Here is a 57671-nt window from a genome sequence, read left to right as displayed (position 1 = left end):
TCAATACTGGCGTTCCTTTTTTAATACTTGCGCCTGATGAATGTTTCCCTTGACTGTCGATTAAAAACACTTACAATAAAAACAGTAGTGACTTGACATTTCATGCATTCCATTCATACCACGCCGCTCTGGAAAGGAATGAAACCATGCTGCGTATTCAAAACCTGAAAATCCCGGCGAAGCAGTCTCAGGATCTGAAAAAGACCATTCTGAAACTGCTCCGCCTTTCTGAAAAAGACCTGATCAGCTGGCGTATCCACAAGCGCTCTGTGGATGCCCGGCGAAAAGACCGTATTCAGCTGGTGTATCAGGTGGACATTGAAGTGACCGATGAAAAGAAGGTGTTAAAGCGGTCGCCCCAATCCACTGTCATCCCCTGCCCGCCGTCACCTGAGCTGGCGGTGGTGGAGGGAAATCACCGGTTGGATCACCCCCCGGTGATTATTGGGGCCGGCCCTGCCGGACTTTTCGCTGCTCTTATGCTGGCACAACAGGGCTATCAGCCCCTGGTGCTGGAAAAGGGCCGGCCCGTACCGGAGCGGGTACAGGATGTATACCGTTTCTGGAAAGAGGGGGTTCTCAACCCCCATTCCAATGTTCAGTTTGGTGAGGGAGGTGCCGGTACCTTTTCCGACGGCAAACTCACCACCCGCATCAACGATCCCCGGTGCCGCTGGGTGCTGCAGGCCCTGGCAGCAAACGGGGCACCTGAAGAGATTCTCTATGACAGCAAGCCCCATATTGGCACCGATCAGCTGAGGCAGGTGGTGGTGAACATTCGTAAAAACATCGAAAGCCTGGGAGGCAGGGTACTTTTTGACCATGAAGTGGATGGCCTGCTAATGAAATCCGGCAGGGTCACAGGCGTCACGCTGAAAAACAGGGAGCCGGTGGAAGCCACTGTCGTCATCGCTGCCATGGGCCACAGTGCCCGTAACCTGTTCCAAAGTCTTTTCCAACAGGGTGTTCCCATGGAGGCCAAGCCTTTTTCCATTGGCGTGCGCATTGAACATCCCCAGGCCTTCATCAATGCCATTCAGTACGGGCCTGAGGCTGCAGATCTACCTGTTTTGGGGGCTGCCGATTACCGTTTGTCCTGGCACCACCCCCAGGGCCGCGGAGCGTACAGCTTTTGCATGTGTCCCGGCGGCCAGGTGGTGGCCTCTGCCTCTGAAATCGGCGGCGTGGTCACCAATGGCATGAGCGCCCATGGGCGAAAAGGCAAGAATGCCAACAGCGCCCTGCTGGTGTCGGTGACCCCCGCCGATTTTCATGAAACCCATCCGTTGGCTGGCATTGCCTTTCAGCGGCACTGGGAAGCCAAAGCCTTTGAAATGGGAGGCGGCACTTATCGAGCACCGGCCCAGCGGGTGGAGGATTTTATGGCGGGCCGTGTCTCCCGGGAACCGGGGAGTGTGCGCCCCACCTACCGACCCGGTGTGGTGATGGCTGATCTGAGCCAGTGCCTGCCAGACTATGTAACCACAGTACTTCAGGAAGCTCTGAAGGCGTGGGATCGCTCTATGAAAGGCTTTGCCCTGGCAGATGCCCTGCTCACCGGTGTTGAAACCCGAAGTTCTTCCCCTGTCCGTGTATTACGGGGCGAAGACCATGAAAGTGCAGTGGGGGGCCTCTACCCGGCAGGAGAGGGCTGTGGCTACGCCGGGGGTATTATGTCGGCGGCGGTGGATGGTCTGAAAACCGCAGAAGCTGTAATGAAGCGATATCATACGTCAATTGAATGAGCATTTTTCCATTGAGAGGGTATGAATCAATTATAGTAAATCGCGGAGGTGAAAACCCATGAATCTGGTCATTTCTGACAAACTGGCAGCCTATATAAAAAAGAAGCATATCAATGCCCTGACGGTACAGCAGGTGGAAGTGAAAAACTGCTGACTGGCGCCCAATCTTCCCTCGGTGAGTGAAGGCGAACCCCAGGATTCATCCAAATTTAACATATTCAACGTCGACGGAATCACTGTCTATTTTAATCGCAACATTGTCTTCAACAAAGAAATTGTCACATTGGATATACGCCGCTATCTGTTCACCCATGAAATTTTTGTGGAAGGTGTGGACATTGCCTATTGAGATGACGGGATTTTCGATGGTGGTGATCTCTGAAATGCTGATTCCACTGATGATATGGATATGACTGATGAAATAATAAAATGCCGTTCACACATAGGTGCACGGCATTTTGTCTTTTTTGAAGGATGGTAAAGAAGATGATGGTAAACTGTGAATTAAGTACTGTCAGGGTGGTCATGGCATAGCTGAAAAGGAAGAGTCAGTATGAAGCAGCTGCCCGTGTGTTCTTCACTTTCCACATCAATGGTGCCGTTCATCATGTGCACCAGCTTTTTTGTGATGGTCAGCCCCAGCCCCAGACCGCCATGCTTTCGTGTGTTTGAGTTATCCACCTGCTGAAAAGCCTCGTAAATGGTAGTGAGGTGATCTGCTGAAATACCAATACCGGTATCTCTGATTCGAAATTCCAGGAAAACAGTATCATGAGCTACATGCTCATCAGTCATTTCGCATGACAGAGTAATAACACCTTTTTCCGTGAACTTGACAGCATTGCCAACCAGATTGTGCAGCACTTGCTTGAGCTTGTAACTGTCTCCCACCACCTGATGCGGAACATCGCTGCCCATGGTCGTATGAATCACCAGTTTTTTGGCGCTGGCGGTGATCATATGCAGATTTTTCACTTCATCCAGCAGTTGGTTAAACCGAAACGATTTCAACTCATGGCTTTCAAAGCCCTGATCCAAACTGGAGTAATTCAGGATTTCATTCACCACATTCACCAGAGCACTGCAGGAGTGTTGAAAGATCCGCATGTATTCCTGCTGTTCATGGTTAAGGGGCGTTAACTGCATCAGCTGGCTCATTCCCATCATTCCGTTAAGAGGGGTGCGAAGCTCATGACTCATATTGGCCAGAAACAGGGACTTGGACCTGCTGGCAGCCTCGGCTTTTTCCTTTTCTTCCTGAAGTTTCAGCTCTGCCATTTTTCGTTCATGTATCAATTGTGTGTAGATAATAATACCGCCAATGGAGTTGTCTTCATAATACCAGGGGCGGCATTCCCACTGAGAATACTTCAAACTTCCATCGGCACGCTGAAACAAATCATCTTCTGCGCCAACAATATCACCCTGCAGGGCCTGCTGATGTACAGCACGCCATTTTTCCGGAATATCCGGAAAAACATCGTAGTGACACTTGCCGATGATCTCCTGGCTGCTCACGTCATAATCCTGCTTAAACTGATTGCTGGCATAGAGGTGGTCCATATTTTTGTCGAGCACCACAATGGAGCTGGGTGAATGATTGACGGTATATGTCATCAGGTGATGAGAATCCCTGGCCTGGCGAAGTGATTTCTTGATCTTTTGGTTTTGTCGAATAAGGATGACGGAAAGCAGGAAAAAAAGCACTGCTGCTGCCACTGCCATAAAAATGATGATGTTTTTTTGCTGGTGGTAAGCTGACAAAGAGAGATCGAAAAAATCAACGTCTTCGGGATGGGCACTGATTTGAAGCTGAATGCCCCATAAGAACAACAAAGAAAGCAACAAAGTAAGGGTTATCAAGAATTTCAGCTTCACTGAAGCGTGTCGTGTCGGGTCATGCTTCCGTAAATTCCACATGGATAAGCTCCTTTATCTGGGTTAACACTAATGTTAACCACCCATGGACACAGGCATGCATTGCTGAACAACCCTGATGGTGATACCTGTTTAGTTTCTTAAAATGTACCATACAGTAATTCCCGATGCAAGCAAAGCAGACCTCTCGGTGATCCGGCGGCTCACACAGATGCGGCTCCATGGTCACTTGTTTGAGATATTCCCAAAAACACAAAAACGCAGAAACAGGGTGGAATGCTTCTGCGCTGAATGGTTCAGTTGTGATTCGGTGTTAGAATTGGATCAAACAAGTGTTTTTAAATAGGTTTCCAATATTTCATGAACATGGGGATCTCTTAAGTCTCTGTTCAACGTCAGCTGCACCACATAAGCTCCCTGATGAATGATGATGGTGCCTCCGGTGGATCCGTCAGAGGCATGATAAACTGGGATAAAATAAGCGGCGTGACAGGCCTCGGGAAAATCCACCTCTGCAGATACCAGGCGAGGGTTAAAGATGCGATCATCGTTCAGGGTCAGGCGGTAAAGTTGTGCTGCAATACTGGGACTGCGGGCTTCCGACACAGTCAGGTGCATGTTCAGTTGCACACTCGTCTCGTAATACTGTTGATGATGGGGCACCAGCAGACTTGCTTGCTGGTGATACTCAGCATGGGTGACGGTGCCGGCAACTCCAAAATCTTTCAGCGTGAGCAGCGGCAAATCCTCGGGAGGAAGTGATGATGTGGCAGCAGGAAAAGTGCGGTGAAGGGTCAGGTGGGAAGTGACTGTCACCACCAGAAAAACAGTAACAACAACCAGCACCGTTTTGAGTGCCTGATCCATGTTTTTGCCGGTAAAATACCGGCGCATCCCCAAAGCAGCACCCATGGCAAGGAACAGGGGAAGCAGTCCCAAAAGAATTTGGCGACCATCCTTCTGAAGTATCTGTGCCAGAAGCGTCAGCACCACCGAAAAAACCACCAGAGTGGCCGTCCCATAGGCGGTGTTCCGCAGGAACGCCTGCAGTGGTGGTCGCCGCCGGGGGTAGGAGGTTACGGTGAGTCTTTGACGAAGGCTGCGGAGAGACAACAGATTGGCTGTTATCTGGGTTGTAAAAAACAACAGGAACAACGGAAACCATACCATGATCAGCAGCCCCACATTGGTGCGTAACACCCAGGAAGACAGTGGCAGCATACGGGAGGCATTGAACAGTGTCAGCAGAAACAACACGCTCAGACTGAAGGTTTCCAGCTTCAGCTGAGACGCAACGTGACCCATTTGGAATGAGCGCTGGAGTGAATCGGCGGTGTGGGCGCGGGTGTCACTGGCTGTTGGGGCGGTTACGGCGCCGTCTTCAGTCTGTCGGTAAAAGACCTGCAGGTTATGTCTTGAGAGGGCCAACTGCCAACCCTCTGCTTCCGCCTGGTGAATGTAAGCCTGGGTTTTACTCTTGTCAAAACCCTCAAATACCCGTGATTCCGGGTATATGGCAATGCCAAAGGTGAGCAGGCAGGGAGACATTTTTCGATAAATGGCCATGCCGCCGATAATCCGATGAATCATCCATCCCTGACCAGCCATCCGGGCGAAAAAATCTTCCATTTGTGCCCAGTCGGTTATCCCGAGGGGAAAAAGTTGAAATTTGGTGTCCATGAAATGCTCCTTCCATGATGTCTTTAGAGTGGCCACAGATATTCTCCGGCAACTCGTTCGTTATTTGTTGGCACTTGAGGGATGCTCTCAGAAAAAGCCTAACACGTTTACCATTATCCTGCAATCAAATGAAAGTCTTAAAAAAGTAACAGAGGTATCCCAATTACAAATATTTCCCTGGTCAGGAAGGACTTTAACAGTTTATGTCGAAATGATTAGAGATGAGAGTTTGTATCAAAGACCTCAGACGGTACCGGATAACAGCTATTACAATAACAGCTGTCAACCAGATTTGAAGGAAAATCAAATGGGTTCATAAGGAAACGGGTGAATGGAAAACCCGTGAAGGAGGAAAAACAATGGCAGAAATCAAATATGAGATTACGGAACATCTGGGACTGATCGGAGAGGGCAGTAAAGGCTGGGCAAAAGAACTGAATTTGGTGAGCTGGAATGACCGATCCCCCAAGTATGACCTGCGGGACTGGGCCCCTGAGCATGCCAAAATGGGCAAAGGCATCACCCTGACACAAGAGGAAGTCAAATCACTGCGGGAGTTGCTGAACCAACTGGATCTGGATTAACAGGCCTGCCGCTTGCGAAATGGAGGCAGCGATTTCATGCGCCTAAAACCAATCATGCTAGCAGTTGTTTTATGGCTGGTGTGCCTGCTGAACATGACGATGGTCAATGCAGCTGCCTTCAGTCATGCCCTGCCTGGTAACGATACTGCGGGAACACCGCCCCAGGCGACCCCTCTCAGGCCGGTGACCCTGCAGCTGCGCTGGGAACCCCAGTTTCAGTTTGCGGGATATTACGCTGCTTTGTGGCAGGGATATTACGCCGATGCCGGGCTGGATGTCACCATACGCTCTGCCTTTGATGAAAAAGGAGAAGTACGGCAGGCCACAGAAGAAGTGCAGGCCGGCAGGGCTGATTTTGGCGTGGGAGCAGTGGACATATTGATGGCCAATGAACAGGGCGAATCTCTTTCGGTGGTGGCAGCCATTTTTCAGCGAAGTGCCGTGGCTTATTACCGTTTGGAAGATACTCCCATGACCACGCTGGTGGATTTACTGGATCTTGCCGTCGCCCGCCGACACCACGACCTGCTGGATGTGGAGCTGCAGGCCATGCTCATTGCAGAAGGGATCGATCCCGGCCAACTCCCCTACACAGAAAAAAGCGGCAGTTTTACCCTTGAAGACCTCACTACTGGTCGCTATGAGGTGGTACCCGTATACCTGGGCAGTCTTCTGATGGAAGCCCGCAGAGCCGGTGTCCCTGTGGCAGTGCTGCGCCCGCTGGATTACGGCATCGATTTTTATGGTGATTCGCTTTTTACCACCACCCGGCTCACCCGGGACGATCCGGAGCTGGTGGAGGCTTTTCGCCAGGCCACGCTGAAAGGATGGCGCCATGCCCTGGATAATCCTGAAGAAATGGCAAAAGCCATGACGGATGTTTTCCAGAACTCCCTGGCGGGCAATGATGATGCGGCCGGCGATCATCGGTTTTTTCATGCTAGTGAACTGTTGGCTTATAACCGTTTTCAGGCCCAACAGGTGCTGGAACTCACCTATTATCCGGTGGTGGAAGTGGGCAACCTTCATCCCTTTCGATGGGAACAGACCCATCAGGCCCTCACCAGGCTGGGGCTCCTCTCAGAACCCCTTGACCTGTCTCAGTTTATTTTCGACTACAGCCGTTTGCAACAGGAAAAGCAGGAACACCAGCAACAATTGCTCCGGGTACTCACACTGGTGGGGTTTCTGGTACTCACCGGATTTTTGCTGGTGACCATCACTTCCCGCAGTGCCGCCCGCCGTCTTGAAAAGCTGTTCCAACAGGAACGGGAGGAGAACCGGCGTAAAGAAGCTTTTATGCTCTACCAGGCCCGCATGGCTGCCATGGGGGAAATGGTGACGCACATTGCCCACCAGTGGCGGCAGCCGCTGAATAACCTGGGACTGGTGCTGGGCAATCTGGAAGATGCTTTCTGGCACGGCGAACTGGATGAAAGTCACATGATTCAATCCATGGATAAAAGCCGTAAACTCATTGGCCGCATGTCCGGCACCATTGACGATTTTATGCAATTTGCCAATCCCACCACACAGCGGGAGGCATTTCGGGTGATGGAAGCGGTGGAGGAAGTGCTTGATCTGATGGAAGACCGTTTCCTGCTTCACAAAATTCAGGTGACCACAGAGGCCGATGAAAATCTACGTGCCTGTGGATACCGAAATCAGTTTTCTCAGGCGGCGTTCAACCTCATTGCCAATGCGGTGGATGCTTTGGTGGAAAAACAGATCTCTCAGCGAAAAATCCACATCACCATTGACAACGATACCCCCTGGGTGGCCGTGAGTATTGCCGACACTGGCGGCGGCATTCCAGCAACCATCGCCGACCGTATTTTTGAGCCCTACTTCAGTACCAAACCTCAAAAGCAGGGAACCGGTCTGGGTCTCTACATGACCAAAACCATTGTGGAGAACAGCCTCAAAGGCACCCTCCGCTGGGAAAACAGCACCCAGGGAGCCGTCATGACCATCCGAATTCCTGAAGAGAAGGGAGCAGTTAACGCATGACAACTGAGAAATCAGCCTCACCGGCAGCCTTAAACCGGCTCCATGTGCTCTATGTGGAAGATGACAGTGATACCCGCCAGGAACTGGCCCTCTACCTGAAACGGCGAGTGGGCCGTCTTCGACTGGCTGCCAATGGTTTGGAAGCCTTAAAGGCGGTGGAAGAGCAGCCGCCACAACTGATCATCACCGACCTAAAAATGCCTGAAATGGATGGGCTGGCCATGGTGCGGCGGCTCCGCCGGATGGGGCTGGAGATCCCGGTGATCATCACCTCGGCCCTTTCAGACAGCGACACCATCATTGAAGCCGTCGGTGTGGGCATTGTCCGGTACGTGGTGAAACCCATTCAGCTGGAAGAACTGCTGGAGCAGATGCATCAGGTGGCTCGGGAGATCATCAAAAAAGAAAACTGCCTGGTGGTGCTGGGGGAAAGGTGTCTGGCCAACGGTGACGAGCTGGCAGAAATGGAGATGAAAATCAAAGGGGAAATGGCCCGGTTCATGAAACAAAACACCGGCAAAGGCCCCCGGGATCTTCACGTTTCTCTGACCGCCGGCAGTATTGAGATTCGTGCCAGGGGATGTCTCACCCGTCTGGAAGAGGGAATCTTGGTGAATCGACGGCATCACAGCCTGGTGGACTATCACCGGCGCCTTTTTTACACCGAAAACCAGCAAACGCTGGTGAAAAGCCTGTCGCAGGTGGCCGGCTGTTCACTGCGTCTTGACGAAGTGGTCTGCGACAGCCGAAAAGACCAGGAAAAACTGGTTTTTGCCATCCTGTAGCCAGCGAATTTCGTAAAAGTAGATGTGTAGATTTTTTTAGAGCAGGAGACACTGTTGTTAATATTGCATCATGGTTTGGGTTATGATAAAATGTATTTGGAAACTTAAGAAAATTCACCCCGGCAGGACACCAAGCCTGTTGCGGGCAATGAATCTCCCAGGTAATTACAACTGAACATGCGGACGGCAGTGACCGGAGATCAGAAAACATGACGCTCCAGGTGGCCGGCACGAGGAGGGGAAACCCTCGTTTTGTGCTGGCCTTTTTATTTGCCTGGATTCCAGCGCTTGAGGCGGCACAAGCCAGCAGTCATGGAAGAAGGAAAGAAGCGACGCGTGAAAAAACATGCATGAAAAAAAGGAGGAGCAACAAATGGAAAAAGCCGTCAACAACGCAGCGCCCCGCAGCACCTCTGTTTTTGATCTGAACGGTGTCCCTGCTTTGGGAAAAGCCGTTCCCCTGGGTCTTCAGCACGTACTGGCCATGATTGTGGGTAACGTGACCCCGGCCATCATCATTGCCGGTGTGGTGGGTCTGAATTCTGCCGACCGCACGCTGCTGGTGCAGTGTGCCATGTTCATTGCGGGTATTGCCACCCTGCTGCAGCTGTACCCCATTGGCAAAGTGGGTTCAGGTCTTCCGGTGATTATGGGCGTCAGCTTTGCTTACGTGCCCACCATCATCGCCATTGGTTCCCAGTACGGCATTGCCGGTATTTTTGGTGCCCAGCTGGTGGGCGGATGTGTCGCCGTTCTGGTGGGGATCTTCATCAAGCATGTGCGCAAATATTTTCCTCCCCTGGTGGCTGGAACTGTGGTGTTCACCATTGGCCTGTCCCTCTACCCCATCGCCATCAACTACATCGCCGGAGGCGTTGGATCCCCCACTTATGGCTCTTACACCAACTGGGCAGTGGCCATCATCACCCTGTCAGTGGTACTGTTTTGCAATCAGTTTGCAAAGGGATATTTCAAATTGGCTTCCATTTTGGTGGGCATCGCTGTAGGCTATGTCATCGCCATTTTACTGAACCTGGTGAGCTTTGCCCCTGTGGCCGAAGCAGCCTGGTTTGCCCTTCCCCGCCCCCTTCACTTTGGCATTGAGTTTTATCCGCCGGCCATTCTCAGCATGGTCATCATGTACATTGTCAACTCGGTTCAGGCCGTGGGCGATCTTTCAGCCACCACTGTGGGTGGCATGGGTCGGGAAGTCACCGACAGAGAACTTTCCGGCGGGATTGTGGGTAACGGGGTTTCCAGCATAGTGGCTTCTTTCTTCGGGGGGCTGCCCACAGCCACCTACAGCCAGAACGTGGGTATTGTAGCCATGACGAAAGTGGTCAGTCGTTTCGTTCTGGGCATTGCCGCTGCCTTCATCCTGCTGGCAGGATTTGTGCCCAAATTTGGAGCCGTGATGACCACCATTCCCCAGAGCGTGCTGGGAGGTGCCACCATCACCGTTTTTGCCATGATCACCATGACAGGTATCAAACTGATTATTCAGGATGAACTATCTGGCCGGAACATGGCCATTGTGGGCCTGGCAGTGGCCCTGGGCATTGGCATCACCCAAGTGCCCCAGTCACTGGAACTCTTTCCTGACTGGGTGATGATGGTCTTTGGGCGTTCAGCCGTCGTCATCGCCACCATCGTGGCCTTTACTCTGAACCTGATTTTGCCCCAAAAAACCCTGGCAGACGAACAACAGGAAAGAAAAGAGATGGAACAGGAGGGATAGTGTATGATCACCGTTAAAAACGTGATAACCCCCTCAACAACGGCTGAAGCCTTTGAAGCCCTGCAGCAGAACCGTTTCGCCACGCTGTTGGGGGGCGGTGCCTTTCTGCGGATGGGCAGCAAGAACATCACCACCCTCATTGACCTCTCCCGGTGTGGGTTGCACTGCATCACAGAACATGATGACCACTGGGAAATCGGTGCCGCGGTGACTTTGGGTGAACTGGAACAGCACCGGGAGCTGAACCGGCAGTACGCCGGCCTCCCGGCCGCCGCCGTCAGAGAAATTGTGGGAGTGCAGCTGCGCAATGTGGTGACGGTGGGTGCCAGTGTCTACGCCCGGTACGGATTTTCCGATCTGATCACTGGCCTCTTGGCGCTGCCGGTGAAGGTGCGGCTGCATCAGGCAGGGGAAATGCCACTGGAGACTTTTTTAGAGCAGGGAGCCGGCGGGAAAGATTTGCTGGAAGCCGTTATTATTGAAAAAGGAGTTTGTAAGGGCGGTTATGTGTCTCTTCGCAAAACGGCTGGAGATTACGCCCTTCTCAATGCGGCGGCAGCGGTGGTCAATGGAAAGCTGCGCATCAGTGTGGGAGCCCGGCCTCGCCGGGCAGCGCTGGCCCACAGTGCCATGTCCCTTTTGCAAGAGGCAGCGGTGACCCTCAACGAATCTTCACAGATGATCTGGACTGAAGAAGTCATTCAGCAGGCCGCAGAAACCGCCGCCGGGGAGCTGGTTTTCGGTACCAACAGCCGGAGCAGCAGTGCATACCGGCAGCATCTTTGCCGGGTACTGGTGGCCCGGGTGCTTAGGGCTTGCAATGAAGGAGGTGGTCGGTCATGAAATTGAATACCACCATCAACGGTGTTGCCAAAATCCTTGAAATCTCCCCCGATGCCTATCTGGTGGATGTGCTAAGGGAAAACGGCTGCCTGGGAGTGCGCCAGGCCTGTGACACCGGCAACTGCGGTGTCTGTACCGTGCATCTGGATGGCCGGGCGGTGCTCTCCTGTGTGTTGCTGGCAGTGAAAGCGGAAGGGCGGGAAATCACCACCATAGAAGGCGTGCCTGAGGCAGCCGTCGCCATTGCCCGCTGTTTTGTGGCAGAAGGGGCAGATCAGTGCGGTTATTGCACCAGTGGCACCGTGATGAATATCCTCTATCTGGAAGCTCTGGTGGCACAGCCCACAGAAGCAGAGATCATGCACCATCTAAAAGGAAACTTGTGCCGCTGTACCGGCTACGCCAGTCAGCTGCGGGCCATCAAGGCCTACTTCGCAGCCAAAGCCGGCAGAGAAGACCTGCTGCCAGATGAAGCCGCTGCCAAACATCTTGAAAACACCGGCGCTACGACTGCCGACAATGTGCCAGGGGCAGCACGCCCGATTTCTGGAGAAGGGAAGGTGGCCCCATGACGCTGAAAATTGTGAAACAAAGCCTTCCAAAAATGGACGGCATGAGCCTGGTCACCGGCAAAGGCGTGTATACCGACGACCTGACTCCCCGGGATGCACTGGTGGTGCGGGTGTTGCGCAGTCCCCATGCCCATGCCCGCATATCCCGCATCGATAAATCCCGGGCAGAAAAAGTGCCAGGAGTGGTCTGTGTCCTCACCCATGAAGACGTGATTCGAAAGCCCTTCACCCGGGCAGGGCAAAGCTACCCGGAACTGTCGCCCCACGACAAGTTTCTGTTGGATGCCACTGTGCGTCACGTGGGGGACGATGTGGCCATCGTGGCAGCAGAGACTCTCCAGGCGGCGGAAAAAGCCATGAAGCTCATCAAAGTGACCTACGAGCCCCTGCCCCTGGTGCTGGACATGGAAAGCGCCGACAGCCAGCCACCTATCCATCCCGAACCGGAAATACTGGCAAAAGCCAGCTTCGGGTTTGACCCCCAGCAAAACATCGCCGGCACCGTTGCCTTTGAACTGGGACAGGTGGATGAAGTGCTGCCGGACTGTGACCTGGTGACGACCCATACCTACCGCACCCAGGGCCAGGCCCAGGCCATGATGGAAACCCAGCGCACCTTCACTTATCTGGATGTTTACGGGCGTCTGGTGGTGGTCAGCTCCACACAAATTCCCTTCCATGTGCGGCGCATACTGGCCAATGCCCTGGACCTACCCGCCTCCCGCATACGGGTGATCAAACCCCGAATTGGCGGCGGCTTTGGCTCCAAACAAACGGTCCACTCAGAGTTTTATCCTGCCCTGATCACCCTGAAAACCGGCCGGCCGGCAAAAATTGTCTACACCCGCCGGGAAGTATTTCGGGGTACCACCTCACGTCACGCCATGACGTTTACCATCACCCTGGGAGCCTCCCGGGATGGCACTCTCAAGGCCATCGACATGAACGGCATCTGGGATACAGGTGCTTACGGGGAGCATGCGGCCACCACCCTGGGCAGTGCCGGGAAGAAAGTCCTTACCCTTTACAACCGGGTGGAAGCCTGTCGGTTTCGGGGCAAGGCAGTCTACACCAACCATGTGCCCGGCGGTGCTCTGCGGGGTTACGGTGTGACCCAGGGCATCTTTGCACTGGAATCGGCCATCAACGAGCTGGCCCATGAACTGGGGCTTGATCCGGCGGTGGTCCGGGAAAAAAATATGATTCGCCAGGGGGAAACCACTCCCCTTTACAACATGGTCACCAAAGGCGCCGGCGAGGCACCCATGCTCATGGACAGCTGCCTGTTGGAAGCCTGTGTGACCCGGGGCAAAGCCCTCATCGGATGGGAAAGCAAATATCCCCGGCAGCAGGTGAGCAGTAACCGGGTGCGGGGGGTAGGCATGGCCATCTCCCAGCAGGGTTCAGGGCTGCCCAACATTGATATGGCGGCTGCCAGCTTGAAACTCAATGACGACGGTTTTTTCAGCCTGACCCTGGGATCCACCGACATCGGTACCGGTGCCGACACCATTCTCGCCCAGATAGCCGCGGAAGCACTGGGAGTTCCCATGGATCGCATCGTTCTCTACACCGCCGATACCGACCTGACCCCCTTTGACAGTGGGGCCTACGCTTCCAGCACCACCTATACCACCGGCAATGCCATTCTGGACGCCGCCGGCAAAATGTTGGCAGCCATTCAGAAAACCGGTGCCGCCTATTTCGATACAGTGGAAGAAAACATTGATTTCGACGGTGAACAGGTGATTCGTCGCCAGCCCTATGAAACCATCAGCCTGGCTGCGTTTTCCCAAAAAATCACCTACAGCGTCATTCATGAACAACTGTCTGTCACTGGCTCCTATGTGCCTAAAAAGGCGGCGCCGCCCTTCATGGCCGGCTTCGCTCAGGTGGAAGTGGATCTGGAGACCGGCCAGGTCACCCTGGAAGATTTTGTGGGCGTGGTGGACTGCGGCACTCCCATTAACCCCATGCTGGCCAAAGTGCAGGCCGAAGGCGGCATTGCCCAGGGCATCGGACTGGCCCTTTACGAGGAAGCCGCTTATACCACCACCGGCAAGCTGATTCAGGATACCTTCATGCAATACAAGCTGCCGGGACGCACCGATGTGGGCACCATTCGGGTGGAGCTCCTGGACGGCTTCGACGACACCGGCCCCTATGGCGCCAAATCCATTGGTGAAGTGGTGGTGAACACCGTAGCCCCTGCTATCACCGACGCCATTTACAATGCCTGCGGTGTACGAATCCGGGAACTGCCCGCCACACCGGAAAAAGTGTTTTGCCAACTGCAGCAGACTTCCGCTCTTCGTCATTTTCAGGTATAATGCTGGTAACATCACTTTGCTGTTACCGGCAGTCTATCATGGGCCAATATTCCGAACAACGGCTGGGCGACCATGAGACCGGTCAATGCCAACAGACAGCACGAAAGGCATGGTCATCATGGCTTATGAATACGGCATCTACATCGCTGCCCTGATTCTCTCCCTCCTGGTGACCACCTGCGTGGGAAGCTATCTACTGTTTAAAAGCCGAAAGGCAAAAGGAGCGCCTTACTTTCTCATGATGCTGTTCCTGGTTATTTTATGGACCGGCGGCACCCTCTTTGAGACGGTAGGCGCTTCTTTGTCTGTCAAGATATTCTGGGTGCAGGTCCAGTACATCACCTTCTGTTACCTCCCTGTGGTGCTCTTGGCCCTGAGTGTCAGTGTGACCGGTCATGCCAATTGGATCAGCCGGCGACGGCTGGCGGTCTTCAGCCTGATGCCATCGATTCTGATGGGACTGGTCTGGACCAATCAGCATCATGGACTGATCAGAAACAACGAATACCTGGTGATGGCACATGCTTTTCCAGTCATTCATAAAACCTATGGGCCAGGGTTTTATCTGCTGGTTTTTTATGCCTACACCCTCATGTTAACCGCTCTGTTGATTTTTATTCATGCAGGTGTCACCGGCAAGGGGATTACCCGCAAGCAACTGGGATTTGTGCTGGCAGGTGTTGGCATTCTGGTGTTGTCAAATATTCTTTACACTTTTGGAATGAGCCCCATAGAAGCCTATGACATCACCCCGGCCCTCATTGGACCCTGCGGCCTGATTATCAGCATTGGAATCTTCTACCACCGCCTTTTTGATCTGATGCCCATTGCCAGAAACAGAGTGGTTGAAACCATGGGGGCAGCGATGGTGGTGATGGATATGGATCATCGAATCGTGGACATGAACCCGGCGGCTCAAAGCATGTTTAAGCTGTCATCCATTGCCAAAAATCAGCCGGCCGAAGCAGTCTTCTCTGATCAGCTGCCACTTTTGACCGCCTCGCTGGACAACCAGATTGGCAGCCGGGAGTTTTCCATCAACACAGGGACTGAAGACCGCTATTACGAGGCTTTCTTCTCGATGCTGTATGAAAAAGCGCCGGTTCCCATTGGCAAACTCATGGTGATTCACGATGTGACCGACAAAAGAAAAATTGCCGCAGTCCATTTGGAACAACAGCGCAGGCTGGCGGTGGCGGAAGAAAAAGAACGCATGGCCCGTGATCTCCACGATAATCTGGGTCAGGTACTGGGGTTTATTAATATGCAGGCCCAGGGAATTCAGCGGGAACTAACCCAAATGGGTGTTGAAAACGTCCATGGACGCTTACAGCAGCTGGCAGACACCACCCGTCTGGCTCACGGTGAAATCAGGGCATACATACGCAGTGTGAGAGGAACAGCAGATCATCGCCAACACTTTTTGAAAGCCATTGAAAATGAAACGGCGCGCCTTCAACAGGCGACAGCCATTGCCTGCCATTTGGAAACACCCGCTGCCCACTTCTTTCAACAGATGGCCGCGTCTATGCAACTACAGCTGCTTAACATGATAAGGGAAGCTCTCAACAACATTCGCAAGCATGCTGCCGCTGCCAACGTAAACCTCAGGCTGGAGGCATCCGTTGAAGAACAGCAGCTGACAATCATCATTGAAGATGACGGAATAGGATTTGATCCGACAGAAGCAAAACGCAGAGTAGCTGCGAAAGAGAGTTTTGGCCTGACCATTCTCGAAGAAAGAGCCCGGGAGATTGGAGCCAATCTGGTTATTCGGTCTGCCACCGGTCAAGGAACAACCGTGCGAATTAACGTACCTGCCCAAAAGGAGTGGTTCAATGCAACGTCGAGTCTTACTGGTTGATGATCATACCCTCTTTATGGAGGGATTGAAGTACTTGCTGGAAACCTACGACATACAGGTGGCGGGGGAGGCTCGCAATGGCATTGAAGCCATGGAAAAAATGGTGCAGTTGCAACCGGACCTGGTGCTCATGGATATCAAAATGCCGGTGAGGGGTGGACTGGAAACCCTGCGGGAAATGAAAACCCTTTTTCCACAGGTGCCGGTGGTGATGCTGACCACATCAGAAGACGCACCGGATATTTCCAGAGCGATGGCCTATGGGGCTTCCGGATACCTGTTGAAAGACACGGCAGGGACAGATCTCATTGATTTTTTGAATGAACTGGAAGGCTGCAAGGGAAATGCTCCGGGTGACATGGTGGTTCGCAGTGGTGACATATCGGACAAGATGGCAAGCCTGGAAATGGAAAGTGAAGCGACCGGCAAGAAAGCGGCTCTGGCGGTGCATCGCAGACTGTCACGACAGCAGCGGGAAATTCTCACATTGGTGGCTGAAGGAAACACCTACCAGCAAACAGGCAGGCTGCTGGGCGTCAGCGGCAGAACGGTGAAGTATCACATGGAACGAATTATGATCAAGCTGAATCTGAAGAACCGCACACAGGTCATCGCCTATGCTGTTGAAAACCAGTTAATTAAGAAACGGGGCGGAATAACGGCAAAAGCCAATGAGCGATGGGTGAACCAGAGTGTTAACCGACCCAAGAGAACTGCCAAAAAAATCATGAAGGAGTGGTGATATGTCAGTGATGAAAGGGCGCAACCAACGCCATCTGACAGCTTTTATACTGCTGGTGCTGGCCCAGGAGTCGATGCACGGCGGGGCAATTCATACAACTTTGCGGGAAAAACTACCGAATTTCAACACAGATACAGGAGCAATTTATCGCTGTTTGCAGGAACTTGAGAAAGACCAGGCCGTTAAATCAAGCTGGCATACGGAGGAGTCAGGACCGGCAAGAAAAGTGTATGAAATATCAGAAACCGGATTAACAGAATTGGATGAATGGAAAAAAGACATTGAAACCAGGTTGGAAAACTTACAGTTTTTTCTGCGTGAATATGAAGCGTTCACGGAAAAACGCCATTCACTGCAGCGTCAAAAAGAGCGTTAATCAGGGCACTTCTGAATAAAACGGATACCGAACAAGAGAAATGAAATGAGAACAGAAAGAGGCAGAAAAATGATAAAAAGATGATTGACAAGCGATGCGACTAACACTATACTGTTTTTGACAGTACAGTCACAAAGACAGCGCTCGTCATTTTTTTTAAGCGCCAAATGATAAAGATAATCAAAATCATAAACCAGCACCTGAAGGAGGCAGAGCAGATCATGACAACCAAAGATTATGAAAGACTGCTTACAAAACCAACCAGAGAAGCGGACGATCAGGAAGCCTTTTGGGACAAACGAGCCAAAATCTTTCATCGCAACACAAAAGCGAAGAAAAGCGAGCATGTCGTAAAAATGATGGAAGCGCTCATGTATCGAAAGGTATTGAAACAGAAAGGAGAAGTACTGGACATTGGCTGTGGCACAGGAAGATACGCCATGGCCTTCGCCGAGCAGGGACAGCAGGTGTATGCATCAGATATATCGTCGGAAATGCTCCGATACACGGCAGAAAGCTGTCAGGCAGCGGGTCTTGTCAACGTACAGTGCGTTAAGCAGGACTGGTCAGCGACAGCAATCAGTGAACTGGGTTGGAAGAATAAGTTTCAATTGGTCTTTGCATCAATGTCCCCGGCCATTCAATCTTTGAAAGAAATTGAAAAAATGTCTGAAGCCAGCAGTGGGTATTGCCTTGTTGGAAGAATGATTGAATCAAAGAACGATGTCGAAACGGAAGTGATGCAGCAGTTAAAATTGTCACGCCCGTATGACCCGCACAACGACCGGCAAATCCCCTACGCCATGCTGAATATACTTTGGTTGCTGGGTTATGATCCTGAAATTTTTTACACAGAAGAATCGCAGCAGGTGAAACGTTCTGTTGTTGATACGATTGAAGGATATGCCCATCGGTTGAAAGATGCCGACAAAGCCACATTGGAAGCGATTGAATCATTCGTGTCACAACGCCAAGTCGACGGTGAAATTCAAAGTCGTTCCTGTTCCAAAATGTGTTGGATTCTTTGGAACACACAGCAATCGAATCGAGCATGAAAGGAGTCGGCAAAATGACAACAAGAGAAGAATTTCGTGGAGGCACACACATGCATGTGAAAAAATGGTTTGTGGCAGGGGTGTTGATGTGCGCACTGGTGCTTGCGGGCTGCCAGCAGTCTAATGTGTCGGATGCGGCAGCAGGGCAGGCTCAGGAAACACAAACCGAGCAAGAAACACCAACCGATCAGAAGACACAGGAGGAACAGCCGAAAAACACAGTTCTTCGCCTGGCCGGTGGAGATACCGGACTGCCAAATCCCTTCAGGCATCATCCCAGAGGACCTGGAATGGCGAAAATGCAACTGCTGTACGATTCATTGCTTGAAAAAAATGAAGAAGGGTTAATTCCCTGGCTGGCAGCAGACTGGAAAATGAGTGAAGATGGAAAAGTGATCACTTTTTCCCTGGTTGAGGGAGCTGTGTGGCATGACGGAGAACCCCTGACAGCTGAAGATGTGGTGTTTACCTATGAGTATTATCAAAAGCATCCGCCGGTGAGCAACAGTTTGATGGCAGACGGAGGCTATATCATCGAAAGTGTCAAAGCGCCTGATAGCAAAACGGTTCAAATGACAGTCCGGCAGCCAAGTGCCACCCACTTGGCAAACATCGGTTTCATGAGAATTTTACCAAAGCACATTTGGGAAACAGTGGAAGACCCTGCCGCCTACGAAGGAGAGGATGCTGTCGTGGGCAGCGGCCCATTTGTGATGGACTCCTACAATCCGCAACAGGGAACCTATCGATTTCTGGCTTTTCAGGATTATTGGGGGGCAAACCCGCGGGTGGCTGCCATCGAATGGGTACCGGTGAGCGATGCTGTACTGGCCTTTGAAAACAACGAGATCAGCCTCATTAATGCGTCGACAGATGTGCTGGCCCGTTATGAAAATCAGCCAGACTTCACAATTGACTCAAAACACTCTTTCCACAACTACCGACTCATGATGAACATGGAGCGGCGCAGTGAGTTTCAGGCCATTGAACTGCGTCAGGCATTGGCTTATGCCATTGATCGGGAAGGACTGATTGAAAAGGTGGAAAGAGGGTCAGGGGCCATTGGCAGCATGGGTTACATACCAGAAGCAAACAAGTGGTACAACCCCAATGTGAAACAATATGATTATGACATTGAAAAAGCCAAAGCACTCATTGGAGAGGCATCCCATACATTCAGTCTTATCATCGGCAATGATCCTAAAGAAGTGAGAATTGCCGAGTTGATGAAAATTGATCTTGATCAGGTGGGAATCACACTCAACATCGAAAGCGTCGACAGCAAATCGCGAGACGAAGCCGTTCAAAAAGAGAATTATGAACTGGCCCTCATTAATACGGGAGGACTGGGGGGCGACCCTGATTACCTGCGGGTAACCTATGCAGACGAGCAGGCAACTGGTTTGGCCAGTACCATTCCCGGGTACGCCAACGAAGCAATTAACCGGTTGGCAACAGTACAGCGGACAGAAATGGATGAAGCAAAACGAAAAGAGTTAATCGATCAGTTACAGGAAATGATTGCAGAAGAAGTGCCCATGATTCTGCTTTATGGAGCAGTTGATAATCATCTTTACCGACCGGCAGAATACGATGGTTGGATGTACCGGTATGACCATAACAAAACAGATCATAACAAGCTGTCATACCTGGAGCGGAATGATCAATGATCAGACGGTACGTCATCACATTTGTTTTTATTGTCACAGTTAACTTTTTGATCCCCAGGCTCATGCCTGGGGATCCCTTCCTCTATCTCTCTGTGGAAGACGGGCAGGTAAACACCAGTTTTTCAGAGGAACAGACAGCGTACTACCGTTCCTATTATGGACTTGACCAGAGCCTTTTGAACCAATATATCCGCTACATCAACAATCTGATGCAGGGTGATCTGGGCACCAGCATTTATCACAACGTCAGTGTTGTCAGCCTGCTGGCCGCCCGATTTCCCTGGACATTGGCGTTGGTACTGGTGTCGATGACGCTTAGCTGTCTGCTGGGCGTTCTGTTGGGGAGCCTGTCAGTCTGGTTTAGAAATCGGCGAAGCGATGAAATTCTATATACGACGATGATCATTTTGTCAGAAATCCCACCTTACCTGGCAGGTGCTTTTTTGCTGTATTTTATGGCGGCAAAATGGCAGTGGTTTCCCCTGTCAGGAGGGATCAGTCCCTTCAATGAGTTTTCGTTATCAAACGCGGGTGCATATCTGAAAGAACTTCTCTGGTATGGGGCATTGCCGGTGACGACCTTGGTGCTCACCAGACTGGGCGGCTTTTACCTGATCACTCGAAACAGTCTGGTGATGGTTTTTGACAAGGAGTATATGAAAACAGCAAAAGGAAAAGGACTGACAACAGCAAGACGACTTTTTAGGCACGCATTGCGCAACGCATTGCCACCTATTTTAACCCGATACTTCATGAGTCTTGGAATGGTATTTGGAAGTGCTGTGCTTGTGGAAAATGTATTTCGATACCCGGGAATAGGGCGGCTCATGCAAGAAGCGGTAATGACCCGGGATTACGTATTGCTGCAAGGTGTTTTTCTGTTAATGGCAGTCTCTGTGTTGTTAATGAACCTATTGGCCGACCTGTTGTCAAAAAAACTTGACCCGAGGGTGAGTTGAATGGCTGCAAAAATAAAAACGATATGGCACCGGTTTACCCTTGGGGGTAAAGTGAGTCTGGCAATCATCATAGGCATTGCAGCCATGTGGATGCTTTCACCGATGGTTGCCCGACACTCCCATCGCATTCCTTCGGGCCCGGTGCTGGAAGCACCCAGTGCAGTGCATTGGCTGGGGACAGACGACTTGGGCATTGATTTGTGGGCACAGCTTTGCCATGGGGCTGGAGCCAGCCTGCAAATAGGCATAGGAACTGCATTGTTGGCAGGTGTCGGCGGCAGTCTGTTGGGAGTGCTGGCAGGCTATCACGGCGGCAAACTGGATCAACTGATCATGGGTATCTGTGACATGATGATGGTGGTTCCTCAGCTTCCGTCAATGATTGTGCTGGGAGCCTTCTTCGGTGCCGGTAGAAGCAACATGATAATGATCATTGCCATTTTTGCATGGGCAGCTCCGGCCCGAATTGTCCGCTCCAAAATACGCTCTATGAAACATGATAAGTACATTGTAGCTGCCAGCAGTTATGGTGCCGGTTTTTTCCACTTGCTTAAAACTCATTTTCTCCCTGGAATCCTGCCACTGGTCGTGGTGAACCTGATGCGTATCTTCAGCCATGCCATCGTGGCTGAAGCGGGGCTTGCTTTTATTGGACTGGGAGATCCTATTGCGAAGAGTTGGGGTATGATTCTGAACCGATCGTTGAATTTCCCGGGGATCTACTTCACTGCATACTGGAAATGGTGGGTTGTTGCTCCGGTGGCTTTTTTAATCTCTCTGATGCTGGCGCTGGCGATGGTGGGAAGAGATTTGGAAAGGGTCGTTAACAGGAAACGATAGCAATCACTTTAAAGGAAAGAGACCCACTCAAAGAGAAAGGGAGAGCACTGATGTCAGAGAGTCTTTTAGAAGTGAGACAATTGTCAGTTTGTTATGAATCTGAATACCGGCAGACTGTTCAGGCAGTCAAAAATGTGAATCTGCACCTGAAGCCAGGGGAAAGCATGGGCATCATCGGTGAATCTGGCAGCGGCAAAAGCACACTGGCCATGGCTCTCATGGGATTGCTGCACCATGATCATGCCCGGGTGACAGGCGACATTGAGTTTCAGGGCAAGCGGCTCATTCATGGAGAAGAAAACAGCTGGCATCACTACCGATGGCGCAAAGGCGCCGTTGTCTTTCAAAACAGCCTTGAAGTGCTTAACCCGGTTTTGTCAGTGGGTGAGCAGATACAGGAAACCGTCGGACGGCATCTTGCACTCAGCCGGAAAGAATCTCGCATGAGGGCCGTTAAGTATATGGAAATGGTCAAACTTGACCCCAAATGGTTAAGCCGTTATCCCCATGAACTGTCGGGGGGAATGAGGCAAAGAGTGCTGGTGGCCATGGCGCTGTCTTGCGAACCCAGGCTGCTTATCGTGGATGAACCGACAACTGCGCTGGATACCCCGGCGAAAAAAGAGATGGTTCAATTGTTTCAAAGACTTCAACAGCAGCAGCAATTTGCCATGCTGGTCATTTCCCACGAAATGCCGGTGATGCTGGAACTGACAGAAAAAATCATGGTTATGTACCAGGGTATGATCTTTGAACAGGGTAACACCAAAGAGGTGATCAGACATCCCGGGCACCCCTACACCAGAGGCCTCATCGGATCATCACCGGCAATCAATCCTTACCGGGATCTCTGGGGCATTCCGGGAATCCAGGAACACATCGATCCAAAACAGTGTCCCTTTTACCAACGGTGCAACCAGCGGGTAGAAGCCTGTGAACAACAATGCCCGGTATTGACTGATGTGGCTCCCCGGCGACAGGTGGCCTGTCTGAGAGGCGGAATTGTCACTCTTTTGGAAGGTAGGGGAATTAATAAAACCTTCGGTGATGGCAAAGAAACCATTACCGCCTGTCGGGATTGCCATCTGAAAGTGAGAGCAGGCGAAACAGTGGCATTAATGGGAATGTCTGGTTCTGGCAAATCAACACTGGCAGAAGTTTTGGCGGGAATCATTGAACCTGATGAAGGAGAAGTATTCTTTGAAGGGAGAAAGGTGCGGCGCAATCGGGAAACTGCTAAAATTGGCGGCATGCAGATTGTTTTTCAAGACCCGCTCTCTGCCACCAATGAACAAATGTCCATTGAAGATGTGGTGGCAGAACCACTCACCATCATGAAAGTTGGGACTAAAGACGAACGGCGGCAGGCGGTGAAGCAAGCGTTGAAAGACGTGCAGATGCCACAGTCGGAAGATTTTCTTAACAGTCCTGCTTTCGCCTTGAGTGGCGGGCAACGCCAGCGAATCGCCATTGCCCGAAGTCTAACCATGAAGCCGAAACTCTTAATTGCAGACGAGATCACTTCAATGCTGGATCCATCCACCCAGGCAAATCTCATCAGGCTTCTAAAAGGCTTGCAGAATCAAAATGGGTTTGCCATGCTTTATATTTCCCATGACATCGATCTGACACGAAAAGTGGCAGATTGGGTCTACATCATGGAGCACGCGACCATCATTCAGGAAGGCCCGGCCAGCGAACTGTTGCATCCGCACATTCACCACCGTCATCAATGTGATGATGGGAACCATCATGAAAGACATCGTCAAAGAAAACATCATATGATCGTTTCGGTTAGCTGATGTGAACATTAAATTGGTTATCCACAGACATCCGGCGATGTTTTGCGTCATTTAAGGTGATAACTTGGAATCGGAAAATCAGAAAAACCCCAAATGGCGCGAAGGTAGTGTGAAGATGGATGAGAAAGGTGGCAGATGAAGCATGAAAATTGGAATCATTGTGTACTCTCAAACCGGCCATACCCTGTCGGTGGCGGAAAAAATCAGGGAGAAACTGGGAGAAGCCGGCCACGAAGCCGTCCTGGAGCAGGTGACCATTACCGGTGAACCGGCAGAAGGGAAGTTTCAGCTGGCGGCAACGCCGACAGTGGACGGTTATGAAGGGCTGATCTTCGGGTCACCGGTGCAGGGTTTTTCCCTCAGTGCGGTGATGAAAACCTATTTGGAGCAGCTGCCCTCACTGGCAGGTAAAAAGACGGCTGTTATGGTCACCAAGCAGCTGCCTTTTGCCTGGACAGGCGGCAACCGGGCCCTGAATACCATGAAGCAAATCTGCAAAGACAAGAACGCTCAGGTGGCCGGCAGTGCCGTGGCTTTCTGGGCAGCATCAAAACAGGAAAAAAGTGTGGCCGCATGTGTGGATTCAATGGTGCGATGTTTTTAAAGGATGAAAATCAATAAGGCTGTCCTCAGACGATCTTCCGTCGGGGACAGCCTTATTATTTTCCCGAAGCAGCAAAAAAGAGATCACTGAAAGAACTTCTTGTGTCAGGGGGATAATTCAGGAACGGGGCGGTTCAGCGGGCAGCTCCAGTTGTTGTTGCTGGTTGAAAAAACTTCGTGAGCCATAAAAAACCATGAGAAACACTGTCAGCGTGACACTGCCGGTGATCCCCAGCATTATGGCAATCTGGTATTCAATGGCGGTTACGGGAGAAACGCCTGAAAGAATCTGACCAGTCATCATTCCGGGTAGAAAGACGATTCCCATCCCCAGCATGGAGTTGATGGTGGGTAGAATGGCAGCGTCAAAGGCGCTGTTGGCAAGAGGGCGGACAGCTGCGGCGGGGGTGGCTCCCAGCATCAAGGCACCTTCCACCAACTGGCGCTGTTGGTGAACACCGTCGATAAGCTTTCCGGCTCCCAGTGCAATTCCAGTCATGGAATTGCCAATGATCATCCCCCCCAGAGGAATGAAATACTGGGGGTGGTACCAGGGAACCAGGCGAATTACCACCAGAATAAAGAAGAAGAGGCTGGCACCTGTTCCCAGAATCATGGCAAGGGCAATGATCCTTTTAAGGGCGGGTGTCAAGGGCGATTTAATCCGCTGGTAAATGTTGAAAACGGCAAAAGCCTGCATCACCATCAATGTGAACAGCGTGATGGCGGGGTGAGGGTTATCGAAAATCAGCACCAGCACGTATCCGGTTACAATGAGCTGCAGCGTCATACGGACACTGGCCAGAAAGATTTCTTTTTCCCTGGGAATACCCCTGGCTTTCACCAGCAGTATGAGCAGAACCACAAAAAGATAGGCGGCAGCCAGCTGCCATAATTGAAGCTGAATAATCTCATTCATGGGAGATACCTCCTGTGACATCTCGGGGTGTTCCATGGGCAAAAACAAGATGTTTTTCGCCCATGGAGGCCGCCAGGGTTTTTGAATGGGTGACCAGCAGCAATGTTTTCTGCTGCTGATGCACACGCTCCACCACACGCTGCAAAACGAAGCTTTCGGTTTCATCGTCAAGGGAAGCAGAAGGTTCATCCAGCAGCAAAACATCGGGGTTCATCAGCAGCACCCGGCCAAGGGCCAGGCGCTGTTTTTCACCGCCGGAAAGTTTGAAGGGATCTTTATCCAGTGGTTGTTGCAGCTTGACAAACCGAAGCATCTCAGCCAGTTCCGTTCCCGAGGCATCCGGTTTTTCTGAAAAGCGCAGGCCCATCTGCAGATTATCGGCAATGCTGCCGGGGAAAAGCAATGGCTCCTGAGACATCATCACCACCTGGCGACGCAGGGTAACCGGATCAATCTCTTCAAGGGGGGTTCCCTGGTAGTTGATTGTTCCAGTATCAGGAGAGATCATTCGATTCAGCAGACGCAAAAAAGTACTCTTTCCGCTGCCGCTTTCGCCGTTGATACAGGTGATGGTTTGTGGTTCAATGGTCAGGGCAGGAATATCCAATATGGAACCAACACGCAGCTGATTAATCTGAAACATGCTTTCCCTCCGTTTCCCGAACCAGTTCCAGGGCTTTATCCCTGGCAGCCGCCAGTAAGGCATCGCCCTTGGGAGTGGTTCGATAGTACTTTCTCATTCGACCATCATCCACCCGCGTTTCATGAACAAGATGTCCCTCTTTTTCAAGGGAGTGAAATATCGGATAAAGGGTACCGGGGCTGATGTCGTAGCCGTGGTGACGCAGTTCATCCATCATCCATGAACCATAGATGGGCTCCTTGGAAGCATGATGCAGCAAATGGATCTGAATAAAACCAAGAAACAGTTTTCGGAGTACTCGGTCTTCCATCATGACACCCTCCTTTAACATAATCGAAATACGATATCGGAAATCGTCAATAACAATATACCACAGTTTTCAAGGCACTGCAAGTCAGTAACCGTTGAATGAATGCTGCCGGTCAATGCACGCTTCATTATGGAGCAGACAAAGAAGCTTTCTGCACAGACAAAGAAGCCTCCTGCACAGATGGCAGAAGACTTCTTTGTTTGAAACAAATTGATGGGAGGGGAAGGGGATTGCCGTTTTAAAATTAGAAGCGACCGATGATCACTTCATCTTCACTGAGAATACCGGCATCCACCAAGGCACGCTGGAACGAAGTGGATTCCCGTGAAATGCGCACTGTTGCACCAGAGATGCCATCAATTGAATTTTGCACCGTTCGGGTGGCACCGGATTCAACATCCACCCCAAAGATGTTATCGTCGTTGACAGCTCCCGCATATCGTGAGACTGACCAGTCAACCAGTGATGTCATCTGAGTGGCATCCTGACCAATCAGATTCTGGGCAATGGCATCGTAGTTACCTGCCCAACCACCCAAACCGAAGTAACCATAGGAAGCGTCTTTGGATTGGGGAACACCATCGGCAAATTCAACTCCCATTGCTTCCAGGAATTCCTGAATACTGGAGCTTTCATCAATTTCTGCCAGAATACCCATATCATTCACCACATGAGACCATATATCAATATTGAAGAAATTCTTGTCAGCCAGCTCATCCCATGAGGCAGGCTTCATCAGACCGCCGCTGGAGGTGCGAACAGTGGGAATCAGCAAGCCGCTGCCGATGGTCACATCGCCCACAGGCATTGAAAAATCAAAGTCAGCTTCAAATTTAGACTCGTACAGGTAACGGGTGACCGGATCCACCATTCCCACAATGACAGTGCCGTTGTCATCAGCAGCCACGGCGTAAAAAGACATCATGTCAGCAGTATAAACGGTGAACATGGAAGTGCCGCGTTTGTAATCGTCGCCTGGGACGGCGGCAACGGGTTCAACGGAAAAGTCAGCTTTCAAATAGGCATTGCCGCTTTGGCGGGTGGTCCAGTATCCGTCCATCAGTACAAAAAAACGCATGGTGGCATCGGTGATGATCCCGTCATCATCCAGTTCCAGAATGGTTTCAACATACTGGTCGGATTCTTCAAAAGAACCGCCGTCAGCTTCACCCCGCCAGGAATATCCCACATAATGGCCTGCCAGAGACGGTGGTGCAGGAGTTGCCGGCTGCTCTGTTGCTGGTGATTCCGGTGCTTCGGTGGTTCCGGTGTCAGCAGGGGAACAGGCAGTGGTCAGGCCCAGGGTGATGAGTAAGAGGACAACAAGTGACAATGGTAGTAATTTCTTGCGCATCATGATCTCTCCCTTTCAGATTAAGTAGTTTGTTAAAATGGTCACAACATGTGGCGACAATTGGCACCATATGGGTTAAGCTCAATCTATCATGAAAACGTTTCGCCAGGTGCACCTCTCGACCAGCATATGTCCCTAAATGAAGGACAATCATCCCAGGGATTAGAAATCTGAACTGCTGGGGTGCTTTGTTAAACCCAAGGGGTACTCTCCACATGAAAAAGCCCTGAACCTTTTTGGATGGCAGTGCATCCCGCAGATTCAGGGCTTCATGGAGAGGTTTGTGGAACTTGCAACGGTAATACTACCGAAGTGTCTTTCGTTTTTGCCAGTACATGGCAGCTTCAGTTCGGTTGGAGGCATTCAGCTTCTTCAAAATGCGGCTCACATTATTGCGTGCGGTTTTTTCGGAAATAAACAGCACTTCGCTGATCTCCCGGTTGGTTTTTCCCTGGCTGACCAGTTCGATGATCTGCTGTTCCTGCAAGCTCAGTGTTTCATCAGATGAAGGCCCCTCCTTCACAGCGTTCATCACTTTTGCCATGATCACCGGATCAAGGGCCGGGTTTCCCTGTGCCACATCCCGCAGACCTTTAATGATGCTTTTGCTGTCAACGCTTTTCAGCAGATATCCCTCTGCGCCTGACTTAATGGCTTCCAGCACAATGGTATCCTCAGCGAAAGCTGACAAAATCATCACCTTCACATGGGGATTCTGCTTTTTAATTTCACGGCAGCCAGAAGCACCATCCCCATCGGGCAGCTTTATGTCAAGCAGAACAATATCAGGCGAACTCCCGGGGATACCGGCATAAGCTTCTTTTAATGTCCCGGCTTCACCGCAGACAGTCATACCCTCGCTCCGTTCAATGAGTGAACGTATCCCCGAGCGAACAATGGCATGGTCATCCACCAGAAATATTTTCAGCACCTTTTCTTCATTCTCACTCATCATTTTCCGACTCCTCCCAGGGAACACTGATCATAACAGTGGTGCCATTGGAATGACTGCTAATGGTCAGCACTCCGTTGATTTCCTGTGCCCGTTCTTTCATATGCTGAAGGCCGAAATGACTGTCAGCAGGAACCTCCTGTGGCGAAAATCCTTTCCCATTATCCTTGACACTGGCAATGAAACTGGACATGGTGGAACGAATCACGATGGTCAGCCGGGTGGCTTCTGAGTGTTTGAAAGCATTCCAGAGCGCTTCCTGAATAATGTAATAAATATGGGTCGTTTTTTCCCTGGAGAGAGCTCCGTAGGTAAAGGCCGGCACCTGATCCTCAAAAGAGACAGGAATGCCCCAGCTCTTTTCAAATTGTTGCAATAAAGCCCGTAACCCGCTGCGCAAATCTTCCATTTGAATCACTGGCTCCGGGCCGTGGCCGATGAAAGCGCGAATCTGATCCATCGACCAGTTGAGATCTTGCCTGATGTCGGTAAGCGCCTGCAAATGCCGGGGATTGTCTTCCTGTTCCATCAGTTCTTCCAGTTTAAGGCCTGTGACAAAGAGATGCTGGACGATCACATCGTGCAGTTCCCGGCCCATCTCACTGCGCTGTTGTGAAATGGTTTGCTGCTCTGTCAGGCGCTTCAGATTTCTCTCGTTTTCCCACTCAAAGAGACGTATCAGGTTCACAAAGAGCAAGGTGATGGCAATGGCACTGGCCGCCCGCCCCACCTCCACAGGAAAACCGGTGAGGTGGAGAAAGGCGTCTTTATTCAGAACATTACTGGGAAAAAAACCTTTATTATCCACAATTAAACCGGCAAAAAAGCCATAAGAGGCAAATAGAACGGCCAACCCCCGCATTTTCAGGGCAGCTCTTGTCAGTTTCAGCTCATGAAGCTCCCGGGCATTGCGGAACAGGGCATAGACAGTGATGACGGCACCGGGAAAACCGATGAAGTAGCGGCTGAAAATGTCTTCCAGAAAAACCCAGTGCAGCTGTGAGGTACCGTAAACAGCATAGGCTGCCACAAACGCAAGGGTCCAGCCGCCGAAAACAAACCAGGGAATCTGGCACATTCTTCTGCGGATGGTTTCACTGCTGTTTTGCAACAGGCATGCGCCAAACACCCACAGAAAAACAAAAGAAATACCATTGGTAAAAGTGCCCAGGGCAAAAAGATGCCGCTGAAAACCGGGAACCAGTCCGGAGATCCGTACCATGATGATCCATTCCGTGAACCCGTGGATAACACCGAAAAGCCCCAGGTAGACAATGGAGCGCTGCAGGGGAAAACTGCTGCTTCGGGTGGTGCCTTGCTGCAGCAGGGCGGCAATTCCCATGGTAAAAAAAGCCAGGCCATAAACAAAAAAAAGAAAAATATAGGCATTGCCTGAATACATGAGCGCATCACCTGCCTGTGTGAGGTATTCATATTACACCACGAAAATGCGTCAAGATCAATAGCAAGTCGGTCGGAGATGGTGGGACTAAGAGTGAAAAGGGTGGGTTAGAGGAGAAACCAAGGAATAACAGAACAAATAAAGAGAGTGGACACGTCGCCTGATAAAATTCCAGGGAGACAGGTGTCCACTCTGATTGACTGATAAAAACAATGGATAATCCGCACAGGGAACAATCATTAAAGAAAGCCATCACATGATTTTGGCAGCTTTTTCCATTTCTGAAACAGAGTCTGAAAGCTGCTGTAACGCAACACTGATTTCTTCGGATGAGGCTGCCTGGTTCAGGGCAATTTCAGAGACTCGCTGTGTTGACTGACTGATGGTGACAACCTTTTGCTTTAATAGATCTGTAATCCGCTTGATTTCAGAGATGGCACTGGTGCTTTGATCCGCCATTTTTCGAATTTCCCCTGCCACAACGGCAAATCCTTTACCCTGAGATCCGGCCCGGGCTGCTTCAATGGAAGCATTAAGGCCCAGCATGTTGGAGCTGGAAGCAATTTTTTCAATCATTCCAAGAATGGCATCGGTTTCTTCAACCTGGCGAATCATTTCCTGCTGCATTTCATTGAGAAGCGTCATTTCGCCGGATAGTTCCTGGGCAGAAGCCGTTAAGGCTTCAGTTGTGGAAACGATTTCAGCGGAGTTGCTGAAAAAAGACTGCAAGGCCTCGTTGAGGAGCTCCTGCTGTTCGAGACTGATGGCAATGCTCATGCATCCAATGACAAGACCACTTTCATCGGTCACCGGTACTGAAATGGCATTAAAGGGAACGCCGTAGACTTCCTTCGGCACCTGTGCTTTCGTCACCTTGCCGGTATGCATGGCCTTTTCAATGGAACTGCCTTTTTTAACGTTGAGTCCTTCGCTGTCTGCAGTGAATGTACTTGTCTGAACATTTTTAAGAATGGTGTCTCTGTCAGAAACGGCCAACATACAGTCGAAGGGAAATAATTGCTGAATCATGGGTGCCAGATGCAAAAGCGTATTGATAATTTCCTGGGACTCAAGGGGCTTGGGTTGAGCGTTGTCTGTGTTCATCTAATCCCTCCATCAACAGAGCATACGTTCAAATATAGTGAGCCGAGGATCAATAGGACGTAGATCTGACTATCGCATCATTAAGTTGGGCAGGTAGGTCGCAATACCTGGGAAAAGAATAATGATAAAGGTGGAAACAATCAAAGCTATCCAGAAAGGGATCACGCCTTTAAACACTGTTTCCAGTTTGATTTTTGAAATGCTTGCCGTTATGACACTGACTACACCGACCGGTGGTGTGAGGAATCCGATTAAGATCATGAGGATGGTGACAACCCCGTACCAGATCCCATTGTAACCGGCAGCCAGAACCATTGGATAGAATAGACCGGTGAAAATCACAAGAATGGCCATGGCATCCATGAAAAATCCGGCAACAAAATAGCAAAGAAAAATCGTTGTCATGAGGATCAATGGCGGTAAATCGCTCATGTGCCTGGTTAAAAACAGCGGAATTCTGCTAATGGATAAAAAGTTACCGAACATGACACCGCCAACCAGCATAATCATCAGCATGGCCACTACTTTTGCTGTTTCAGTGAGAGAGGCTGTAAAGCCTTGCCACTTTATTCTTCTGCCAACGAGGCAGAAAATCAACGACATGAATGCACCGATGGCACCACCTTCGGTGGGTGTAAAGACGCCTCGATAGATTCCGCCCATGGTGATGATGAAAATCATGGGGATGGGCCAAACAAGTTTCAAGGAGTTCATACGGTCACTGAAGGTTGATTTGACAACCCCCGGAGCAAGTGAGGGGTTTATTCTGACCATAATATAGGCTGTCAGAGCCAGCAGAAATGCCGTCATCAGACCAGGCAAAATACCGGCAATCAATAGCTGGCCAATGGATTCCTCAGTGAGCACACCGTAAATAATAAGCACAGAGCTGGGTGGAATCAAAATTCCAAGGGTGCTCCCCGAGGCCACACATCCTGCGATCAGACTGTCTTTATATTTCATTGCACGCATTTCAGGCACTGCAACGGTGGCAATGGTTGCCGTTGTTGCAATCACTGAGCCTGATACGGCAGCAAAAGCAGCACAGGTGACCACTGTTGCGATTGACAAGCCGCCGCGAATATGGCCAAGCCAGGCGTTAAAAGCCCGAAACAGATCTCTGCCTAATCCTGACTGACCGATAAACATACCCATCAGTGTAAACATGGGAATTACGCTGAGGGAATAGCTGTGTGCATTATTAAAGAGGTCTGCCCCCAACTTGGCCAGTGCGGCTGCCGGACTCATCAGCACCGCATAACCCAATGCACCCACAATGATCATGGAAAATCCAATAGGAATTTTGATCAAGATCAGGACAAAGAGTAGTACAATTCCCAGTAAGCCAATCATCTCGTTACTCATCGCCTGCATTCCCTCCCTTGAGTGCCTGAATGGTTTCTATAAAATCAATGATTAACACCAGCACCAGAACAAAAACACCTGCCGCTCCCGCTAATATCCATGGATGAACAGGCATTCTTAATACGCTGGTAATGAGACCGGAGGCCTGTATACGCTGGGCATGCTTGATCATCTGCCAAAACACGATGGAAAACAAACCCAGGCTTACCACTGCAATCAAAACATCAAGTACTTTGCGAACAGTCAGGCCAAGGCGGTCATACACAATGGTGATTCCGATGTTTTCCTTTTCAAGCTGAGCAACTCCCAGTGCAGGGAAAACGATCATGGCTAAGCCAATGCGGGTTAGTTCAAACGTACCGGCAATTGGTTTGTTAAAAACAAATCTCCCCAAAACATCAAAGACAGTAAGCATCATCGTTCCAAAAATGACAATGATACTAATGAGCGTTGCCGCTTTGGTGAGAGTGGTAACTGCTTTTTTGACGGATTGCATGTGACCACCTCCGTGGTATTGTAGAATCACCTTTCCTCCAGGAGATAACTCCGGAAGGAAAGGTGAATGGGTAGCGCTTTAGTCAATCGCTGAGTTGCCCGTATTTATTGTTCGTATTCACTGGCCTTCTGCACTGCCAAATCATAGGCTTCCTGCCCTGGTAAACCGGCAGCTTCCATGGCAGCGATCCATTTTTCAACCAGCGGGTCTACGATCTCATGAAATTTTGCCAGCTCTGCGTCAGAGAATGTGGACACATTGATTCCCACCTCGTGAGCGTGGTCCATGGCATGTTCAATCTCATAATCATATTGATTGCCAACGATTTCCGGGAATTCTTGCAGCAGTTCTTCGATAGCTGCCTGGTCTTGAGGGGCAATGGAATCCCACTTTGCTTGATTCATAGCCATGATAAACGGTGTGATATATAAATCCAGCTCCACCACATCAGTGACAACTTCCGACAATCGGAAGGAAATCAGCCCTGAAGGAGCCATGAAAGTGCCATCAACAATGCCACGGTCAATGGAATCGTACAAATCACTTACTGGAGTAGTAACTGGAACGGCTCCCAGTGCTTCAATAACATCATTATACACAGGGCCTGGAGATCTTAACCTCAGACCTGCCATGTCATCGACGGTTTCCACAGAACCGGATAAAAGGAGATGCCCTAAGTCAGAGCCGCCGAACCATAACAGTTTGGAGCCTTTATAGTCATGCTCCTGTAGAATGGGCCATAATTCCCTGGCTGTCAGATTGCCCTGCAGAGATGATGAAAACATGAAAGGAAATTCCAGAATGGTGGAGAGTGGGAATCGACCTGGTGTGTAGGCCGGCAGGGTGAATGCCATATCGATAATCCCCTGCTCCATGGCATCATATGTTTCACCTGGTGCAGCCAGTGCATTGCCTGCATGAATAAAAATTTCGACTCTTCCTTCTGTTTTTTCGAAAACATCAGCAGCGAATGGTTCCAGCACATTCACATGCATTGGATGAACAGCAGGCATAAAGTGGTTCATGACCAATTCAACTTTCTGGCCGCCTGCGCTGCCGGTGCTCTCACTGCCGCCGGCATTTTCACTGCTCCCGCCATCTCCGCCACTACTGGCGGCACCACCGTTACCACATCCTGCAACCACAAGCGAAAGGATTAAAAGAACCAACATAAGGATAGTGACATAACTCTTTTTTCTCAACATAAACGTTTTCCCCCTAACGTATTCTTGGCGCAGCCCTATTTCACATTTAAGCGGTAATGGATAATCAGGTGAAGATTGTGACGAAAATATTTCCATACTGCCACTGTTAAACATGAAAATCTTTCTTCCAAGAGACGGCTATCAAGAGACAGTTGTAGACGAGAGGCGGTTGCATATTGACAAACAATCACCCTTTCTGGATCAAGTGGCCGAGGGTCCTTTCGTTTCGATGGTAGTTCGGATTGAGTTGATTTTCCTGTGGGAAATGGACAAGATGGTAAAGATGAACATATTCAGTGAACAAATTCAGTATAAAATGAGAACCCCTTCGGTGTCAATAGAAAAAGATTAAAAATATTGCAAACAAAGCGAAATCAACGAATTATCAAAATTCGCCATGGTGCTCCAAGGCCCGTTTGGCAAGGTTTTTGACTGAATGAATTTGATGAATGCATTCATTAAGTTTGACATTATCGGAGTGCAATTGTATAATCAGCTAAACAGAATTCTCAACAAGCTGAAATATGGGCATTTTGCAAAAGGAGAAGGGAATGTGGAGACGAAGCAGCGATTGACCAAAAGGCAGATCCAGGCAAATCATACCAGAAACCGCGTCTATAAAACCGCTCTCGAACTGATGGAAATCAAAGGACTCAATAACACCTCGATTGAAGAAATAAGTAAAAAAGCAGGCGTTTCGGTGGGAACCTTTTACAATTACTTCAAGTCAAAAGACGATATTCTGGTGGACATTTACCGCAAGGCTGACGATTACTTTCTGGAGGTGGTGGAAAAAGAACTCGTTGAAAACGGCCCGGATACATATCATCAATTGCTCATTTTTTTTCGTCATTACGCTAAATACACAAAAGACAGAGGGCTGGACAATGCCTGTCAGCTTTACAGTTCGAAAAACAAATTGTTTATTGCAAAAGACCGGTACATGCCGAAAATGTTGATTAGAGTTATCTGGGAAGGTCAAATGTCTGGTCAGATTATTGAAACCATGACGGCGGAAGAGCTTGCAGATTTTTGCATGATTGCTGCCAGAGGTGTGGTGTTTGATTGGTGCCTGCATGACGGCGTTTTTGATTTGGAGGTCAGAATAGAGGCCTACATGAAAAAGCTGTTACAAGTAGTTCTGGTCAAGGACAAGCAGTAAGCGTATCGACACTTATTGATTCACTTAACTCTCTTGATTCACTTGATCTTCGCCCCAGCAGTCATTTTCTTGTCAGACAGTTTCTCGAATAACTCATCGGGCACCTCGATAATTGCATTATCTTCGACTTTATTAAGAGCGCATGACGCTCTTTTTTTGTATGCGCAAAATAGAAAGGCAACAGGGATGGTTAAAAGACAGAAAAAACGAAATGAAGCAAAAATTTGAAATTATATATTGACAAATTTACAAACCAGCTTATATACTGAATATATTCAGTGAACAGATTCAACCAAATTCATTTAACAGATGAAGTGACAACAGATCCAAAAGGAGGTAGAAAAGTGGACAATGTCAAAGCGTCGTTAAGCAACATTGTTGGCGGAGAGAATCTGCTTGACAGCCCTGAAATTCTGCTGGGCTATGCCAAGGACCAGAGTTTTGTAAAAGAAATGAAACCTTGGTGCGTCGTCAAGCCGAAAGACGCAGATCAAGTGGAGGCGCTGGTCAAATGGGCGAACAAAGCACGCATACCGTTGGTGCCGGTCAGTTCCCAGGGGCCACATACCCGGGGCGACACAGTGCCGGGTGCGCCTGAAGCAGTGATTGTGGATGTAAGCAACTTGAAAAAAATACACAGTATCAACCGTCAGCACCGCATGGCTGTCATTGAGCCGGGGGTCACATACGGAGAGCTTCAGGCAGCATTGGCTGAAAAAGGGTTGGCGTTGAGCACTTCCCTGGCTCCCCGTGCAGGAAAGTCTGTGCTCACCAGCGTGCTGGAGGTTGAACCAAGAATCAATGCCGTTCATCAGTGGAGCTACTCAGATCCGCTGCGCTGTATGGAAGTAATCTGGGGTGACGGGGTCAGAATGTATACCGGTGAAGCCGGTGGCGGCGTCAGAGACCTGGAGAAGCAGTGGGAGAAAGAAAGATGGCAAGTCGCCAGTACCGGTCCCATGATGTTTGACTTCTACCGCATGCTGACGTCAGCGCAGGGAACCATGGGAATTGTCACCTGGGCATCAGTGAAGCTGGAAGTACTTCCTCAAATCCACCGCATGTATTTTGTGCCGGCCCAGCAGCTGTCTGAACTGGAAGATTTTGTGCGTCGAGTGGTTCGCCTGCGTTTTAGTGACGAACTGTTTGTGTTGAACGGAGCGGCCTTGGCAGGGTTAATGGGTGAAACACCGGAAGAGATTGCCAAGCTTCGTGAGCAGCTGCCGCCATGGATAGCTCTTGTGGGTATCGCCGGCAGAGATTTGCTGCCAGAACTGCGTGTTGAAACCCAGGAGCAAGACATAAAAGAGATTGCCCAGCAATTTGCACTGAAAATGGTGCCGGGTCTTGCAGGCATTACAGGTGAGCAGGCATTGGCAGCGGTAACGGGTTCGTCCGACGAAACAGGATGGAAAGCGCGGGCAAAAGGTGCTTATCAGGAGATCTTCTTTGTGACCACTCAGGACAAGGCGCCTGGCTTTGTGGAAACAATGAAGGCACTGGCAGCAGAAGCAGGTTATCCAGCCAATGAAATGGGTGTGTATGTGCAGCCTCAGCATATGGGAACTTCCTGTCATTTGGAGTTCATTCTTCCCTATGATTCGAATAATCCAAAGGAAACGGCAAAGGTGAAGCGGCTGTTCCAAAAGGCCAGTGAAACCATGGTGGGAATGGGCGGATTCTTTGCGCGGCCTTATGGACCATGGGCGTATCTTCAACTGAACCGGGATGCCCAGTCTTACAAAACAATCCAGGAGCTGAAACGCATTTTTGATCCCGAGGGGATCATGAATCCCGGAAAATTGACTATTTGACAAAGGAGGCGAAAACCATGGCATTGGAAGATTACAGAGCAATGATGGAACGTTGCAGCAACTGTTCTGGCTGCAAGTGGATTCCTTTTGACAAGATAAAAAGTCAGCGGTTCAGCGAAAACTGCCCAAGTATAAGCTACTATAACTTCAACACGCATTCAGCTCGAGGTCGTTTTCAACTGGCACAGACGCTATTGGACGGTGATTGCGAATTTTCACCTGATGTGGTGGAAGCGATTCACAACTGTACAGCTTGCGGTTCATGTGATTCAACCTGTAAAATCACCCGTTACAATCTGGAACCGCTGGATCACAACCTGGCGCTGAAAGCCAAAGCGGTGGAAGAAGGGTATGCGCTTCCAGAGCAGAAACCCATCATGGACAGCCTGCAACAGGAAAAAACCATGCTTCCCGGTGAATTAAGAAGCAATCGTTTGCACTGGGCCAGTGGTATTGACGTGAAAGACCTGATGAAAGAAAAGGGAGAAGTTGCTTTCTACCCGGGCTGTAAATACAGCTACAATGAAAAATTGAAGCCGGTTGCCGCAAATGCACTCAAATTGCTCATTAACGCCGGTGCTGATGTGGGTATCTTCGGCAGTGCAGACATGTGCTGTGCCGGCCGGGCGCTGCAAATGGGCTTTGAAAATGATTATGAGCAGCAGGCGAAGGCAAACATGGAAGTTTTTACAAAGAGTGGTGTCAGCGTGATTGTCACACCGTGCTCAGACTGCTACCATGCGTTCAAGCGCCAGTACGCCAAACTGGGTCTGGACATTAAAGTGATGCATCTGGTGGAGTATCTGGATGAACTGATTCAGGATGAAAAGCTGGTCATGAAAAACAGAGTTCCAATGACTGTCACCTACCATGATCCCTGTCATCTGGGCCGATTGGGTGAAGCCTATGTTCCCTGGGAAGGCAAAGAAAAGAAAATATTGAATCAGGTGCACACCTGGGAACCCAGACGCCCCCGCTACAATGGAGCCGATGGTATTTATGATGCCCCCCGACGAATTCTGCAAAGCATTCCTGGTGTTGAATTGGTGGAAATGGAACGAATTCGGGAATATACATGGTGCTGCGGTGCCGGCGGTGGTTGCAGCCAGACCAACCCCGAATTTGCATCATGGACAGCCAATGAACGGATCACAGAAGCCAACGCAACAGGAGCAGAGGCAATGGTTACAGCCTGTCCCTGGTGTGAAGAAAGCTTTATGAATGCGAAGGATGAAGATGGTAACACGATTCAGGTTGTTCACCTGATTGATCTTGTGCTGCAGGCAATTTGAAAGGAGGGAATATCATGGCATTAGCGCGAGAAATTTATCGAGCGTTTGAATCAATCGTCGGAAGCAGAAACATCTCTGAAGACCTTGGAATACGTGAAACCTATCGGTGTATTCCAGCCCAGTCATCAGCTCACTTCGGGCCCTATGATCAAAAAACACCGTTGCCGCAGGCAGTCATCCTGCCAGGCAGCACTGAAGAAGTGCAGCAAATTGTCAAACTGTGTAACAAGTACAAAATTGAGTTTAAGGCTTCCTCCACGTTTTGGGCAACAATGGGATACATCGGTTCAGATTGTGCCATTCAGTTGGATATGCGACGCATGCGGGAAATCGAAATTGATGCTAAAAACATGACAGCTGTTGTGGAACCCTACGCCATTGGAGCAACTGTGCAAGCTGAAGCAATGAAAAGAGGGTTAACCCTTAATATTCCCGGTGTTGGCTGCAGCAGTTCGCCGCTTGCCAGTACTGCCGGTTGGGCTGGTTTTGGCCCGACTTCCATCTTCATGGGCTGTGCCACTGAAAACATGCTGGGAGCTGAGTGGGTGCTTCCCAGCGGAGAAACCCTTCGCACGGGATCCGTTGGCGCAGGCAGCGGCTGGTTTTGCGGAGAGGGGCCTGGCCCCAGTACCCGGGGAATTCTGCGTGGCGTCGTTGGCACCACCGGCACCATGGGCGTCTGTACAAAAGTGGCTATTCGGCTGCATCCGTGGCCTGGGCCAGACCATATACCTTCAGTGGGCGATGCACCGGCTTATCGGGCAGTGTTGCCAGATAACTTCAAAGGATATACATTGTGCTTCCCTGATTGGGGCGCCTATGCCAATGCGGTGAACCTTTTCCACGAAAACCCGGATATTTTGTTCTTGGGTCACCGGCAGTACAACAAGTTTGGCAGAAACCTGAAAGTGGCGATGATTAAGATTCTGAATGATAAGAACAAGCAGCTGTGTGACCTGCCGGCGCTCATGGAAGACCCGGTAACCAAAAAACAGAACGAAGATATGAAAATTGACGTTCAGGTGATTTTGGCGGGAATGAGTAAGCGGGATATGGCCTTTAAGGAAAAAGCGGTGGATACCATCCTTGAAGAGACCGGCGGATGGAAATCTGAATTCATGCAGGAACCGGATATTGCCGCATGGAATCTCATGTACCTGCTTCGGCTGGGGCATAAGAATTTGAACTACACCTTGTGCGGTGCCTATGAAGGTACTTTCGGACTAACGGGCAACGTGTTTGTCAGCAGCTCGCTGATGGAAGAGGCTTCTGCACTGAAGCGCAAGTGGGAGCTGGAGTCTGATTGCATTGCTGCAGTGGGCGGAGACTCTGATATGGGAAGTATTTCTGTCATGGGCGGCGGCGGCGCCACCGGATGGGAATTTTTCACCCAGTTTGATGCCTATGACAAAGAATCCATCAAAAACACCAAACTGTTTGCCGATGCAACACAAGAGTGGATGACCTCAAAAGGATTGGGTGTTGACTTCTGTCGCTGGAACGAGGATGCCCGCAGACCCGATGGATACAATTACACCCAGGAACAACATGATGAAATGTACATTAACCTGCCTCAGCCACATGTTACTGCGTATCAGTACAAAGTACGGGAAGCGTTTAATCCCAACAAACTCACAGGCAGCTACTATCGAACACTGACACCTGAAAAACTGAAAGAACAAGACTAACAGGCATCACCGATCGCGCCATAGAGCGTTGTCGCACCTCCAAGAACGAGGGCTTCTGGCATACCGGGGGCTCTCGTTCGCTTGTCAGAAAAATTAATGCAGGAAACTGATTCCGGCATTAAACAAACTGAAGCCCCGGCATGTGACTTGCTGCCGGGGCTTCACGCATTCTGGCTTACAGGGTGTGAGGTTGGTTGGGCTTAAAGACAATCAAATTCAAAAGGTTTATCGAATTTCAAATTGATACTTTGAAGTCAGTTTTTCCACGGTTTCCTGATAGACGGCCTGCTGCTTCTGGGATAACAGGTGTTGCTCCAGTTGCTGCTTCACTTCGTCCAGCTGACGGGAACTGCCTTCTTTACGGTCCATCACCCGAATCACATGGTAGCCAAACTGGGTTTTCACCGGTTCGCTGGTTTCGCCAATGGCCAGTTCGTTGGCAGCGGCTTCGAACTCGGGTACCATGCGGCCCTTGGGGAAGAAACCCAGATCGCCGCCCTTTTCATTGGAAGGGCATGAAGAATGGGCCTGTGCCTGCTCGGCAAAAGAAGCACCTTCATCCAGGGCTTTTTTAATTTCGGCGGCTTTTTCTTCTGAATCCACCAGAATATGACTGGCCTGAGTCTGTTCAGGCTCTTGAAACTGCTCGGGATGGGCTTCATAATAAGCAGAAATCTCTTCTTCGTTCACAGTTGCCTGCTGGAACATGGCGTTCATGGCATACTGCTTCAGAAAATTATCTTTCATCTTTTTTAGAGAACGCTGATAATCCAGGTTATCTTCCATTTTTTGCTCCATGGCATCCAAGAGGATCATTTCCTGATGCACCAGTTCCTGCAATAGTCTTTTCTTGCCGTCCTCCGTCTGAAACTGAGCAGCCTGACGGGGGTCCAGACTGCGAATCACCATTTCAAGATCTCCCTGGGTGATTTCCCGGCCTTCCACTACTGCCAATACGTCATGTTGACTCATCAAATCGCTCCTTTAAAGGTTTGTGGCCTCATCATAACAGAAACAGCAGTCTTTGTCCAACGAGAGTGAGGCAAGAACAAAGAATTAGGATGATCTTTTTTAGGATGATCTTCTTAATAAAGAAGACATTATAAGAAGGTGATGTGAGAAGGCTGGTCACGCTTTTGATATCACAACAGAAATCTGAAAAACCGCTTCAAAAAGTGCTGCCTTTTTAGCAACCCGTGCCGCCACCTGGTCAATAACGGACGAATGGATGGTCAGATTCAAATGGTGTTGCAGCAAGGTCGTTTCACACACCGCCAGTCTTTCATCGCGGGGATAGTCGATGGCATCGGCAATGCGCAAAATAGCCGCCAGCTGCTTAACGGTGTGTTGATTGGAAGGTGTCAGTGTTTCCAGTTCCGGCCCCAGTTTTTTTCGGTGGCCGCCTGCAATTAGAGCCAGCATGGTGCGTTCCGGTTGTGGCCAAAAGTCAAAAAAGGAGTCCTTTAAAATGATGTGGCGTGTATGGGCATCATGCTTACGCGGGCTGATTTCATACCCGATATCATGGAGTAAGGCAGCATGGTATAACAGACTGCACTTCTTATTTCCAAGATCATAAGGCTGACTGAGGACGGTGAAAATCATGCTGGCATAGCGAATCACCCGTTGCTCATGACTCATTGAGTCTCTGAGGAAAAAACGGTGTTCCATTCGCTGGCGGATGTCATCTGTTATAAAATCGTCCAGGCATTTCATCTTAGAAGCCTCCTCGGCGTCGGTTTCATCCGATGATTCAGAAAGCCGATTCATCAGAAGAGGGGGAAGAACGGTGCATGAAATGACAGTGAACCTTGTAAAAATTCAAAAAATGGGGGGAGATCCTGCGGGGTGCAAGTTAATTATACTCCATGGATGTCCAATGGACAATCCGCGAAGGAATGTTTTTAAATGAAAAAAAGTGTGGGATAACATGAAGAAGTGCCAGTTAATGCCGAAAAAAGCAATTTCTGTAACGTTCGATAATAAACGATGGTCGCACCCCTGGATAAAAATGAGGCAAATGCAGTGGCTACATGCAAGAACTCCCGATTAAATTATCATATTTTTGAATTAATAAACTTTCCGTTTTTCAATTCATGTACTGGTAATGCCCTATATGATACTATATAATAGGAACCAAGCGACCCTATATTCCAACCTATAGAATGTTAAAAATACAACAAAATCAAGAAGGAGGCAACAAAATGGCAAAATTGATGAAGACCATGGATGGTAACACCGCTGCCGCGTATGTTTCATACGCGTTCACAGACGTAGCCGCCATCTACTCCATCACGCCGTCGTCAAATATGGCGGAGAGTGTGGACGAATGGAGTGCTTACGGGCAAACGAACATTTTTGGACAAAAGGTAAGGGTGACAGAACTTCAGTCGGAAGCAGGAGCCGCAGGAGCTGTTCACGGTTCACTGGCCGCTGGTGCACTCACCACCACCTACACTGCTTCACAGGGTTTGCTGCTGATGATCCCCAACATGTATAAAATTGCAGGCGAGTTACTCCCGGGTGTGTTTCATGTAAGTGCCCGTGCGGTGGCGGCTCATGCGCTTTCCATCTTTGGTGATCATTCCGATGTGATGGCAGCCCGTCAAACCGGATGTGCCATGCTGGCTTCCGGCAGTGTGCAGGAAGTGATGGATTTGGCCGGCGTGGCTCATCTGGCCGCTATTAAAGGACGCATTCCCTTCGTTCATTTCTTCGACGGATTCAGAACATCTCACGAAGTTCAAAAGATCGAAGCTATCGATTATGATACGTTTAAAGAACTGGTGGACTGGGACGCCATTGACGCTTTCCGTAACAATTCCCTGAATCCCGAGCGCCCGGTTCTCCGTGGCACCGCTCAAAACCCAGACATCTTCTTCCAGGCAAAAGAAGCAGCTGCTCCCTACTACCAGGCGCTGCCGGAAATCGTGGTTGATTACATGAAGAAAATCAGCGATGTAACCGGACGCACCTACCTGCCATTCAATTACTATGGTGCTGAAGATGCGGAGCATATCATTGTGGCCATGGGATCTGTGACAGAGACCATTGATGAAACCATTGACCATCTCATGGAAAAAGGCGAAAAAGTGGGCCTCATTAAAGTTCATTTGTACCGCCCCTTTGTGCCTGAGTATTTCATGAACGTGATGCCTAAAACTGTGAAGAAAATTGTGGTGCTGGATCGCTGCAAAGAGCCGGGTGCTCCGGGCGAGCCCCTGTACCTGGACATCAAAGACATGTTCTATGGCAAGGAAAACGCACCGGTGATCGTTGGCGGACGTTACGGTCTTGGGTCCAAGGACACCACTCCGGCTCAGATTCTGGCAGTATACGAAAACCTGAAACTGGCTGAGCCGAAGAACAGCTTCACCGTCGGCATCATCGACGACGTGAGCCACAGCTCCCTTCCCATGCTTCCTCCCATCAGCACAGAGCCCAAAGGTACTGTTCGCTGCAAATTCTGGGGACTTGGTTCCGACGGAACGGTTGGTGCCAACAAAAACTCCATTAAAATCATCGGTGACCACACCGACATGTATGCACAGGGATATTTCTCTTATGACTCCAAAAAGTCCGGCGGTGTCACCATTTCCCACCTGCGCTTTGGAAAAGAGCCCATTCGTTCCACATACCTCATCAGTGAGGCTGATTTTATCGCCTGTCACAACCAGGCTTATGTCAACCAGTATGACCTGGTAAAAGGCCTGAAAAAAGGCGGCACCTTCCTGCTCAACTGCCTTTGGGAAGATCGCGAACTGGAAGAGAAGCTTCCTGCCAGTCTGAAACGGGCATTGGCAGAAAAAGAAGCTAAAGTCTACATCATCAATGCCACCAAGATCGCTGCTGAAATCGGCTTGGGCGGGCGCATCAACATGGTAATGCAATCGGCTTTCTTTAAACTGGCTGACGTGATTCCGGTGGAAGAAGCCATGACCTACATGAAACAGGCAGTGGTTGACACTTACGGCAGTAAAGGTGAGAAAATCGTTGAAATGAACCAAAAAGCACTGGATCTGGGCATGGAAGCCCTGCATCAGGTGGCTGTTCCGGCTTCCTGGGCCAATGCAACAGACGCGGCAGTGTCTGAAAAGAACGAACCAGCCTTCATCTCTGACATTCTGCATCCCATGAATGCACAGGAAGGCGACAACCTGCCGGTGAGTGCCTTTGTTGACCGTGAAGACGGCCACTTCCCCATGGGAACCTCTGCTTACGAAAAGCGGGGAATCGCTGTGGATGTGCCTGAATGGATCAAGGAAAACTGCATTCAGTGTAACCAGTGCGCCTTCGTTTGTCCCCATGCCGCCATTCGCCCCTTCCTGCTGGATGAAAAAGAACAGCAGGCAGCCCCGGAAGGCTTTGAAACCCTGAAAGCCATGGGCAAAGAGTTTGATGGCATGACATACCGCATTCAGGTGGCCACTCTTGATTGTACCGGTTGCGGCAACTGTGCCGACATTTGCCCGGCTAAAACCAAGGCCCTTGAAATGAAGCCTGTTGAACCTCAGATTGCTGCTCAAAAAGCCAACTGGGATTTTGCAACCACTATCAGCAGCAAAGCTGATCTGACCAATATTGAAACCATGAAGGGCAGCCAGTTCTCACAGCCGCTGTTCGAGTTCTCCGGCGCCTGTGCAGGTTGCGGTGAAACACCCTATGTGAAGCTGATCACCCAGCTGTTTGGTGACCGCATGCTCATTGCCAATGCCACCGGCTGCAGCTCTATCTATGGCGGAAGTGCGCCTTCGGTTCCTTACTGCGTAAACGATAAGGGTCAGGGGCCTGCCTGGGCAAACTCCCTCTTTGAAGACAACGCAGAATATGGTTACGGAATGGCTCTTGCCACCAGTCAGATTCGTGAAAAACTGGCAGATCTGATGACTCAGGGACTTGAAATGAATCTTTCGGCAGAGTTGAAAGCCGCCTTCCAGGCATGGCTTGACGGCAAAAATGATGCCAAAGCCTCCAAAAAAGCCACCTACGACCTGCTGCCCCTGCTGGAAGCAGCCAAGGGCAACGAAGTAATTGATGAAATTATCATGAAGAAAGACTACCTGGTTAAGAAATCACAGTGGATCTTTGGTGGAGACGGATGGGCATACGACATTGGATTCGGCGGCCTTGATCACGTGCTGGCCTCTGGTGAAGACGTGAATGTGCTTGTCATGGATACAGAAGTATACTCCAACACAGGCGGGCAGTCCTCCAAAGCATCTCCTGCAGGTGCAGTGGCCAAGTTCGCCACTTCTGGTAAAAAGATCCGCAAAAAAGACCTGGGCCGCATGATGATGACCTACGGTTATGTGTACGTGGCACAGGTGGGCATGGGTTCTGACAAGAATCAGCTGATTAAAGCCCTGAAAGAAGCAGAAGCCTATCCGGGACCATCACTGATCATCGCATATGCTCCCTGTATCGCTCACGGCATTGGTGCCGGCATGGGTAAAACCCAGGAGCAGACTAAAAAAGCAGTGGATGCCGGCTACTGGCATTTATATCGCTACAACCCGCTGTTGCAGGAAGAAGGCAAAAATCCGTTCATTCTGGATTCAAAAGAGCCTAAAACTTCCTTCCAGGATTTCCTGGCCAGCGAAGTACGCTATGCTTCTCTGAAGAAAACCTTCCCTGAAGAAGCGACAATCCTCTTTGCGCAGGCTGAAAAAGACGCTCAGGAAAGATACAGCATCTACAAAAAACTGGCAGAAATGTAAAAAATCCAGCGGCATAAGCTGGAAATGAAATGAATCAGCATCAGAAGAAAGCTGCGGACAATGCGTCCGCAGCTTTCGTTTTACAGGTATTTCGCTTCCATCTCCTCCAGCAGAGTCAGGTAATGCTGCTGAATGCCTGCTGCCGAAGCCTTGACTTCAAAATCATCCGTTTCCCGGTTGATCAGTTCGATCATCTCCGGCTGAAAATGACGCCAGGCAAACTGATAAACCATGTCATCCTCTTTGGAGATGTGACGGTCAAGCAGTTGGGTATAAGCGATGGCATTGCCTATGATATCAAGCCGGGCTTCATCATCGCCTGCCTGAAACGCTTCAATGCCTTCTTCCATCAGTTTCATATGAAGACGTCCCAAATCGTGTTCCACCAGCATGCCGTGCTGTACCAGCTTCACAGCAGCAGAACCCAGATGTGCCACCATGCGGTTAAAGAGAAGATCTTCCTCTTTTCCGTGGTGATGCTTGTCAGCGTATTGGCGAACAAAGTCAATCATCAGGGGGGCATCAGAAACGTCCATTTGCGGATCATTCATGAGACGGTATGCAAACTTGCGCATGACAGTGAGCATGCGGCGAATAAACGTGTGTTCATAAGTCATCAGTTCAATGGCGTTCATAGGGCAGAAGTTCCTCCTTCAGTCTGAATCTGGTGAATCCCCTCCGGTGACACCGAGTAGCTCCAGGAGGGCTGCAGCTGGTTTGAAAATGCCTGAATCCAGGTTTTTCGAAGGTCATCATAATGCAACACGTCATCACCCACAGATTCCCAGAAACAGGCTCATTAGGTACGCCCCTCATTCAGTTTTACCAGAATGGCGTCGGCATCCATGTTATGAACCAGCGCCGCCTCTGCCAGGGTTTCTGACTGAGAGGAAGGGCAGCCGATGCACCCCATGCCAAACTGCATGAGAATGACGGCGGCATTGGGTTGGTGCTTCAAAATTTCTGCAATGGTCATGTCTTTGGTAATGTTCATTGAAATCGCTCCTTTTTAGGTAGTTAATTCGGTTGCTAATTTCAGTTGTTAAATCAGTTGTTAATTTGGCGGGTGGTAGTTTAAAGTGGTTAGCCAATCATGTGAAACAGCACATTGTTTTCCAAATGCACATGCTGGAAAGTGTCTGTTTCCAGCTCCAGCAATTTTTGATACACGAAATGGTAAGTGGAGCAGCCATCTTCGGGTATGGTGAATCCCTGGGTGAGACGGCGAATGGCTTTCAGGTGATCACCCACGGTGTCGTGATCCTCTCGCAGGCTGTCAAGAGCGGTCATGGTTTCTCTGGTGAGTGTGACGGTTTCAGAGGCTTCTTTAATGAGAGGAAAGCTATGGGTCTCTTCTTCAGACAAGTGCTCAATCATGGCAGCTTTCAGAGGTGTAAACGCCTGCTCCACAGCCAGCAGCTCCGGGTGATTGCTTCCGTGAACCGCTACTATTTTAGCCAACAGCTTCTCGATGGTCGGCAGATTTTCGCGCAGCCGCTCGTGATGCCAGTGAACAATGTAATCCATGAGCATGGTGGGGCTCTCATAACGAAACTGCTGAAAGTCTTCTCCTTCGGTGAGAGCACGTTCATAACCAGCATTAAGTTCGGTGAGCACCGGGTGCGTTCTTTGATCCGAAGAAAGGTCAAGGGCAGTGGCCAACGTGCGGTGACCGCCGCAGCAGAAGTCAATCTCATGCTTCGTGAGAATGGGAATCGAGCCTGGAAAACGGCTGACAATGGCACCAAGCGTCTCGTTCAAATGAATGTCGTTGGTGGTAATCATATGAATCACTCCTTAGTATCATACCCCGTCGGTGAAGGAATCCACAGATGCATTGGGGCGATGGTGTGGCATCACCAACAGTAACCCAAGTGTACACTGATAAAAGCAGAAAAACCGTGATTCGAATCACGCGGCTCTAAAAAAGCAAATCACATGATGACATACGGGACTTTCAGCACATCAGAAAGAGAACTGACAAAGGAAGGGCTAAAGCAGCAAAAAGTGGGTATGAATCATTTGAAAAGCGACTGGTGATAAGACACAGAATGGGAGTGACCAACATGGAAGCTTGCCGGGGATGCGGCTGTGAATCCTGCCGCAACAGCTATTGTGCTTCAAAAGTTTCCTTATTTCAGCAACTGGATGAAGCGGGGCTGGAAAAGATTTCCAGCCTGATTGTCAGCCGAAAAATAAAAAAGGGCGAAACCATCTTTCATGAAGGAGACCTGCTTTCAAGTCTCTACATCGTTAATCAGGGAAGTGTCAAAGCCTATACCTATAATCGGGATGGCAAAGAACAGATTCTCTATATTCTGGCGGAAGGGGATTTTTTTGGTGAACTGAGCCTGTTAAAAGAAGAGGCAGTGGAGTATCGGGTAACCGCTCTGGAAGACACCGCCTTTTGTGTGCTGGCCCAGGAAGATTTTCGCCGGGTGCTGGAAGACAGCCCCCAGGTGAGAGATCAGGTACTGGCGCATGCCTTTGACCGGATTAAATCACTGGAAAAGCTGGTGCAGGTGTTAACCAGCAAAGATGTTGACGTGCGCATGGCAGTCTTGCTGATCAATCTGGCAGAAGGTTTTGGAGTGAGAGAGCTGGAAGGAACGGCCATTAATATGCCCCTCTCCCGGGAAGACATGGCTGCCTATCTGGGACTCACCCGTGAAACCGTCAGCCGACGTTTATCGGCACTTCAGGCCGAAGGCATTCTGCTGCTGGAAAGCGGCCGCCGGGTGATCATTCGTGACATGAATCGGTTGAAAGAACTGATTGAGTAAGCTTACTTGAAGAGGAGGATGACCCATGCTGGGATTAACACTGGAGGGCGGCGGCGCCAAAGGCGCTTATCAAATTGGAGCCTGGAAAGCTTTCCGGGAAATGGGCGTCACTTTTCAGGGGATAACAGGTACCTCTGTGGGGGCTCTCAACGGAGGGCTCATGGTTCAGGATGACTTTGAAGCGGCATGGGAGCTGTGGTATCATATGACACCCCAGCAGGTAATGACCCTTGACGATGATATTTACGAAATGCTGTCAGACCGCAAATTGGATCATGCCAACGTGATAATGATCATAGAAGAAATTCGCAACATCATCAAAAATAGCGGAATTGACACATCGCCACTCTATGACATGATCCAGCAACTGCTGAGCGAGGAAGCCATCAGAAGATCGCCGGTGGATTTTGGATTTGTCACCTTCTCCATCACCGATCGAAAACCCCTGGAGCTCTTTAAAGAAGATATTCCAGAAGGGAAAATGGGAGACTATCTCATGGCGTCCTCATACCTTCCTGTTTTCAGGGAACGTCTGCTGGACGGCAAGGTGTTTCTTGACGGTGGTTTTTACAATAATCTTCCTGCCAACATGCTGGTGAAGAAAGGCTACCGGGAAATCTACGCTGTTCGCCTTTATGGTTCAGGGCGAATTATCAGGGTGAATGAGAAAGACGCAACCATTCATTACATTGCACCTGAGCGTGATCTGGGAGGCATGTTGGATTTCAGCACCCGGCGAAGCCGGCGAAACCTGATGTTGGGTTATCTGGACACCTTGCGAGTTCTAAAAAATTATCAGGGCAAACGCTTTTACCTAAAAGCCTTTCCCGATGAAATGACCGCCCTGCAGATGATTCTCCGCTGGCCGGAAGAAGCAAAAAAAGAAGTGTGCACCATACTGGGACTGAAACCTGGCAAGGCATTAAACCGTCTCTTTATTGAGGATGCCATTCCAGCGTTGATGGAACTGGCCGGGCTGACACCTTCCCACACACACCGTGACCTGCTGCTGCGGGTGCTGGAAGCCACGGCAGAAACCTGCCAGGTGGATTATCTGAAAGTTTACGAGTTTGATGAGTGGATGCAAGTGATTGCCAGTTGTCCCTTTCATCAGCAAGAAAAAAGCGAAGCCAACTCGGTGGCTTCATTTCTGAAAATATCAGAAAATCTCTTTAAGCCCGGCAGAGAAAAGAAAAAAGAAGCGCTGCTCCAGTCTTTCATGAAAAATCGTGACTGGTTTCAGCACATGCTTCAAGGCTGATGATCCCACCAGGTCTTGCGAAAACAGGAAAAGTATCTTTCGGAAATATCATTCCACGCGCACACGCTAAAGCAGAGACAGAAAGGGGAATAGCGATGAGTCCGCTGGGAATACTTACTGCGGTGATCACCATCAGCACCATTGTGGTGGGGCTTGTCATTGTACTGGAAAACCGAAACCCCTCCCGCACCATGACCTGGCTGTTGATCCTCATTTTCGTTCCAATTTTCGGCATCTTCCTCTACCTTTACTTGGGTCAGAATCACCGTAAAAAACGCACCTTCATCAAAAAACGAAAACAGGACTACCGGATCATCCGCCGTCTCCTGGATAATCAGATCTTTGTTTCAGACCATAGTGACCTCTTTACCAGGCGTTACAATGATGTTCGTGGAAAAGTGTTGCCCCTTATGGTCAATAACGGTGACGCTCCCCTCACAGCAAACAACCGGAGCCATCTTTTAAAGAGTGGAGAGACAGCCTTTGAAACCATGCTGAAGGCCATTGAATCAGCCAGTCACCACGTTCACATGGAGTATTTCATCATCAAAGACAGTGTTATCGGCCGCCGTTTTCAGCAGGCACTGATCAAAAAAGCCAGGGAGGGCATATCGGTGCGGCTTATCTACGATGCAGTGGGAAGTTGGCGCCTGAGCCGCCGGTTTCTTGATGAGATGCGGGAGGCAGGGGTGGAGGTGAAACCCTTTCTGAAAGTGCTTTACCCGGTGATCCTGGCCCATCGCCTGAACTATCGAAACCATCGAAAGCTGTTGGTGGTGGATGGCCGAATGGGCTTCACCGGTGGATTGAACATTGGTGACGAATACCTGGGAAAATCACCGGAACTGGGTTATTGGCGGGATACCCAGGTTCAAATTGAGGGTGAAGCTGTTTATGCGCTGCAGGTTATCTTTCTGCGGGACTGGTATTTTGTCAGCGGGCAGGAAATAGATGACAAGATCTTTTTTCCGCGAAGGGAGCATTTGGGAGACCAGTTGATTCAAGTGGTTTCCAGTGGCCCTGACTCGCTGTGGGCATCCATTCATCAGGGTTACTTCATGGCCATTACCACGGCTATGCAGCGAGTCTATATTTGCACCCCCTACCTGGTGCCGGATGAGAGCATTCTGGTCGCCCTCAAAACCGCGGCCCTTCGTGGCGTCGATGTTCGAATTCTGCTTCCGGGGCGCCCTGACCACCGAACAGTCTTCTGGGCATCCAAATCACATTTTCAGGAGTTGCTGGAAGCCGGCGTCAGAATCTTTCAATATCAAAAGGGCTTCATGCACAGCAAGGTGGTGCTGGTGGATGACAACTTTACTTCTGTGGGAACCACCAACATGGATATTCGAAGCTTTGATCTGAACTTTGAGGTGAATGCCTTTTACTACGATGAAGCCATCACCCGTCAAATGAGCCATGATTTCTTTGAAGATTTGGCCGACAGCATTGAGGTAAGCCTGGAACACCATCGACAGCGACCTTTTATTCACCGGTTTAAAGAATCGGCCATGCGATTGCTGTCGCCGATTCTGTAAGAAAAACCAGCTGCACAAAACAGAACCACTCCAAAAAAGATCCACACAACCTGTTAATGGACATGAGTCACTGAATCATTCAAAATGGAGGCGTTGATAATGACAACAGGACATGAGGAAAAAAATCAATCAACTCACAAAGGACACGGCCCATGGATGCTGGCACTGGCATTAATGGGGCTGGTATTGATGCTGGCAGTTACTGCCTGTGGCAGGCCTGCTGGTGGGCCCAATGGTGCTGCGGAAAGTCCGGCAGAAGACATACCAACCGAAGAGATGCCGGCGGAAGAACCGGCCCCGGTTGAACCCGTTGCAGAAACACCGGCAGAATTACCGGAAACCATCGAAACGGTGTTTCTCATTGAAGGAATGGAAGAACCGGTGGTGATTCATTTGTTCAGGGAATCAGGCCTCCCCTTCCACACCTATTATACAGAAGACATGGTGGCTGAAACAGCAGACTCAGGTGAAGCCGATGGCGTTCGCTTTATCACCAACTATGGCGGCAACCCAAATCCTGAAGCGTATGTGGCCGTCACCTTCTATCATGCCGATGCAGTGGTGACTTCTGAGGCTTTCTTTGATCTTTTGACGGGAGATAATGGGCTTCTTGTATCCCGGGAAGTGGAATGGGTTGAAAAAAAGCTTCCGGAAGAGCTGATGTATGACTGGACACTGCGGGAATACTTTTTCATGGACGATGCGTATACAGGAGCCATCTATGCAGGGCAGCATGACGGTCGGTTCTTTCACATTGATATTCATTACCCCTGGGAATACGGCGATGGACTTGAAGCCAGAGCTCATGTTATTCTCGAAAATTTCACATGGACAGACACCGGACAGTCGTTGATGCCTTAAGTGGCAGCTGCCGACAGTCGTTTTTGTGAATCCATACAATACGGGAGGGATAAGCCATGTCACAGATTAGAAAAATCAAGCGGAAAAACAGCAAAGCTCAGGGCACGCCGGCAAAAGGAAGACAGGTAATGATCTGGATGGCCGTTATGGCCGTGATCCTGGTGATTGTCGTTGCCATTCTGGGGTTTCGGAATACAGCACAAGCCCCCACTCTTGAAACAGATGGGGCAGGCGGTGTTGTAGAGAATCTGGCACTGTTGGATCACCGGGGAGAAACCCAGCGTGTGGGCGATCTGCTGGCTGCCGGTGACACCGGCACTATTTTCGTTTTCTTTCTGGGCGCCGGCTGATCCATCTGTACGCAGCAGCTGGGTCAGCTGAACGAAGTGATCGAAGAAATTGAAGATTTAGGCTACGCCCTTTACGGCGTCAGTGCCGATACACCAGCCGCGCATGAAGCGCTGACAGAAAAAATCGGACTCAGCTATCCACTGATGTCCGATCCTGAAATCATGTTTTATCGGGAAGCGGGGATCATTCAACCCCAGGCCAGCACAGTACACCGGGGTGTTGTCATCTATTCCCCTGAGGGGGAACGACTCTATCAGCAGGTGACTGATGATCCGGCAACAGTCCTGCTTCAGCACCTTCAGCTGAACCGCTGACATTCCTGGCTTCCGGCCAAATGAGCGGCTTATCTTCGCTGGGCAGCCACTGCTCTGGTAATGCGGTTGAGGCCTTCTTCAAGCAGACTGCGTGGGCAGGCCACATTCATCCGCTGAAAGCCAATGCCTGAATCGCCAAAGATGTAACCTTGATTCAGAGCGACGCCTGCATCCTTTTCAATCAATGCTTCCAAAGCGGTCTGATCAAGGCCGAGAGCCCTGAAATCCATCCAGGCCAGGTAGGTGCCCTCGGGTCTGAACAGACGCACCTCGGGCAGATGTTCCTTCACAAAGTTTTCCAGATAGTCCAGGTTCTCCGTCAGGTAATCCAGCAGGGCATCAAGCCAGGGGGCCCCTGACTCATAGGCGGCAATGGTGGCTGCGCTGCCAAAGGGATTAATGCCAAAGACTCCGTTGCGCTCCAGTGTTTGGGTAAAACGGCGTCTTTTTTTCTCGTCGGTAATAATGATGTTGGAAGCCTGCAAGCCTGCCAGATTAAAGGTCTTGCTGGGAGCTGTGCAGGTAATGGTGTTGTGGGCAATTTCATCGGACAGCATGGCGGTAATCTGGTGCCGGTGGGGCGCAAAAACCAGATCATGGTGAATTTCGTCTGAAATCAGCAGTACATCATGGGCCAGGCACAGTTCTGCCACCCTTGAAATTTCACTGCGGCTCCAGACACGTCCAACAGGATTGTGGGGGCTGCAGAGAATCATGACACTGGTGCGGGGGTTTTTAAGTTTTTCGCCCAAATCCTCAAGATCCATCACATAGCGGCCGTTTTCCTCTTTGAGTGTGTTCAGCAGGGGATGACGGCCATTATTATTGATGGCATTGAAAAACGGGTAATACACCGGCGGCTGGATGACCACAAAATCTCCCGGGTGAGAAAAGGTCTGCAGCAACATGTTGAGAGCGGGCACCACCCCATTGATGAAAACAATCCATTCCGGTGAAATGGTCCATTGATGGCGCTGCTGCATCCAGGTGACCACCGACTTCAGATAAGCATCGGAAATCCCTGTATAGCCATAAATCCCATGAGCGGCCCGCTGCTGCACAGCCGCTGTCACCGCAGGCGGGCAGGCAAAGTCCATATCGGCCACCCACATGGGCAGCAGGTCGTCAGACCCAAACATGGTGCGGTTGAATTCCCATTTGATGGAATGAGTCCCCTTGCGTTGATGAACAGTATTGAAATCAAAAGCTGTCATTTTGTCACTCCTTTATAAAAAGTTTTGATATAAAGCTTTTTTTCTGTCGGGGTTTAAGGTACAATAAATGAGAAAGCGTTCAGAAGATTCGTCGCATTTGTCTTCTTGGAGGTACATCCTTCAGTTGTAAAGGGATCTGGGTTGACCCTTATAGATGATTTTGTTAAAGGAATGCCAAACACAAGACACCATATCCTTCTGAAAGGGTGATGACTGATGTTGGAAAAAGTGATTCAAGTGACAAACGAAACCGGCATCCATGCCAGGCCTGCCGCAATTCTTGTGAAAGTGGCCATGCGGTTCGATTCCGATATATTCGTTTACCGAAGCGGCAACGAATATGATGCCAAGAGCATTATGAATGTCATGAGTATGGGTGTGCGCAAGGGTGAGGAAGTTCATTTAAAGGTGAATGGTCCTGACGAAGCCGAAGCCTTTCGCACCATCACAGCACTTATTGAAAATGATTTTAAAGAGGCCTGATTCCCACAAGGAATCAGGTTTTTTCATGGCTAAAGATCCGTTGAAGCACCACTTTTGGCACTTTTGGCTGCGGTGTGCATCTGATGATAAATATTCCTGCAATGAGTCTCTTTCACCAGCAATGAACCCACCAAACTGAGAACGGCGGATAAGAGGCAGAAAAAGAATGCCCGGCGATACAGGGCGTCTGCCTCCAGCAGATGGCCGTAACGGTCAATGATGCTGCCCAGAATCACCGGCAGAAAGGCAGCCCCTACAAAACCACCCATGTTCACAATGGAAGTGGCGATACCGGCTATGGCTGGATCATTCACTTCCTTGCTGCATGACCAGGAGAGAATCACCGCCGATGAACTGAAGCCCAGCACAAAAAGCAACGGTGGCAGCGCCCATGTCGGCAAGCGGCCGCCATTCCCAAACAGCAGCACTCCCCATGAAACCACGTGAATTAGTGTGAACAAAGCCATGGGGCGTCGCCGACGTTTCATTTGATCAGACAGTTTGCCAATAAAGATACAGCCCAAAGCATGGCCCAAAATGGCAAGCATCAGATGATTGGAAGCTTTGGTGGCTGAAAAGCCGAACACCTCACGCAAATAACTGTTGCCCCAGGCGCCCGTCATGGCTACGTAAGTACCAAACATTCCCATAAACACAAAGAAACCTGGCCAAGTACCCGGGTTTTTCATCGCTGCTGCCAATCCCCTTGAGAGAGTTTCGCGGCTGATGGGGCGGCTGTGGGCTGTAGAAGAGGAGATTCCCACGGATGGCAGGCCCATCTCCTGAGGGGTATTGCGCACCAGCACATAACACAACAGGGCGATGAAGAGGCTTGCAACTCCAATACCTGCAAAAGTGGACCGCCAGGTGAACCAGACCACCATCAGGGCCAGGGGCGTCTGGGCCAGCATGCCGCCCACATTTCCCATAAAAGCTGTCAGGCCTGACATGGTGGCAAACTGGTCTTCAGGAAACCACTGGGAAAGAATTTTCAAAATGGCAATGAGTACAACCGACACACCAATACCCACCAGCAACCGACCGGCAAAAGCCCAGCCAATGCTGGGAGAAAGACCGAAAAGAAGCGAACCGAAGGCAGCCATGAGGGTGCCATAAGTGACGGTTTTCCGGGCACCCAGAGAATCTGCCAATATACCGGAGGGGATCTGCATCAGCGTATAGGCGTAAAAATAGGTGGCGCCCAGATTACTGAAGGTGGTGGCGTTGATTCCAAAGGCAAGGGTGAGGTCGTCCCGTACCACACCCAGTGCCAGCCGGTGAAAAAAAACCACCAGATAAGCCAGAATCAGAACTCCCCATACCACCCAACGATAACCCGATGTTGCGCCCCCCGTGAAGCTGGTTGATTCTGCGGACGATTCTGAATGCTGTACCATGAACACTCCTCCGTTGACCATATGTGATGGGAAAACCTATGTTCATCATAAGATTTCTCCTTTAAGAATGCAACCCTTTTTCCTATTCTGCGTATTAACCTGTAGAATGACAGATAATCACCATAGGATGATCAGGTGCATCAAACAGATCAAACAGATCAAACAGATCGAACTGACCATACGATGAAAAGAGGGTGCATGCCATGAAATCTGCCTCATCCCCCTGGAACGGCATGTTCCAGGAAGTATATGAAACCCTGTGGCCACAGGTTTATCAGTATGCCTACTATCGTTTGCAAAACAAGGAAGAGGCAGAGGAACTGACGCAGGATGTTTTTCAAAAGGTTTTTCAGCAGGTAAAAAAGGGAAATGTGGAAGAGGAGAAGATGCGGGCCTATATATTCACTGCTGCCCGCAACACCATCTACGATACATGGAGACAGCGGGGACGCAGCCCGAAAGTGGTGGAACTCAACCAGGTCAGCGAAAAAAATCTGGCAGTGTCAGAAACCCACATGATTGAAGAAAACCTGGTATTACGGGAAGCCCTTCAGAAACTGCCGGAGTTATACCGCAAAATACTCATTTGGCGCATCGTTGAAGGCAGACCTTTGAAAGAAGTGGCCGATGAACTGTCAAAACCCGTTGGAACCGTGAAAAGCCTCCAGTTTCGAGGGGTACAGAAATTAAAAGAAATTTTGGAGGAAGGAGGCTATTTCAGTGGTTAAAGTAATGAACAGACAAGAACAGGAAGAATATGTGAACGACTTTATCGATTCGCTGATCATGGAATGCAGCCCTGCAGCGCCTTCTTCGATGAATCAGGAAATGGCTGATTTGCTTGAAACAGTGCGCGGCGTCAAAAGACTGCGCAGCGATAAAGAATTACTGGATGAAATGCTGACAAACGGTGACGTCAGCCAGCGCCGCCGCGTGGCTGCCCGCCGCAAACCATGGATGAAGTGGACATCTGCCGCCGCCGCCCTTTTTCTTCTGGTGGGAGTGGTATCTCTGATTCAACGTATGCCGCAACTGACACAAGCGCCTGATTCTGCCCCATTCATGATGCGTTCTGCCCAACCGGCTGATGCTCCAGAGGAGCCTCTTTCCATGGCAGCCGCCGGTGCCGACGAAGCAGAAGAGGACGATCCTGTCGATGGAACAGAGGAAATGATGGGTGCAGCAATTGCGCCGGAAGAATCCGGCCAATTGGAGCCTGAGTCGGCTTCGGTGAGAGAGTCAGACGCTGAACCGGAACCGGGAGCCATGCCGAAGACAACAGCCCTGCAGGATGAACCGGCGGCCATTGTGGAATCTCCTGTTGCAACCGGGGAAAACGGTACATCTGAAGAGACTGAACCATCAGAAGTGGGTATTCGCATGATGCCACCCTCGGAAGATGCGGCAGACCCTGAAGAAGAGCAAGTGACCATGTTTAGCCTGGAGGCACCTCTGGGGCAGCAAGCCACTGCGGTGATGGTACGACAGACCGATGACCTTTACGTGGAACTGCGGCTGCTGGATCTGGCAGTCCCTTATCAGGAGTTCCGGCTGTCCGATAGTGCCAGTCAGCAGTTTCAGGACTTAAAGCCTGAGCAGGGCCAGCTTTTTCTGGTCATTATTGAAGCAGAAGAAGGCGAAATACCTTTGGTAACCATGCTGATGCCAGTGGATTATGCCGTGCTGCAGGCGCGGTACCTTGGCAGAATTGACAACCGGTTTGCTGAGTTTGACATCAACGGCCGTCTCATTGTCATGGCATTGTCTCAAGAAATGCAGCAAGTCTTTGGGGAGTGGGATGAGTCCATGGATGCCGGGGCATCTGAACAGCAGGTGCAACTGGTGATTGAAGCCGTCTCCGACGGTGCTGCCGGTTTGGTGATTGGGGCAGAAAAAATTGGGGAGTGATTATTAGGCTGAGACCGGGTATAATAAGAACAGGAGTCATATGGACCCTGTGATTTGCCGGA

General features: G+C 50.1%; 51 protein-coding genes. 32 read left to right on the top strand and 19 right to left on the bottom strand.

What is annotated here, in order from left to right:
- Positions 1–146: 146 nt before the first annotated feature.
- The gene (locus QOL74_RS12805) at positions 147–1745 is read left to right on the top strand and encodes an NAD(P)/FAD-dependent oxidoreductase (RefSeq protein ID WP_283409885.1); all 1599 of its coding nucleotides are present in this window, start codon (positions 147–149) and stop codon (positions 1743–1745) included.
- Between the two features lie 175 nt (positions 1746–1920).
- Positions 1921–2094 (top strand): hypothetical protein, encoded by a 174-nt coding sequence (locus tag QOL74_RS12800; RefSeq protein ID WP_283409884.1) that lies wholly within the window; start codon positions 1921–1923, stop codon positions 2092–2094.
- A gap of 155 nt (positions 2095–2249) precedes the next feature.
- On the opposite strand, the gene QOL74_RS12795 is transcribed toward QOL74_RS12800, so the two are convergent.
- Together QOL74_RS12795 and QOL74_RS12790 are read right to left on the bottom strand one after the other, a co-directional pair.
- Positions 2250–3665 carry a PAS domain-containing sensor histidine kinase gene (locus QOL74_RS12795; protein ID WP_283409883.1) on the bottom strand — a complete coding sequence of 472 codons (1416 nt, stop codon included), beginning with the start codon at positions 3663–3665 and terminating at the stop codon, positions 2250–2252.
- A 282-nt stretch (positions 3666–3947) separates the two neighbouring features.
- Positions 3948–5303, bottom strand: a complete 1356-nt coding sequence (locus QOL74_RS12790; RefSeq protein WP_283409882.1) for a DUF2812 domain-containing protein — start codon at positions 5301–5303, stop codon at positions 3948–3950.
- A gap of 359 nt (positions 5304–5662) precedes the next feature.
- Here QOL74_RS12790 and QOL74_RS12785 point away from each other — a divergent pair, with 359 nt between their 5' ends.
- From QOL74_RS12785 to QOL74_RS12710, 16 genes are all read left to right on the top strand, one after another.
- Complete coding sequence (locus QOL74_RS12785) at positions 5663–5887, top strand: YdbC family protein (protein WP_283409881.1); 225 nt, start codon at positions 5663–5665, stop codon at positions 5885–5887.
- A 36-nt stretch (positions 5888–5923) separates the two neighbouring features.
- Complete coding sequence (locus tag QOL74_RS12780) at positions 5924–7897, top strand: ABC transporter substrate-binding protein (protein WP_283409880.1); 1974 nt, start codon at positions 5924–5926, stop codon at positions 7895–7897.
- On the top strand, positions 7894–8682 hold the full coding sequence (locus QOL74_RS12775) for a Na-translocating system protein MpsC family protein (protein WP_283409879.1): 789 nt from the start codon (positions 7894–7896) through the stop codon (positions 8680–8682). The genes QOL74_RS12780 and QOL74_RS12775 overlap by 4 nt, the downstream gene beginning before the upstream one ends.
- A gap of 373 nt (positions 8683–9055) precedes the next feature.
- A complete protein-coding gene (locus QOL74_RS12770) occupies positions 9056–10420 on the top strand; it encodes a uracil-xanthine permease family protein (protein ID WP_283409878.1) in 1365 nt (454 codons plus the stop codon).
- Between the two features lie 3 nt (positions 10421–10423).
- Complete coding sequence (locus QOL74_RS12765; RefSeq protein ID WP_283409877.1) at positions 10424–11263, top strand: FAD binding domain-containing protein; 840 nt, start codon at positions 10424–10426, stop codon at positions 11261–11263.
- Complete coding sequence (locus QOL74_RS12760; protein WP_283409876.1) at positions 11260–11835, top strand: (2Fe-2S)-binding protein; 576 nt, start codon at positions 11260–11262, stop codon at positions 11833–11835. The genes QOL74_RS12765 and QOL74_RS12760 overlap by 4 nt, the downstream gene beginning before the upstream one ends.
- Positions 11832–14165: a xanthine dehydrogenase family protein molybdopterin-binding subunit gene (locus QOL74_RS12755; protein WP_283409875.1), complete on the top strand. Its 2334-nt coding sequence runs from the start codon at positions 11832–11834 to the stop codon at positions 14163–14165. Before QOL74_RS12760 ends, QOL74_RS12755 begins: the two co-directional genes overlap by 4 nt.
- An 85-nt stretch (positions 14166–14250) precedes the next feature.
- The gene (locus QOL74_RS12750; RefSeq protein WP_283409874.1) at positions 14251–16029 is read left to right on the top strand and encodes a histidine kinase N-terminal 7TM domain-containing protein; all 1779 of its coding nucleotides are present in this window, start codon (positions 14251–14253) and stop codon (positions 16027–16029) included.
- Entirely contained in the window at positions 16004–16771 is a 768-nt protein-coding gene (locus tag QOL74_RS12745; RefSeq protein WP_283409873.1) for a response regulator transcription factor, read from the top strand. The genes QOL74_RS12750 and QOL74_RS12745 overlap by 26 nt, the downstream gene beginning before the upstream one ends.
- A gap of 1 nt (position 16772) precedes the next feature.
- The gene (locus QOL74_RS12740) at positions 16773–17147 is read left to right on the top strand and encodes a PadR family transcriptional regulator (RefSeq protein WP_283409872.1); all 375 of its coding nucleotides are present in this window, start codon (positions 16773–16775) and stop codon (positions 17145–17147) included.
- Positions 17148–17368: 221 nt separating this feature from the next.
- Positions 17369–18202, top strand: a complete 834-nt coding sequence (locus tag QOL74_RS12735) for a class I SAM-dependent methyltransferase (protein ID WP_283409871.1) — start codon at positions 17369–17371, stop codon at positions 18200–18202.
- A 14-nt stretch (positions 18203–18216) separates the two neighbouring features.
- Positions 18217–19872: an ABC transporter substrate-binding protein gene (locus QOL74_RS12730; RefSeq protein WP_283409870.1), complete on the top strand. Its 1656-nt coding sequence runs from the start codon at positions 18217–18219 to the stop codon at positions 19870–19872.
- Positions 19869–20831 carry an ABC transporter permease gene (locus tag QOL74_RS12725; RefSeq protein ID WP_283409869.1) on the top strand — a complete coding sequence of 321 codons (963 nt, stop codon included), beginning with the start codon at positions 19869–19871 and terminating at the stop codon, positions 20829–20831. The genes QOL74_RS12730 and QOL74_RS12725 overlap by 4 nt, the downstream gene beginning before the upstream one ends.
- Positions 20832–21671, top strand: a complete 840-nt coding sequence (locus QOL74_RS12720; RefSeq protein WP_283409868.1) for an ABC transporter permease — start codon at positions 20832–20834, stop codon at positions 21669–21671.
- Positions 21672–21721: 50 nt separating this feature from the next.
- On the top strand, positions 21722–23473 hold the full coding sequence (locus tag QOL74_RS12715) for an ABC transporter ATP-binding protein (RefSeq protein ID WP_283409867.1): 1752 nt from the start codon (positions 21722–21724) through the stop codon (positions 23471–23473).
- 142 nt (positions 23474–23615) lie between these two features.
- Positions 23616–24077 (top strand): flavodoxin family protein, encoded by a 462-nt coding sequence (locus QOL74_RS12710; protein WP_283409866.1) that lies wholly within the window; start codon positions 23616–23618, stop codon positions 24075–24077.
- A gap of 117 nt (positions 24078–24194) precedes the next feature.
- Here QOL74_RS12710 and QOL74_RS12705 read toward each other — a convergent pair whose 3' ends face one another.
- The 10 genes from QOL74_RS12705 to QOL74_RS12660 all read right to left on the bottom strand — a co-directional run bounded on the left by QOL74_RS12705 (position 24195) and on the right by QOL74_RS12660 (position 33826).
- A complete protein-coding gene (locus tag QOL74_RS12705; RefSeq protein ID WP_283409865.1) occupies positions 24195–24995 on the bottom strand; it encodes an ABC transporter permease in 801 nt (266 codons plus the stop codon).
- Positions 24988–25638 (bottom strand): ABC transporter ATP-binding protein, encoded by a 651-nt coding sequence (locus QOL74_RS12700; protein ID WP_283409864.1) that lies wholly within the window; start codon positions 25636–25638, stop codon positions 24988–24990. Before QOL74_RS12700 ends, QOL74_RS12705 begins: the two co-directional genes overlap by 8 nt.
- Positions 25625–25948, bottom strand: a complete 324-nt coding sequence (locus tag QOL74_RS12695; protein ID WP_283409863.1) for a PadR family transcriptional regulator — start codon at positions 25946–25948, stop codon at positions 25625–25627. The genes QOL74_RS12700 and QOL74_RS12695 overlap by 14 nt, the downstream gene beginning before the upstream one ends.
- A 244-nt stretch (positions 25949–26192) precedes the next feature.
- Positions 26193–27302, bottom strand: coding sequence for a hypothetical protein (locus QOL74_RS12690; RefSeq protein ID WP_283409862.1), 1110 nt, complete (start codon positions 27300–27302; stop codon positions 26193–26195).
- 304 nt (positions 27303–27606) lie between these two features.
- Positions 27607–28254, bottom strand: coding sequence for a response regulator transcription factor (locus QOL74_RS12685; RefSeq protein WP_283409861.1), 648 nt, complete (start codon positions 28252–28254; stop codon positions 27607–27609).
- Entirely contained in the window at positions 28247–29656 is a 1410-nt protein-coding gene (locus QOL74_RS12680) for a sensor histidine kinase (RefSeq protein ID WP_283409860.1), read from the bottom strand. Before QOL74_RS12680 ends, QOL74_RS12685 begins: the two co-directional genes overlap by 8 nt.
- Before the next feature lie 252 nt (positions 29657–29908).
- Complete coding sequence (locus QOL74_RS12675; RefSeq protein WP_283409859.1) at positions 29909–30760, bottom strand: methyl-accepting chemotaxis protein; 852 nt, start codon at positions 30758–30760, stop codon at positions 29909–29911.
- Between the two features lie 69 nt (positions 30761–30829).
- Positions 30830–32125 (bottom strand): TRAP transporter large permease, encoded by a 1296-nt coding sequence (locus QOL74_RS12670; RefSeq protein ID WP_283409858.1) that lies wholly within the window; start codon positions 32123–32125, stop codon positions 30830–30832.
- On the bottom strand, positions 32118–32621 hold the full coding sequence (locus QOL74_RS12665; protein WP_283409857.1) for a TRAP transporter small permease: 504 nt from the start codon (positions 32619–32621) through the stop codon (positions 32118–32120). The genes QOL74_RS12670 and QOL74_RS12665 overlap by 8 nt, the downstream gene beginning before the upstream one ends.
- A gap of 104 nt (positions 32622–32725) precedes the next feature.
- The gene (locus QOL74_RS12660) at positions 32726–33826 is read right to left on the bottom strand and encodes a TRAP transporter substrate-binding protein (protein WP_283409856.1); all 1101 of its coding nucleotides are present in this window, start codon (positions 33824–33826) and stop codon (positions 32726–32728) included.
- Positions 33827–34262: 436 nt separating this feature from the next.
- Between QOL74_RS12660 and QOL74_RS12655 the strand changes: the two genes are divergently transcribed.
- The 4 genes from QOL74_RS12655 to QOL74_RS12640 all read left to right on the top strand — a co-directional run bounded on the left by QOL74_RS12655 (position 34263) and on the right by QOL74_RS12640 (position 39782).
- A complete protein-coding gene (locus QOL74_RS12655; protein ID WP_283409855.1) occupies positions 34263–34988 on the top strand; it encodes a TetR/AcrR family transcriptional regulator in 726 nt (241 codons plus the stop codon).
- Between the two features lie 344 nt (positions 34989–35332).
- Positions 35333–36802 (top strand): FAD-binding oxidoreductase, encoded by a 1470-nt coding sequence (locus QOL74_RS12650; RefSeq protein ID WP_283409854.1) that lies wholly within the window; start codon positions 35333–35335, stop codon positions 36800–36802.
- A gap of 17 nt (positions 36803–36819) precedes the next feature.
- Positions 36820–38094 (top strand): (Fe-S)-binding protein, encoded by a 1275-nt coding sequence (locus tag QOL74_RS12645; RefSeq protein WP_283409853.1) that lies wholly within the window; start codon positions 36820–36822, stop codon positions 38092–38094.
- 14 nt (positions 38095–38108) lie between these two features.
- Positions 38109–39782 (top strand): FAD-binding oxidoreductase, encoded by a 1674-nt coding sequence (locus QOL74_RS12640; protein ID WP_283409852.1) that lies wholly within the window; start codon positions 38109–38111, stop codon positions 39780–39782.
- Positions 39783–40007: 225 nt separating this feature from the next.
- Here QOL74_RS12640 and QOL74_RS12635 read toward each other — a convergent pair whose 3' ends face one another.
- Positions 40008–40754 carry a peptidyl-prolyl cis-trans isomerase gene (locus QOL74_RS12635; protein WP_283409851.1) on the bottom strand — a complete coding sequence of 249 codons (747 nt, stop codon included), beginning with the start codon at positions 40752–40754 and terminating at the stop codon, positions 40008–40010.
- A 156-nt stretch (positions 40755–40910) separates the two neighbouring features.
- Entirely contained in the window at positions 40911–41498 is a 588-nt protein-coding gene (locus QOL74_RS12630) for an HD domain-containing protein (protein WP_283409850.1), read from the bottom strand.
- Between the two features lie 488 nt (positions 41499–41986).
- On the opposite strand from QOL74_RS12630, the gene nifJ reads away from it, so the two are divergent.
- Positions 41987–45499, top strand: coding sequence for a pyruvate:ferredoxin (flavodoxin) oxidoreductase (gene nifJ / locus QOL74_RS12625; RefSeq protein ID WP_283409849.1), 3513 nt, complete (start codon positions 41987–41989; stop codon positions 45497–45499).
- Between the two features lie 80 nt (positions 45500–45579).
- Here nifJ and QOL74_RS12620 read toward each other — a convergent pair whose 3' ends face one another.
- The 3 genes from QOL74_RS12620 to ric all read right to left on the bottom strand — a co-directional run bounded on the left by QOL74_RS12620 (position 45580) and on the right by ric (position 47284).
- Complete coding sequence (locus tag QOL74_RS12620) at positions 45580–46134, bottom strand: hemerythrin domain-containing protein (protein ID WP_283409848.1); 555 nt, start codon at positions 46132–46134, stop codon at positions 45580–45582.
- A 164-nt stretch (positions 46135–46298) separates the two neighbouring features.
- Positions 46299–46493 carry a DUF1858 domain-containing protein gene (locus tag QOL74_RS12615; protein WP_283409847.1) on the bottom strand — a complete coding sequence of 65 codons (195 nt, stop codon included), beginning with the start codon at positions 46491–46493 and terminating at the stop codon, positions 46299–46301.
- Between the two features lie 89 nt (positions 46494–46582).
- Positions 46583–47284, bottom strand: a complete 702-nt coding sequence (gene ric, locus QOL74_RS12610; RefSeq protein ID WP_283409846.1) for an iron-sulfur cluster repair di-iron protein — start codon at positions 47282–47284, stop codon at positions 46583–46585.
- A 281-nt stretch (positions 47285–47565) separates the two neighbouring features.
- Here ric and QOL74_RS12605 point away from each other — a divergent pair, with 281 nt between their 5' ends.
- From QOL74_RS12605 to QOL74_RS12580, 6 genes are all read left to right on the top strand, one after another.
- Positions 47566–48282 carry a Crp/Fnr family transcriptional regulator gene (locus QOL74_RS12605; protein ID WP_283409845.1) on the top strand — a complete coding sequence of 239 codons (717 nt, stop codon included), beginning with the start codon at positions 47566–47568 and terminating at the stop codon, positions 48280–48282.
- A 25-nt stretch (positions 48283–48307) separates the two neighbouring features.
- A complete protein-coding gene (locus tag QOL74_RS12600; protein WP_283409844.1) occupies positions 48308–49543 on the top strand; it encodes a patatin-like phospholipase family protein in 1236 nt (411 codons plus the stop codon).
- Between the two features lie 95 nt (positions 49544–49638).
- Positions 49639–51081, top strand: coding sequence for a cardiolipin synthase (gene cls, locus QOL74_RS12595; protein ID WP_283409843.1), 1443 nt, complete (start codon positions 49639–49641; stop codon positions 51079–51081).
- A 99-nt stretch (positions 51082–51180) separates the two neighbouring features.
- On the top strand, positions 51181–51942 hold the full coding sequence (locus QOL74_RS12590; protein ID WP_283409842.1) for a hypothetical protein: 762 nt from the start codon (positions 51181–51183) through the stop codon (positions 51940–51942).
- A gap of 56 nt (positions 51943–51998) precedes the next feature.
- Positions 51999–52292 carry a hypothetical protein gene (locus QOL74_RS12585; RefSeq protein ID WP_283409841.1) on the top strand — a complete coding sequence of 98 codons (294 nt, stop codon included), beginning with the start codon at positions 51999–52001 and terminating at the stop codon, positions 52290–52292.
- A 3-nt stretch (positions 52293–52295) separates the two neighbouring features.
- Complete coding sequence (locus QOL74_RS12580; RefSeq protein WP_346771749.1) at positions 52296–52607, top strand: redoxin domain-containing protein; 312 nt, start codon at positions 52296–52298, stop codon at positions 52605–52607.
- 29 nt (positions 52608–52636) lie between these two features.
- On the opposite strand, the gene QOL74_RS12575 is transcribed toward QOL74_RS12580, so the two are convergent.
- A complete protein-coding gene (locus QOL74_RS12575) occupies positions 52637–53821 on the bottom strand; it encodes a MalY/PatB family protein (RefSeq protein WP_283409840.1) in 1185 nt (394 codons plus the stop codon).
- Positions 53822–54037: 216 nt separating this feature from the next.
- On the opposite strand from QOL74_RS12575, the gene QOL74_RS12570 reads away from it, so the two are divergent.
- Positions 54038–54304 carry an HPr family phosphocarrier protein gene (locus tag QOL74_RS12570; RefSeq protein WP_283409839.1) on the top strand — a complete coding sequence of 89 codons (267 nt, stop codon included), beginning with the start codon at positions 54038–54040 and terminating at the stop codon, positions 54302–54304.
- 29 nt (positions 54305–54333) lie between these two features.
- On the opposite strand, the gene QOL74_RS12565 is transcribed toward QOL74_RS12570, so the two are convergent.
- A complete protein-coding gene (locus QOL74_RS12565) occupies positions 54334–55701 on the bottom strand; it encodes an MFS transporter (protein ID WP_283409838.1) in 1368 nt (455 codons plus the stop codon).
- 203 nt (positions 55702–55904) lie between these two features.
- Between QOL74_RS12565 and QOL74_RS12560 the strand changes: the two genes are divergently transcribed.
- Positions 55905–56429 (top strand): RNA polymerase sigma factor, encoded by a 525-nt coding sequence (locus QOL74_RS12560; RefSeq protein WP_283409837.1) that lies wholly within the window; start codon positions 55905–55907, stop codon positions 56427–56429.
- Positions 56422–57609 carry a hypothetical protein gene (locus tag QOL74_RS12555; RefSeq protein ID WP_283409836.1) on the top strand — a complete coding sequence of 396 codons (1188 nt, stop codon included), beginning with the start codon at positions 56422–56424 and terminating at the stop codon, positions 57607–57609. Before QOL74_RS12560 ends, QOL74_RS12555 begins: the two co-directional genes overlap by 8 nt.
- The last annotated feature ends 62 nt before the right edge of the window (positions 57610–57671 follow it).

The sequence above is a fragment of the Anoxynatronum buryatiense genome (genome assembly GCF_900182905.1).
GTDB classification, from domain to species: Bacteria; Bacillota; Clostridia; order Peptostreptococcales; family Tindalliaceae; genus Anoxynatronum; species Anoxynatronum buryatiense.
The sequence above is the reverse complement of the archived record's forward strand: the minus strand, read 5'-3'. Positions and strand labels throughout refer to the sequence as shown.

Coding starts and splice junctions, on each gene's coding strand:
- QOL74_RS12805 (WP_283409885.1), top strand. CDS start 147: ATGCTGCGTATTCAAAACCTGAAAATCCCGGCGAAGCAGTCTCAGGAT.
- QOL74_RS12795 (WP_283409883.1), bottom strand. CDS start 3,665: ATGTGGAATTTACGGAAGCATGACCCGACACGACACGCTTCAGTGAAG.
- QOL74_RS12790 (WP_283409882.1), bottom strand. CDS start 5,303: ATGGACACCAAATTTCAACTTTTTCCCCTCGGGATAACCGACTGGGCA.
- QOL74_RS12785 (WP_283409881.1), top strand. CDS start 5,663: ATGGCAGAAATCAAATATGAGATTACGGAACATCTGGGACTGATCGGA.
- QOL74_RS12780 (WP_283409880.1), top strand. CDS start 5,924: ATGCGCCTAAAACCAATCATGCTAGCAGTTGTTTTATGGCTGGTGTGC.
- QOL74_RS12775 (WP_283409879.1), top strand. CDS start 7,894: ATGACAACTGAGAAATCAGCCTCACCGGCAGCCTTAAACCGGCTCCAT.
- QOL74_RS12770 (WP_283409878.1), top strand. CDS start 9,056: ATGGAAAAAGCCGTCAACAACGCAGCGCCCCGCAGCACCTCTGTTTTT.
- QOL74_RS12765 (WP_283409877.1), top strand. CDS start 10,424: ATGATCACCGTTAAAAACGTGATAACCCCCTCAACAACGGCTGAAGCC.
- QOL74_RS12760 (WP_283409876.1), top strand. CDS start 11,260: ATGAAATTGAATACCACCATCAACGGTGTTGCCAAAATCCTTGAAATC.
- QOL74_RS12755 (WP_283409875.1), top strand. CDS start 11,832: ATGACGCTGAAAATTGTGAAACAAAGCCTTCCAAAAATGGACGGCATG.
- QOL74_RS12750 (WP_283409874.1), top strand. CDS start 14,251: ATGCCAACAGACAGCACGAAAGGCATGGTCATCATGGCTTATGAATAC.
- QOL74_RS12745 (WP_283409873.1), top strand. CDS start 16,004: ATGCAACGTCGAGTCTTACTGGTTGATGATCATACCCTCTTTATGGAG.
- QOL74_RS12740 (WP_283409872.1), top strand. CDS start 16,773: ATGTCAGTGATGAAAGGGCGCAACCAACGCCATCTGACAGCTTTTATA.
- QOL74_RS12735 (WP_283409871.1), top strand. CDS start 17,369: ATGACAACCAAAGATTATGAAAGACTGCTTACAAAACCAACCAGAGAA.
- QOL74_RS12730 (WP_283409870.1), top strand. CDS start 18,217: ATGACAACAAGAGAAGAATTTCGTGGAGGCACACACATGCATGTGAAA.
- QOL74_RS12725 (WP_283409869.1), top strand. CDS start 19,869: ATGATCAGACGGTACGTCATCACATTTGTTTTTATTGTCACAGTTAAC.
- QOL74_RS12720 (WP_283409868.1), top strand. CDS start 20,832: ATGGCTGCAAAAATAAAAACGATATGGCACCGGTTTACCCTTGGGGGT.
- QOL74_RS12715 (WP_283409867.1), top strand. CDS start 21,722: ATGTCAGAGAGTCTTTTAGAAGTGAGACAATTGTCAGTTTGTTATGAA.
- QOL74_RS12710 (WP_283409866.1), top strand. CDS start 23,616: ATGAAAATTGGAATCATTGTGTACTCTCAAACCGGCCATACCCTGTCG.
- QOL74_RS12705 (WP_283409865.1), bottom strand. CDS start 24,995: ATGAATGAGATTATTCAGCTTCAATTATGGCAGCTGGCTGCCGCCTAT.
- QOL74_RS12700 (WP_283409864.1), bottom strand. CDS start 25,638: ATGTTTCAGATTAATCAGCTGCGTGTTGGTTCCATATTGGATATTCCT.
- QOL74_RS12695 (WP_283409863.1), bottom strand. CDS start 25,948: ATGGAAGACCGAGTACTCCGAAAACTGTTTCTTGGTTTTATTCAGATC.
- QOL74_RS12690 (WP_283409862.1), bottom strand. CDS start 27,302: ATGCGCAAGAAATTACTACCATTGTCACTTGTTGTCCTCTTACTCATC.
- QOL74_RS12685 (WP_283409861.1), bottom strand. CDS start 28,254: ATGAGTGAGAATGAAGAAAAGGTGCTGAAAATATTTCTGGTGGATGAC.
- QOL74_RS12680 (WP_283409860.1), bottom strand. CDS start 29,656: ATGTATTCAGGCAATGCCTATATTTTTCTTTTTTTTGTTTATGGCCTG.
- QOL74_RS12675 (WP_283409859.1), bottom strand. CDS start 30,760: ATGAACACAGACAACGCTCAACCCAAGCCCCTTGAGTCCCAGGAAATT.
- QOL74_RS12670 (WP_283409858.1), bottom strand. CDS start 32,125: ATGAGTAACGAGATGATTGGCTTACTGGGAATTGTACTACTCTTTGTC.
- QOL74_RS12665 (WP_283409857.1), bottom strand. CDS start 32,621: ATGCAATCCGTCAAAAAAGCAGTTACCACTCTCACCAAAGCGGCAACG.
- QOL74_RS12660 (WP_283409856.1), bottom strand. CDS start 33,826: ATGTTGAGAAAAAAGAGTTATGTCACTATCCTTATGTTGGTTCTTTTA.
- QOL74_RS12655 (WP_283409855.1), top strand. CDS start 34,263: ATGAATTTGATGAATGCATTCATTAAGTTTGACATTATCGGAGTGCAA.
- QOL74_RS12645 (WP_283409853.1), top strand. CDS start 36,820: ATGGCATTGGAAGATTACAGAGCAATGATGGAACGTTGCAGCAACTGT.
- QOL74_RS12640 (WP_283409852.1), top strand. CDS start 38,109: ATGGCATTAGCGCGAGAAATTTATCGAGCGTTTGAATCAATCGTCGGA.
- QOL74_RS12635 (WP_283409851.1), bottom strand. CDS start 40,754: ATGAGTCAACATGACGTATTGGCAGTAGTGGAAGGCCGGGAAATCACC.
- QOL74_RS12630 (WP_283409850.1), bottom strand. CDS start 41,498: ATGAAATGCCTGGACGATTTTATAACAGATGACATCCGCCAGCGAATG.
- nifJ (WP_283409849.1), top strand. CDS start 41,987: ATGGCAAAATTGATGAAGACCATGGATGGTAACACCGCTGCCGCGTAT.
- QOL74_RS12620 (WP_283409848.1), bottom strand. CDS start 46,134: ATGAACGCCATTGAACTGATGACTTATGAACACACGTTTATTCGCCGC.
- QOL74_RS12615 (WP_283409847.1), bottom strand. CDS start 46,493: ATGAACATTACCAAAGACATGACCATTGCAGAAATTTTGAAGCACCAA.
- ric (WP_283409846.1), bottom strand. CDS start 47,284: ATGATTACCACCAACGACATTCATTTGAACGAGACGCTTGGTGCCATT.
- QOL74_RS12605 (WP_283409845.1), top strand. CDS start 47,566: ATGGAAGCTTGCCGGGGATGCGGCTGTGAATCCTGCCGCAACAGCTAT.
- QOL74_RS12600 (WP_283409844.1), top strand. CDS start 48,308: ATGCTGGGATTAACACTGGAGGGCGGCGGCGCCAAAGGCGCTTATCAA.
- cls (WP_283409843.1), top strand. CDS start 49,639: ATGAGTCCGCTGGGAATACTTACTGCGGTGATCACCATCAGCACCATT.
- QOL74_RS12590 (WP_283409842.1), top strand. CDS start 51,181: ATGACAACAGGACATGAGGAAAAAAATCAATCAACTCACAAAGGACAC.
- QOL74_RS12585 (WP_283409841.1), top strand. CDS start 51,999: ATGTCACAGATTAGAAAAATCAAGCGGAAAAACAGCAAAGCTCAGGGC.
- QOL74_RS12575 (WP_283409840.1), bottom strand. CDS start 53,821: ATGACAGCTTTTGATTTCAATACTGTTCATCAACGCAAGGGGACTCAT.
- QOL74_RS12570 (WP_283409839.1), top strand. CDS start 54,038: ATGTTGGAAAAAGTGATTCAAGTGACAAACGAAACCGGCATCCATGCC.
- QOL74_RS12565 (WP_283409838.1), bottom strand. CDS start 55,701: ATGGTACAGCATTCAGAATCGTCCGCAGAATCAACCAGCTTCACGGGG.
- QOL74_RS12560 (WP_283409837.1), top strand. CDS start 55,905: ATGAAATCTGCCTCATCCCCCTGGAACGGCATGTTCCAGGAAGTATAT.